Raw genomic sequence first — 42,285 nt, forward strand, 5'->3', positions numbered from 1 at the left:
CGGCGTACTTCTCGCCGACCTTCAGGTTCTCTTTAAGAAATCGTTCCTTGCTCATTGCAAGCTCCTGTCTTGTTTTGAGGTGTTAAATGACAAAAGGACTAAATTGGCAATCTGCGGACGGCACGCGCGCGCAGCGCGTAGTCCGTGCGGTTGAGGTCCTGGTAGCCGTAGTGGAAGAGCTGACACCAGGCCCAGCCGTCATCGTCTTCATCGCGCTGATTGCTCCAGTACGCAGCCTTCTGGAACAGGTCGCGGTGATGAGCGAATAGCATTGCCTGCTCCAGACGGTTTGGCAGATCGCCGCCAACAGATTTGGCCCATTCAAGTTGCGCCTCGAAGCCGGATCTATCGTTATCGTCAGGCAGCAAGACGACGTGATACAGCTCACCGGCAGCATTGCCGATCGCTCCGATGTAGGTTTCGCCCTCAGCCAGCGGCGGGATTTGAATCTGGTTCATGTTGACCTTCTCCTTTTTGGTTGTGATAGGACTACTTCGATGGTTCGGGTGAAACAGTGGGATAAGACGAAACCGGGAACGTCATGGCCTCGGCCTGGGAATAAAGCTTTTGGAACAAGCGCTTGTTGGCGGCGACCTTGGCGTCGAGTTGCTGTTTCTCGTATCGGGCCTTGGCGCGGGCATCGATCGTCGGCATGACCACGCATTGCAGCAGCAGGATCACCAGCAGGCCGAGCAGGGCGCCGAGGGGATAGGCGGTTTTCATTTGGTGCGCTCCGCAAGCATGGCGTCGGCTTCCAAGTAGCGAAGCGTGGCGCGGAATTCAGCCCAGAATTTGAAGTTTCCGAGAGCATCTGACTTGAACTCGGGCGCGGGTCGACCCATGATCCCTTCAGCGAAAGGGATGCTGTAGTTGGCAAGGTCTGCCTCGCAATGGACGGCGAAATAGTCGCGCAAGGTCATGCCGCCGGACCGCTCCACGTCGTAGCGCTCGATGCCGTCGCTGCTGATTCCTGTCATCTCTTCATTTAGGCCGGGGAAGGCCGGTCCCCCTGTTGGCTTGCTCATGTCATCCTCCGCAGCGGCTGCACGACAGGGGCGCTGACCGGCTTCTTCAGTGATTCCGTGGTGGTCAGTGGGTCAGTCATAGCCAGCGCCAACAGACACAGGAAGCCGAAGATCGCAAGAACGATCAGGATGATGTCCGGCAGTGCGCTCCATAGACGGCTGCAGAATCGTCTTAAGGTTGGGCGCACTTGCCAGCCCAATGTACGCAGCCAGGCCCGGCGGGCGGGGCCGTTTTGGCATTCGAAAAGATCGCCGCGCTTCACGATTGCACCTCTGGAGCGCGCACACTGAAGTCCTTGACGCGGCCGAATCCGGCCGGGGCGGTGGTGTCCCGGTAATGTGCTTCGCCTCGATGGTCGGCAATGCCGAGCTCAACGGCGAGGCAATGCGCTTCGTGTTTGAGGCGGCGGATTTCGACGGCACACTCGACGGCAGACGAGGCGGCTTTATTGCGCCTGGCCGGCGACTGGCTGCCATTCCCGCTCACGGCGTTGTGCTTCGCCAGCGCATCCTGCTCGCGCATCAACCGCTTCATACAGTCGATCATGCAGATCAGCTTTTCGCGGCTCATATGGCACCTGCGGCAGTGAGGGCGGCATGCGTTCCTTTGACGCTGTCCCAGATCGGCGACTCGCTAGGCATAAATGTCGGGTCCGCCGCAATTAATTTCGCCATGAGCCAGTCGACGGCGTGAAATTGGGCTTTCAGCTTCTCGACCAGCGCATCGTGGTTGTTGCAGGCGCGGACGATGAATTCGGCGTTACCGCGGCAGTATTCCCAGTCCTCTCGGCGTTCTTTGCCGCGTGCGCGATAGTCCGGGCTGTTGACTTCGGCCACGCGGTAGCTGTTCTCACCGACGATCATCTGACCTGACAAACGCCAAGGCGTAGGAGTGTGCTTGCTCATGCTGCCACCTCATGCTGCTGCACATATGCCTCATTGCGCACGTCTTCTTCCAGGGCGGCGCCATCCGGCAAGTGACGGTCGCAATACGCGGAAAAGTCCATCATGTCGCGGTTCGAGAACAGTTCGCCGATGTTGATCGTCTGGCCGGTCAGGGTGACCGACTCAACAACGTAGCAGTCGTCTCCACGGTCGAAGTAGCCGTAGAAGTCCAGCAGGTGGTTGTTGTGCAGAAAGCCGTCGACCAGCTTGATGAGCTTCTTGCCGACCTGCGGCTGGATATTTTGTCGTTGTGATGTGCGTTGCATTTCTCGCTCCATACAATCAAATAAATAAATTACTGAATGACTAATCTGCGGACGGCACGCGCGCGCAGCGCGTCGTCCGTGCGGACGAGGCTGTACTGGTCGCCGTTGTTGAAGTACTGAGACCAGGCCCAGCCGTCGCCATTCAGTTCAGAGGACCAGTAGTAGGAAGATTTGAAATGCTTCTTGGCATTGGCGAACAACAACGATTGTTCGGCACGCGCGGGGAGCGAGCCGCCGAGATTCTCGGCCCATGCAGTCGCATCGGCGTGGTTGATTTCTTCGGCTTCGCCCGGCAGCAGGATCAAATGATGGGAAAGTTTGCCGTCTTCGCTCAGGATGATGCCGGCATAGACTTCGCCGTCATTGAGGGATGGGATGGCAATCGAGACGACTAGCCCAACATTGGCGCCCATTTGCTTTTGCAGCCACGCGCTGAACAGGGCATTGATATCAACCGTCAGCTTGGCGCCGTCCAGTTGTAGGGTGATGGCTTCTTCTTTAAGTTTTTGATTTTGGGACATTTTCGCTCCTCGGTTTGGTTCGTTTTCCGAACTGTTGGAGCGAGTATAGAACTCTAAACAAATAAAGTAAAGAGTTCTAAACAAAAAGTTTAGTTGTTGTAAAAAATAGGCGTAAAAAAACCCGCCGCAGCGGGTTCGTTTATTGGGGAAGGGTGGTTAGTTTGAGGTGCTGACTGTATTTGCCGCTGGGGGCCCGAGCCGGGTGTCGTTGTTTGACGACGAGAAGGTGTAGCGGGAAACGATGCCTTGCGCGTCGAAGAACACCATCAGTACCTTCGAGTTTCCAGTGGCGCCGCCGGCAAACAGGCCGACCACAGGAATAAAGGTTGCTCCCTTGGCCTGCGAGCTCGCATACATATACATCCATGTTTCACCCGCAGGGGTGCTGTTATTGGTCGTCACCGAGTTCGCGGCGCCCAGGTAGGCCAGCACATCGGCTTTCGTCGATTTTCCCTTGATTAGATGCTGATCGACTGAAGTCTGGTCGACGTTGGCGAGCGCCTGGTTGCCGGTGCTGGCGCACCCAGCCAAGAGGCTTGCCGCACACAGGGCGGCGGTGATTGCGATTTTTTTCACGGTCTTGTCCTTGTTGTTGGTTGTGCTGCCGGGCGATGGCTGTAACTCTACCACGCCGGCGGTCATCGTTCTGGCCGCCTAAATGGCAAAATCTCGGCAGTGAACAGCGGCAACTCAGCTTGCCTTTTTACTTTTTGGTTGGTTGTGCCATTCATTGACCATGAATGCAAGTTGCTTATCAACACGAAGACGCTCTTCAGGGGGGAGGGCCATAAATAGGTCTTGTGAAACAGAAAAAGGCCAGTCTTTCGTCCGCCGGATCATCTCATACCCTTCGCCCAAGACCAGCCAAACGTGGTCGTACCCCAATTTCTGCTCGATCTTCAGCGCGTAATCCAGCCGCATCGATTTAATTTTTCCATCTAGCCACTGATTCACGACGCTTTTTGAGGCGCCGGATGCTTCCACAATCCCGCTTTGCCCGAGATCCGGCCGCTCTTTCAGTATTTGTTCGATGCGTTCGCTCAATGTTGTCATGTTTAAAACTCTAAACTTATGTTGGTTTAGTGTGCTTGACCTTTTGAGGTTTAGAGTTCTATACTTGGCTGTATGGACACTAAACATCTCGTTGGCCTGCTCGGCGGCCCATCACAAATCATGGAGGACACCGGTCTCTCAAAGGGGCGGGTGTCTCAATGGGTCTCCGAGGACCGAATCACACCTTCGTGGCTTAAGTTCTACCGCTTGAAGCGGCCGGACATCGATTGGGGTGCCTACGATGCGCATCTCGCCAGTCTTGCCATCCCCGAACCCGACAAGGTGTCTTCATGAGCGCCCTGCGAAGGATTATTTCGGCGATAGCCGCTTTTTCAGCGCGTGCCAAATGCTCCATGCCGCGCCGACGCCGGAAGATTGGCCCGATAGGGATTCTTTTAGCTCTGCGGAGTGATCGGCCAGTGCCGCAACTGCGAGGTCACTCCTATCCGAACCTAGCAGACGCGCTTGAGCGGCGGCTAGATTCATATCGAAATTCGCCTCAAAGCCATCTGGATCAGGGTGTGTCCGAATCAGGGCTTCAATCGCGCACTGCTGAGCCTCTATGAGTCCGAACAACACGTCAATTTGCCATTCGACCGGCGGGATTTCCGGTCCTTGGTTCTGCCTTTCCATGCGCGTTCCTTTCGTTTCCACGGTTGATAGGGGTGAGAGCCTTGATTGTGGCACGGCTGCGAACGCGCGCCTTTTTCCTAAAAACAAGGTGTTCCCATGAGCACAGACACAGTGTCGCCCGACCTGGTGGAAAGCACACGCAAGACCGGCGCACGGATTTTGTCCGAGGTATTGCAGCGACTTGCATATGTCGGGCAAGAGCGTGCAGCCGGTTGCATGGGCGTGGACCCCAGCACGGTGAGCAGGGCGAAGGCCTCCCTGGAACAGGCTTGCCAGTTGATGGCGGCCATCGGGCTGCAGGTCGCGGCATCCGACTCGGTGGTGATCAGCCAGAAAGAACTGTCGGGGCTGAAATACCTCGCCGCGCGCTATCTGGAAGCCGATATACAGCGGGAGATCAGACAATGACACGCCCCCCGATCGTCCGCGAAGCGATAGTCGCCGCCCTGAAAGAGCACGGGACGCTGAACGGCAAGCAGATTTGCAATTTCGTTTGCGCCAAAACCGGATCTACCCCAAGCGGTATTCGCAAGGTGCTCTGGTTCATGGAGCACGATGGCTTCATTGCCTGCGATAAATCGCGCCCGCGGCGCCATCTCTATTCGCTATCGGATGACGAGCCAGTGCGCCGCACAGTGCGGCAGGCCAGCGATTTCAAACTTCCAACGAAGCTAAAGCGCGCCGATGCCCTCAGTCCTATGGCTTGGTCGATGGCGTACCTGCTGGGGGCGGCTTGAACATCTCTCACGAAAGAAACGCCAAGTCAGTCGAGTGGTACACGCCTGCGTGGATATTCGAAAAGCTCGGCATCGATTTCGACCTTGATCCGTCATCGCCGCATGACATGGTGCTCGACTGGATCCCGGTAAAGCAACGTTACACCGTATTTGACGACGGACTTAGTAAGCCGTGGGCTGGTCGTGTTTGGCTCAACCCGCCTTACTGCAAGGTTACACAACAGTGGATGCGCCGCATGGCCGCGCACGGCAATGGCATTGCCTTGGTGTTCTCCCGCACTGATGCCGCATGGTTTCAAGAGGCGATCGCATCCGCTGACGCGGTCTTATTTGTCGCTGGCCGAATCGATTTTGTGCCAGGACACGAAAACAAGCACAAGAAGTCTCGATCTGGCGCCGCCTCTGTGTTCCTCGCTTGGGGGAAGGAAAGCGTTGTAGCGTTGCAGCGTCTAGGTGATCGCGGATTCCTTGTCTATCCGAAGAAAGCAGGCGTTGCAGCATGAACTGGAACGAACGATCAATCGCCAGGGCTATATCACTGCAGACGCTGCAACGCCGCTGCGTGCTTCTCGTCGATAACTGCAACTGGACCGGCCACGAATGCGACGTCCTCGGTGTCACGCTTGACCTACGCATCATCGACATCGAAATCAAGATTAGCCGCGCCGATCTGAAGGCCGATGCCAAGAAGGAGAAATGGTGGCGTCGCGCCTACAACTGGCCATTCGAAAATTATCAGCACGGCGCGCCGGCGCCCGACCTGAGATTGATTCATCCCGCCAAGGTCTGGAAGCACTACTACGCTATGCCCGCCGAAATCTGGAAGCCTGACCTGTTGGACTGCTTGGCGTCGCCTGCGAGCGGCGTCTTGCTGTTGAGCCAGGGCAGCGGATGCACGTCGGACGGTCTTCCAGCAATCACTGTGCGTTCGCAGCGTCGTGCCATTCCCAATCGAAAGGCGGACCAGCTTCGACCTGAACAGGTGATGGATATTGCCCGCCTCGCCAATCTACGCATGTGGGAATCGTATATGCGCGTCGATAAAGCCCATCTTTCGGCCCAGCGCCAGGAATCTGCATGACCGAATTGCCAACCCCATTGACGCCGGCCGACTGCGATTTGCGTGACTTTATGTTCATGCCGCTGGATGTTTTGCGGCTGCGCGACAGCGATATCGCCGTGATTTCGTCCGGAGACGAGTTTCGCTGTGCAGTTTTGCTTTGGTGCGCATCCTGGCATCAAGTGCCTGCCGCCTCGCTGCCTGACGACGATGTCATTCTGTCCGGTTTGTCCGGCTTCGGCCGCGTCATCAAGGAATGGAAAAAGGTCCGGGAGGGCGCATTGCGCGGCTGGATTAAATGCGGTGACGGTCGCCTGTATCACCCTGTGGTGGCGGAAAAGGCAAATGAAGCCTGGCGCGGCAGGATCGATTATCGCGAGAAAAAAGAGGCCGAACGGCTGCGCAAAGCAGCGTTGCGCGCCGCCCAAAAAGCAGCAGAAGAGGCCGAGGAAGCAGCACGCCGACTCGCGAATTGTCCGGCGGACGAGTTGGATTTGTCCGGCGGACAAAATAGTTCTGTCCAGAGGACAGATACCGGAAGTCCGGCGGAAAACGCTCTGAGAGGGACAGTGGACAGTGGACAGTGGACAGTGGACAGTGGAGAGGGACAGTTAACATCAACACCACCATCGTCATCTCATACCTCGAACTCAGTTGCACCAGCGCAAGACGGTGAACGAGACGATTCGGTTTTGCCGAACAACGCCGAAAAGCCGAAGCGAAACGTCGAGATTGCCGTGCTTCTCCGTGCCAAGGGAATCAAGCCCTTCACCTTCGCTCATCCACTTGCCGTGGAGTGGGCAGACAACCCCAAGATCACCGACGACATCCTGATCGCTGCTGTCGAGCAAGCCAGGCAGTACAAGGGCGACGCCGACATTTCGCCGAACTACCTCAAACCGATCATTGCCGATTTGCTCAACCCGCCTGCACAGCGCGAGGACAACGCTTGGAAGCGCACCGACGCCGGCATCGACGCCAAGGGCCGCGAGATGGGGATGTTTGCCAAGCCCACGGAGAGCTACGCCGATTACCGAACCAGGATCGAGAACGAGATCCGCAAACGCAAGCAGCAGAAACCTGACGAAGGAGAAGCAGCATGACCCATGACGTCGACACCAGCAAATGCGCCGCCTACGGCTGCCCATGCCCAGGCACCAGTCGCAGCAGCACATCCGGCGGCAACAACTGGCTTTGCCCGCATCACATCGGCACGGATGCCGGCGCCTGGCAGCGCATCACCGCCGAACTCAATCGCCTGAGTTGGCTCGTCGACGTCTGCAACGGCATCCGGATTTTCTACGGCACCGAGAAGTGGGAACGCGTCTATCGCGAAATTCAGCGCGACATCGTTGCCCATCAGCGCAGCGATTTGCTTTTCGACAAGAACGTCGACGCGTCGGTCACGGCATGGCGCAACCGTCTCGACACCGAAATCAGCCGCGCCGTAAGCCAGCACCGGCAAGCCGAGATTATCGTCGCTCCGGCGCCGGCATCTGACCCGATGAAGCGGGTTCACCTGTCCATGCCGGCGCACGCCTGACGATGCCCAGCGGCCGCTACGACTTAACGAAACTTAACGACTGCGTGCGGCTGGTCGAGAGCACCAGGCCGAGGAAGGACCTGGCCGAGGAAGGACCTGGCCGAGGCGATGCTGCAGGTGATTTACCGAACGCCGGGCGCGCCCACAAGAGACGAGATATTGCAAAAAATGAAGGAACAGACCCCATGAACTCCGACAACTTTTTTTACGACGTGCAAGACCTACGCGCCGAGCTGAACGAATTGGTGGAACGCTTCGCCAGCGCGCCAGAGGAGCGGTGGACGTCGCAGCAGATCACAAATTTGTTATCGGAGTTGCTGAAAGACACCGCAGACACTGCGGCGGCGGAGCGACTTGTGCCTGCCGCTGGCGCGCATCCCATCCTACTCACGCTGCCGTACCCGCTGAGCGCGAACAAGTACTGGCGCCCGGTCATCATCAACGGCCATTCCATGATCGTGCCGACCAAGGAAGCGAAGCAGTTCAAAGCCGATATCGGCATGCTGTGCTGGCGTGCCGGGATCCGCAAGCCACTGGCCGGCCGCGTCGAGGTTGCGTACCGACTGTACCCGGCCAGGCCGCAGGACTGGCAAAAGCGCATGCGCACCGATGGAGCAACGTGGGACGACAGCGTGCGCTGCATCGACCTGGACAACGCCCAGAAGGTGCTGCTCGACGCGTTCAAGGGCGTCGTGTTCGATGATGACAAGTGGGTGCGCCGCATCGTTGCTGAGCGCGCTGAGCCGGATGCCGACGGCGCCCGCGTGGTGGTGACCATCACACCGCTGGCCGTGATGCAGCCGCAGGTTTCTCTTTTCGATGAGGTGACAGCGTGATTGGGGCAGGCGTTGTTCGGTTCATGCGTATAGCCACTGCAAGCGGAAATAACCGCCGCCGTACGCGTGAATACATCCAATCGAAAAACAAGCTGTACGCCGGCAGGGCGCGCTGCGCTAAGTTTCACAGATCAAAATAGGCTCACTGAGGGGATAGCAAAATGCAGACGGCAGAACCAACACTATTCCGGGATGGCTTTCACGCGCTGGTGTTCGCGTACAACATCACAAGCCAGGGCATCGACCGCCCAATGATGAACCGCCTTGCCGCGCCGACGATCAGCCGCGGCGGTGGCATCGCTGGTCTGGATGCCATCGGCCAGGCCGGCATGATCCGCTCTCAGGTCGAGAAGCTGGGCAAACTGCAGGAGGCGATTCTGATTGCACGCACTGCGCCGCGTGATCGCCCCTGCGAGTGCAAGGCCGCATGCTGCTCGGGCAACAAGGCGAATAAAGAATGGACGGACGCCATTGCCTACCTGGCTGACCATATCCGGACGACCGCTCTTGCCGGCTGCACCGCTAACGGCATGCTGCGCCGTGAATACGTGGTGCGCTACTTCACGCACAAGAAGGAGCGCAAGTCGATCGAAGCCATCGCCCGGCAATATCAGATCGACCGAAACACGGTCAGCGCCCACGCCGGCAGGGTCAACGTGCTGCTGGGCGGTCGCCCGGCGCGTAAGGTAAAAGAGGAATATTTGACCGCGGAACCGGGGCTGGAAAGCCTGGCGCTGAACGCGGTTGAAGAGCTGCTGAGAGAGATGGAAGTTGTGGGTTGACGACAGAAAGTTGCAAATTCGGCGAAACATGCCTAATATACGTTCCAATTCGATAGTCTCATAAGTACGCCCAAAGCCCGGACCGCTCCCCAGCGACCGGGCTTTTTGCTTTCCGACGCCAAAAAAGGCACATCCATCAAGCGGGTGCAGTCGCACGCCAAACCGCTGCCGGACGCTGTCACCGGCAACCTATTCACAGAGTCGCTGCTGTCTCCTTCCGCTAGTCTGCGGACTTGCCGCCTTCGGGCGGCTTTTTTATTCCTGTTGTCCCACGCGCCATGGTCGTTACCCCGAAGATTCGCCGCTTTGTCGATGAGTACCTGGTCGACCTCAACGGCACTCAGGCTGCCATGCGCGCTGGGTACAGCGTCAAGACTGCCAAGGTGCAGGCTAGCCAGATGCTGGCAAAGCCCGAAATTCAGGCGCTGGTCGAGGCTGCGAAAGATGCATTGAGCGAGCGCACGCAGATCACCTCGGCCATGGTGCTCAACCGCATGTGGCAACAGGCCACTGCCGACCCGAACGAGATCATTCAGTACGTGCGCGAGTGCTGCCGCTACTGCTACGGCAAAGACCACGGCTACCAGTGGACGAAGGGCGAATATCTGCGCCGCCAGCAGGAGGCGCGTGACGCGAAGCAGGAGCAGCCCGATATCGCTGGCGGTCTTGGCTTCAACCCGAAGCGGCCACCGCGCAAGGATTGCCCCGAATGCTTCGGCGATGGGCGCGGCCGCCAGATCGTGGCCGACACGCGCAACTTGAGCGCGGCGGCACTGACCATCTATGCCGGCGTGAAGCGTGGCAAGGAAGGTTTGGAGGCGCGCATTGTCGACCAGCAGACAGCCTTGAAGTATGTCGGCGATCACATCGGCATGTTTAATAAACGCGTCGAACTGAGCGCACCAGGCGGCGGCCCCATCCAACAACGGACAGTGACCACCACCATGACCCCTGAACAGTTTCAAGAGATCGCCAAAAGAATCGTCGACGAGTACTGACCATGCGCACATTCAGCCCCGAGGAACGTTTCGCGGCTACCCAAATGGCGCAAGCTGACCTGTACGAGTTCTCCCGGTGGATGTTCTTACAGCGTAAGGGCTTCGTCTGGAGTCGCGCGCCGCACCACAAGATCATTTGCGACGCCCTGATGCGGGTGTTCCGTGGCGAGTGCAAGCGGCTCATTATCAACGTGCCGCCGCGGTACTCCAAGACTGAGCTGGCCGTTATCAACTTCATGGCGTGGGCGCTCGGCAAGGTGCCGGATTCGGAATTCATTCACACCAGTTACAGCGCGAAGCTGGCATCAAAAAACGCCTTTCAGACGCGGGACATGGTGCTGTCGCCAGCATATCGGGAGATATTCCCGAAACTTGCACTGCGCCACGACAGCAAGGCCAAAGACGACTGGAAGACGACGGCAGACGGCTGCGTGTATGCGGTCGGTGACGGCGGCACGATTACAGGCTACGGCGCTGGCAAGCAACGGCCAGGCTTTGGCGGCGCAATCCTCATTGACGATCCGCACAAGGCTGACGAGGCTAGGTCTGACGTCATCCGCAGCGGCGTGATTGAATGGTTCCAGAACACGCTGGAAAGCCGGAAGAACGGTCCAGACACACCGATCATCTTGATCATGCAACGTCTGCACCAGGATGATCTGGCCGGATGGCTCCTCGGCGGCGGCAATGGCGAAGTCTGGGAAAACATCGTCATCCCTGCGCTGCAGGCAGACGGTACTGCGCTATGGCCTGAAAAGCACTCGGCCGAAGTGCTGCGCGCCATGCAGAAGGCGGCGCCGTACACTTTCGCTGGCCAGTACCAGCAAAAGCCATCGCCAGCCGAGGGCGGGATCTTCAAGCCTGACAACATCGAAACGGTCGATGCGCTGCCAGCGGGTTCCATCGAATGGGTGCGCGCGTGGGATTTGGCGAGCACTACTGACGGCGACTTTACGGCCGGGCCGAAGCTCGGAAAGATGAGTGACGGCCGTTACATCATCGCCGACATGGTTCGGGTGCGCGTTGGGCCTGATGAACGCGACGCAGCGATGAAGAACACCGCCGCGCGCGACGGCACCGGCACCAAGATCAGCATCCCGCAAGACCCCGGGCAGGCTGGTAAGACTCAGGTCTTGGACCTGACTCGCAAGCTGTCTGGCTACTCGGTGACGTCTTCACCGGAGTCGGGTGACAAGGTAACGCGCGCGGAACCGTTCGCGTCACAGGTCAATGTTGGCAACGTCCTCATGCTTCGGGCCGACTGGAATGGGCCTTTGATTGATGAGATGCGCATGTTCCCCAACGGAACGTTCGACGACCAGGTAGACGGCTTATCCAGGGCGTTCTCAATGTTCGTCGACAGCAAATTCGGCATGCTGGATTACCTCGCAAGACTGGCCGCACAAAAGGCGGCGGAACAGTTGGAAAATCAAATAGGGAAATAAAAATGACACATCGCCTCTCGTCGCCAGAATCTGGCTTTTACAACCCGAACACCGGCGCGGCCGTTTAATTTGTTATGGCAATTCCAAAAGGAGCCGCCAGCGCAACGCCGATCGAGCCAGGGTTAATTCGCCGTGTGGTGGAGGGCGTGCGGTATGTCGTGTCCGGCCAGTCCGACTGGTTCGGCCCACAGCAGCCGCTTGTACCCGTCACCAGCGAGGCCGAGAAGCCCAGCGTTGCTGGCCGCCAGTTCGACTATCCGGTCGGGTTCAACACGCAGATCACGCCGCGCCAGAGCGAGCCGGTCAGCTTCGCGCAGATGCGTCAGCTTGCCGACGGTTTTGACGTCATGCGCCTAGTCATCGAAACGCGCAAAGACCAGATGTCGAAAATGCGCTGGAAAATCCGGCCGCGTGACGAGAAGGCGAAACCAGACGACCGCTGCAAGATGATCACCGAGTTCCTGGCTGCTCCGGATAAAGAGCACACTTGGGACGAGTGGTTGCGCATGCTGCTGGAAGAACTGTTTGTCACTGATGCCCCGACGGTGTATGTGCGGCATAACCTCGGCGGCGGCGTGTACTCGCTGGAGCCGGTCGACGGCGCCACCATCAAGCGCGTGTTGGACGAGCACGGCCGCACGCCTGTTGCGCCAAATCCGGCATATCAGCAGATTCTGAAAGGCGTGCCGGCGATCGACTACACGCGCGAGGAACTGATCTATCGTCCGCGTAATGTCCGGACTCACAAGATTTATGGGTACTCGCCGGTCGAGCAGGTAATCATGACCGTCAACATTGCTTTACGCCGGCAGTTGCATCAACTTCAGTACTACACCGAGGGCAATGTCCCTGAAGCGCTGGCAAGCGTGCCGAAAGAATGGAACCCCGACCAGATCGCACAATTTCAGACGTATTGGGATTTGCTGCTTGAGGGCGACACAGCGGCGCGCCGGCACATGAAATTCATCCCTGACGGGGTGAAATTCATTGAAACCAAGAATCAGGTGCTGAAGGACGAATACGACGAATGGCTTGCCCGCGTCGTGTGCTTTGCGTTCTCGATCGCGCCGACGCCGTTTGTGAAGCAGCAGAACCGGGCAACAGCCGGTACCGCGCACGAACAGTCACTGCAAGAAGGGCTGTTGCCGATCATGCAGTGGGTCAAGGGGCTGATGGACTACATCGTAGTCATGGTCTTCGGTTGTCCCGATCTTGAGTACGCATGGGACGAAGAGGAATCAATCGACCTCGTCGAGCAGGCCACCATTCAGGACAAGAAAATCCGAAATGGCTCAATGACTATCAACGAAGCGCGTGCCAAAGATGGCCTTGAGCCGGTGGAGGGCGGTGATCAACCGATCATCATCACTGCCAGCGGTGCCATACGCCTGGCTGATGCGCTGGAGCTTGCTGCCAACCCGCCGCCGCCAACAGCACCATTCGGCGGTGGTGGCGCACCAGGCGAAGACCCGCACGCTGGGCATGATCACGGCGACCCTGCCAAGCCCGACGACAAGAGCACTAAGACCGGCCAGGAGGCGGTCGCCAAAGCAAAAAAAGGCGTCCGGTCTATTGACCGGGAACGTGACTCAATCGTCAAGCTGCGCGACGAGTTAAAGGACAAGGTTGCTACATTCTTGAGTGACCAAGGCCCGAAGATCGCTGCGCAGATGATCAAGGCTAAGGACGAAGTGCTCGGCAAGGTCAGCGCCGACGATATCCGCCGCATGCTGGATAACCTCAATTTTGAGGATTGGGTCGTCGTCGTGGGCGAGGTCGAACCGCTGCTGGAAGCATTGGCAAAGGACGGCGGCGCCGAGGCGCTGGCGCAGATCGGCATCAAGGACGACGAGGATATCGTCAACCTGACCAATGAGCAGGCGCTCAAGTGGGCGAAGGACAGGGCTGCGGAGTGGGTCGGCATGAAGCGGGACGATGACGGCAATCTGACGCCTAATCCGAACGCCGAATGGCAGATCGACGAATCCACGCGGGAAATGCTCAATTCCACCGTCGCGCAAGCGATGGAAGAGGGCTGGAGCAACGAACGGCTGGCACAGGAAATCGAGGACAGCACCGCATTTTCACCTGAAAGGGCGGAGATGATCGCCCGTACTGAGACAGCATTCGCCGACGTCGCCGGAAACATGCAGGCGTATCGGACATCCGGCCAGGTGGCGCAAAAGCAGTGGATTACCGGCGCTGACTGCTGCGACGACTGTCAGGAGTTGGATGACGTGATCGTCGACCTTGACGACAACTTTCCGAACGACGGCGGCGACGGTCCACCGCTGCACCCGAACTGCCGCTGCGACGTTCTGCCTGTCCTGACGGACAAGGACGACGATGCATAACCACCGCACAACTCTTCGTTTTATTCAAAGGGATCACCATGAAAATCGTATTTGACGGCGCCCAGCGCCAGAACTTCAACATTCAATTTCCGATCATGAAGTCGGAGCAACTGGACGACGGGCGCCTGATGATCGAGGGCATCGCCACCAGCGAAGCGCTGGACCATGCCGGCGAGATTGTTGACTATGAATCTGCCAAGGCTGCATTTGCCGACTGGAAGGGCAACATCCGCGAGCAACACGACCCGAAGAAGGCAGTCGGCAAGGCGGTCGAGGTCGTGTGCGACGACGAGCTGAAGCAGGTCATCGTGAAGGCGTTCATCTCCAAGGGCGCACCCGACACGCAAGAGAAGGTCAAGGATGGCACGCTGACCGGCTTCTCGATCGGCGGCTCCGTTGCCAGCCGCAAGACTGAGAAGTTTGCCAAGGGCGACGGTACCACCGTCGACGCCGTGCGCGTCATGGTCAAGCGCATCAGCGAAACCTCCGTTGTCGACGCCGGCTGCAATCCTGAAACTGCGATTGCCATCGTGAAGGCTGACGGCGACGCGCTGCTGGGCATCGGTCTGGAAGATGCTGCCGAGCCTGGCGCCATCGACGCACTGGCCGAGCTGCTGAACAAGGGCGAAATCACCCCTGAGCGCCTGATCGAGTTGGCGAAGGCTGACAAAGCACCCGCCGAGGCTCCGATCAAGAAAGGCATGTGGGGCGTGCAAGACTTTGCCGGTGTCCTGATGTCGCTCGGCTACATCGCCCGCGAGTCGCAGTGCGAAGCTGACTATGAGGGCGACGGCAGCGTAGTGCCTGCGCAACTCCGCGCGTGGATCATGGACGGCATCAAGATTTTCCAGGCCATGGCTGCCGAAGAAGCAAACGAGCTGATTGCCGACCTGAAATCAGCCGCCGGCGAGGTCGACGTCATCGAACTGGCGCTCCGCGGTGGTGACCTGGCGAAAGGTGGCGCGAAGTTCAGCAAGGACAGCAAGGACAAGTTGGCAAAGGCTCACAAGGCCGTCAAGGATGCCGCTGATCACCTGGCATCTACCGGCTATGAAGCCAGCGACGACGAAGGCGACGGCGGCGATGCTGATAAGTCGGCTGTCGTCGAAGACCTCGCCAAGGTCAACGCTGCTCACGGCGAGCTGGCCAAGGCGCTAGCCGACGCAGGTTGCACCGAAGGTCAGCCGCTGGTTGATTTCGTCAAGTCGCTGGTCACTGACCGCGATGCGCTGAAGAAGCAGGTTGAAGACCTGAAGGCGTTGCCGGCACCGGGCAAGGCGTTGCTGAAAGCTGTTTCGAAATCGCAAGACATTGGCGAAACGCTCGGCGACGACAAAAAAGACACTCAAGCCGTGGTGAAAACCCTCGACGGCGAGGTGAACGAAGTTGCATCACTCATCAAGCAAGTCCACCAAACCGGCGGCATTATTCATCGTTAATAGCGCCATTCCATCAACCTAACTCACTGATAAGCCAGGGTAACCTGGCTTTTTCCTTTCCCGAACATATTGCCGCCGCCCTTGAGGCGGTTTTTTTATTGGAGATTCACATGGGTACAAATACCACCGAAGAAACGCTGGCGCTGATGAAGGTTGCGCAGACCAGCCCTGACGATCTGATCAAGACGTTTGTGCAGCCTGGCTCGGCCACCACCGGCCTGCAGGCATACAACCTTGAAGCGCCATCGAAAAAGCTGTATCCCGTCCTGACCCCGCTGCGTAACTCGATCGGCCGTGACAGCGGCGGCTATGCCATTCAGGCAAACTGGAAGGCAATCACCAACATCAACGTCGGCAACCAGCGCGCCGGTGTGTCGGAAGGCAAGCGCGGCGGCGTGATCACTCACGCGCAAAGCGAATACCTGGCTTCGTTCCGCGGCTTCGGTCTGGAAAATAACGTCACTTTCGAAGCGAACTATGCTTCGAAAAATTATGAAGACGTCAAAGCCCTGGCCGTGCAGACCACGCTGGAATCGACGATGATTCAGGAAGAGCGCCTGATCCTCGGCGGTAACGGCTCCGTCGCCATGGGTATCACCGGCACCCCGACGCTGGCCGGCTCCACCACCGGCGGCACGCTGGCGGCGGCAACATGGTCCGTTATCTGCGTGGCGCTGGGCCTGCAAGCGTACCTCGATGTCGTGGGCGTCAACAACGGTGCGATCGGTCAATCGTTGTCGATTCCTACAGCAGTGGTTCCCGGCCAGATCACACGCACCAACGCAGACGGCACTACCGACACGTTCGGCGGCGGCAGCGCGCAGAAATCGGCAGCCGCAACCGCCACGACTACCGGCTCAACCAGCTCCATTGCCGCTAGCGTTGCGGTCTGCAACGGCGCGGTCGGCTATGCCTGGTACTGGGGTGCGGCTGGCGCTGAAGTGCTGGGCGCGGTCACTTCCATCAACAGCGTATCTATCACTGCGACGGCCACAGGCACCCAAACCGCAGCATCGCTGGCCGCGTCCGACAATTCCACGTCGTCACTGGACTTCGACGGCCTGCTGTATCAAGCCTTCAAGCCCGGCAGCAACGCGTATGTGGTGTCGCAGCCAAACGGTACGGCAGGCGTCGGCACGCCGCTGACCTCCGACGGCGCCGGCGGCATCGTGGAGTTCGAAGCTGCGTTTATCAACTTCTACAACAAGTACCGCTTGTCGCCGACCAAGATTTACGTTTCTGCGCAAGAGCTGGTCAACATCACCAAGAAGATTGTGGCAAACGGCGGCGCGCCGCTGCTGCGTCTCAATGTGAACGCCAACAACCCGGGTGCGATTCAGGCCGGTGTCGTGGTCGGCGAATACATGAACAAGGTGATGGGCGTCATGGTGCCGCTGGTGGTGCATCCGAACGTGCCGGCCGGCACGATCTTCTTTTTCTCGGAGCGCCTGCCGTACCCACTGTCGAACGTATCGACCGTGTGCCGCATGCTGATGCGTCAGGATTACTACCAACTGGAATGGCCGCTGCGCAGCCGTAAGTACGAATACGGCGTGTATGCCGATGGCGTGCTGCAACACTATGCGCCGTTCTCCATGGGCATCCTGAACAACATTGCCAACGGCTAACGCCTGAGCAGCAGTGTGGAATGCCGCCGGGTTCGCTTGGCGGCATTTTTACTTCACCGAGCATTTTTGTACAAGGATCTACACCATGAGCACCACAGCGAAATTGAAGGCACCGAAGGGCGTGAGCGTCATTTCGGTAGCTGGTCAAGAATACAAGGTGGTTAAGGGCTACGTCGCAGTTCTGATTGAGCACCTTGAGCATCTGGTCGGCATGGGCTTCACCGGCGCCGACGACGAGGAACTGGTCGCGGCTGGAGTCGACCCGCAATTGCCTGCCGGCGTCACCAGCAATCTGGTGTTGCCTGGTTCCGAGGTAATCCCGGTTGTGACAGCGGCGGTGCCAGAATTGGCACCAGCAGAACCGGCCGCCCAAACGACCGAACCGGTAGTTGACGCCGCCGCCGACGACGGCAACGCACCAGCACCGGCTGACGACGCAGTTGCCGGCGCTTCCACCGATGCAGCGGTACCGGCAGGCGTCAGCCAAGCAGTCCCGCAAGTCGACGGTCAGTAAGCCATGGCAACCAGCCCAATCGACCTGACGACGCTGGCGAACGTGAAGCAGTGGTTGAAGATCGATCCTGCCATGACCGATGATGATGTCCTGCTGCAGCGGCTTATCACCGCTATCAGCGGGTTCATTCAGACCTGGTTGAACCGGTCTTTTGCGATCACACCATATATCGAAACGCTCGACGGCAAGGGCAAGACGCGAATGATGTGCTCAAACTATCCGGTCACCGCTGTCGCTGGTGTGACGATCAACGGCCAGCCGGTGCCTGCGTCGGCCGACATTTTCAGCCCTGGCTATTACTTCGATCAGTACAAGATTGGCCTGCGCAGTTTTTGCTTCGTCAAAGGCGAATCCAACGTGGTGCTGAGCTACAGCGCAGGTTTCGCCAATACGCCGCCAGAAATCGAACAGGCGTGCATTGAGACGATCGCGCTGCGCTATTCCGAAAAGGACCGCGTCGGTTACTCCAGCAAGACACTAGCCGGTGAGACTGTCGCTTTCACGATTACCGACTTCCCGAAATCAGCGATGACGGTCATGAACAACTACAAGAAAGTCATTCCAACATCATGATTTCTGGATGGCTGGTAGGCGACGCCGAGCTTGTCGCAAAAATGGAAGGCAAGGCAGATGCCATGCAGGCAGGTCTGGAGAAGTCCGTCCAGCGGCTGACTTTGCAGCTCCTGACCACCGTCAAGGAAAAGCTAAGTGACGACGTGCTTCACGTTCGCACAGGCCGCTTGCGCCGTTCGATCAATCGGCGCGTCGACGTCGATCAGACCAGTGTCACCGGTATCGTCGGCACGAACGTGGAATATGCCAAGAAGCTGGAATACGGCTTCAAAGGCACCGAGTCCGTGCGGGAAAGCCTGCGCAAGATCACCCAGGCATTCGGCAAGCAGTTGAAGGAGCCGAAGACGATCAAGGTGCGAGCGCACACGCGCAAGGTCGATCTGCCGGCGCATTCGTTCCTGCGCTCATCGCTCACCGAGATGCGGCCGAAGATTGAGACCGACATGAAAGCTGCGCTGGTGAAGGCCGCGCAAGAAGGGACGTCATGAACCGAGAACAGATTTACTCGGCGTTGTTTGCCAAGCTGGCCGCTGCACCAGGCTACAAAACCACATCGCGAAAACTCTTGCATTGGGCTGACGTGAAGCCCCAAGAACAGCCTGCATTGTTCCAGGCACAGCGGCGAGAGATGGCGCTGACCACGCCGGGCCAGCCCACGGTATGGAGTTTTGAGGTCGACGTCTATGTGTATGTCTACGCCAAATCCTCCGCTCCCAGCCAGTTGCTCAATCCTTTACTGGATGCCATCGGGACCGCGCTCGCGCCGGACCCTATCACCAACAAGTGCAGGCTAGGAGGCCTGGTGGAGCACGCTTGGATCGAGGGCGCAATCCAAACCGACGAAGGCACGCTTGGCGACCAGGCCGTAGCAATCATACCGATCGTTATCAAAGTCGTCGTCTGAATCAATCCGTTTTAATCACAATCCGGCCCCGCATCTGCGGGGCTTTTTCATTTGGAGGTAGCTATGTCTCAATACGCATTTGGTAGCGGCAACATGTATGTCACGCAGTTGCAGGACGCGCTGGGCAATACCATTGCCAACGCCACACCGTACCCGCTGATGACCTTGCAAGAAGGCTCGATCGACATCTCGTCTGATTCGAAAGAGCTGTACGGCCAGAATCAGTTTCCGGTCGCCGTGGGCCGCGGCAAAGCCAAACTGACCGGTAAGGTTAAGCCTGCCCGCATCTTCGCCGGTGTCTGGAACGCGATCTACTTCGGCCAGACCATCAACTCGGGCTTATTCGCCAACTATACCGACACAGTCGGCACGGCAATTCCCGCCACTCCATTCACGGTTACGGCGACGCCACCGAACACCGGCACATTCGTGACCGACCTCGGCGTCATCGATGCCAACGGCAACCCCATGAAGCGCGTTGCGGCGTCACCGGCGACAGGTCAGTACAGCGTCAACGTCAGCACGGGTGCATATCTCTTCTCGGCCGCTGACACCGGCAAGGTGGTGTATATGAACTTCCAGTACACCGCAACGGTCGTCGGTGCGCAGAAGCAGACGGTGCAGAATCTGCCAATGGGCTACGCTCCTTCATTCAAGGCCGACCTGAGCGTCAGCTACCAGGGCAAAATCGTCACCTTCAGTTTCTTGAAGGCGATCAGCACGAAATTCTCGATGGGCTTCAAAAACGAGGATTTCTCCATCCCGGAATTTGACTTCTCCGGCTTCGACGACGGCACCGGCAACGTGCTGACATGGTCCACATCGGAGTAAAAAACATGACAACAGCGACAGAATTGATTGACGGTATCGAAGTGAAGATGGCCGGCAAGACGTGGGTAATTCCCGCCTTGTCGTTCAAGCGGCTCAAGCAGTTACGCCCGAAAATCGCTGCCTTGGCGGCGCTCAACACGCTGCCAGAGGAAGAGGTTATTGATGACGTCTGCGTTATCGTGCATGCCGCTATTATCCGCAACTATCCAGAGGTTACCTTGGATGAGGTTCAGGAAATGGTCGACATGTCCAATATGCAACGAGTTATCAAGGCCGTGATGGGGCAGTCTGGGCTGGTTGAAAAGGGGGAAGCGGGGGCGGGGAGCCGTTAGATTGGGATCAGGTGTATGCCCATTTGCTGGCCTGCTTCCCGGGCTGGACATGGGAATACATCGACGATAATATGACGCTTCCCCGCCTACGCGCTATAACCGAGTATCAGCGTAGCAACCCGCCAACCCATATTCTCGTCGCCGCGTACATGGGTGTTGGCTCAAAATCCTCTGGAGCTTCCGAAGTAGATGCCAACGGACAATCACTGCTCGACGTCCTCCCAAGAAAGCCGGGATCCTGACGAGATTGACCAAGCCACGAAGCCAGGCTTTCTGCCTGGTGTCAACGGCGACATCGTCTATGCGGCAATCGAACAGCTTGCCGCATCGAAGGACGAATGCTCTGTTGTGATCGAGAAGCGACGAACCGTGCGCGGTAAGTTCGCCATCACCGTCGACATTAAGAAGCTGTAACTAAGCATCACCACCAAAAGGGCCGCCGCGAGCGGCCTTTTTCCATTCCAAAGCCAAGAGGGTCGCCATGTGCGGCCTTTTTTGCATTTCAGGGTAGCAATCCATGAGCGACGATAACGTAGAGGTGAAGTTCGGGGGGGATGCCTCCGGAGCAAAAGCCGCCTCCAAGGACGCCGCTGCGTCGGTCAAGGACGCGGTCAGCGGCATCAAGAGCATGTTTGCTGATATGGCAAGCACGGTCAAGGAACACACCGAGGCCAGCTCCAAGGCGACCGAGGGCATGTCCGGTGCGATTTCCGGGGCTGTGAAGACGCTCGCGGGTTCATTCGGCGCCATCCTTGAGCCGATCAAACTGGTGGCGGCTGCGCTCGCCGGGGGAGCCTTGTTCAAGGAAGCCATCAGCGACACCATTAAGGAAGTCGGCGAGGTCAAGAAGCTCGCCAATGCGTTCGGTGAAACAGTCGAAGAAGCCAACAAGATGAATTTGGCGCTGAAGCTGGCCGGTATTTCTGCCGACGATTACACCAGCATCGCGCTGAAGTTTGACAAGCAATTGCGCAGCAACGAAGAAGGTCTGAAGGCGTTAGGCGTCGTAACGCGCGACAGCAACAACGCGCTGCTGCCGCAGGCAGAGCTGCTGAAGAATGCTGTCTCCACCATGATGGAATACAAGGCCGGTACCGACCGCAATGCGGTTGCTATGGGCATGTTTGGCCGGTCAGCGGAAGAAGCATTCAAGCTGCTGAAGTTGAACGGCGATATTCAGGAGCGCGCCAACGAACTGGCTGCGATCGGTATCGGCGTCAATGCCGAAGCCGCTGACGCGGTCAAGAAATACAAAGTAGAGGCTGCTGCCGCCGGCATCGTGCTGGGTGACTTTAGCGACAAGATCGGCGAAGCCGTATTGCCGTCGGTAACGGACCTGCAAAAGGCATTTATCAGTATCGGAACCGCTGTGATGCCGGTATTCAGCGCAGCGGTTACCGTGCTCGGCGCCATTTTCGAAGTATTTGGCGCCGTTGTGATGTCGGTTTGCGAAATCATCAAGGACTACATTACCTCGGCCGGGGAAATATTCAACGCGATATTGGGCTGGGCGATGCCCAACGATATCAGCGTGCTCAAGGCCGCAGTCGCGACGCTGGTTACGCCGATTTACCTACTGAAAGGGTTGTTTCTTGAACTGGCACAGGTGGTCGAAACATCGATCGGTGTCGTTACCGCAACGCTGGTCACATTCGCAAACGTCGCACGTAAAGCGCTAGCGCTGGATTTCACCGGCGCCGTTGCCGCTTTCAACGATGGCACAGAGAGGATAAAAAACGTTGTCTTGAAGCACTCGGATGAGATGGTAAAGATCGCCGTGGCGACCAAGGACAAAATCAAAGAGGCATGGGGTGCAGGGGAGGAATCCGACCATGCTCCGAAGAAAGGTACCAAGGAATACACCGGTCAGGATCAGAAGCAAAAAACGACCGCTGACAAGTCCCGCGTCGGCGAGTGGGATGCCGAGCTGAATGACCGCAAGGTTGCTTATCAACAGGAACATGACCTGCGCGAAATGTCGAAAAACGATGAAATCGCGTATTGGCAGAACATCCTGGCCACGAACGAAACAAGCTCTGCCGAAGCGCTGGCCATTCGCCGCAAGATGAATCAGGCGCAGCTTGAAGGAATGAAGAAGCAACGGGCCGATGAAAAGGCGCTGGCGTCTGAAAAAATCGATCAGACCCAGAAAATTGCCGATGCTGAAATTGCCAGTGCGCAGGACGTTCTGTCGATGAAAAAGGAACTGGGCATTATCTCGGCGCAGGACGAGTTGCGCGCCATGATCGACCTTGAGAACCAGAAATATCAAGTTCAACAGAAAGCTCTGCAGGACAAGGTTGCCCTGTACGAGTATGACAAGGTCGCTCGGCAAAAAGCGCTTGACGAAATGGACCTGCTGGAGAAGTCCCACGCGCGCGCGCTCCAAAAGATCAGTGGCGACATTGCCATTGACCAGCAGAAGACCATGGCGCAGTGGGTCAGCCCGATCAAGACAGCATTCTCGCAATCGATCGTCGGCATCATCCAAGGCACCCAGACACTGCAGCAAGCCATGAGCAGGATTTTTCAGTCCATCTTGCTGGAGTTCGTCAATAACCTCGTCACCAAGATGGTCGACAAGTGGATCGTCGGCGAACTGGCGAAACGTCTCTTCTCGCAGGAAACGCTTGTGATGCTGGGTGTGGAGCAAAAGGCAGCGGCTGCGGAACAGGTAGCAACGCAGCAGGTAGCTGGTGTATCGGGTGTGATGTCAAACGCCTCGATCGCTGCTGCGGCAGCTATGGCATCAGTTGCCGCAATCCCATTTGTTGGCTGGGCAATGGCGCCGGAAGTCGGTGCCACCACCTACGCCACCGCAATGGCATTTCTCCCTTCAGCAGCAGGCGGCTATGACATCCCTGCAGGCGTCAATCCACTGGTGCAGACCCACGAAAAGGAAATGATTCTGCCGGCAAAACATGCTGATGTGATTCGGAATATGGCTGACAGCGGCGGCGGTACCGGTGGCGACACGCACCATTACCACATTCAGGCGATGGACGCGCGTAGCTTCCGAGATTTCGTCAAGTCCAATTCTTCCTCGCTCGCACCAGGGTTGAGGCAATTAAACCGGAATTTCACGCCGGTTAAAGGTTAGACGATGAGCAACGCAATTTATCCAACGCTGCCGGGGCTTGCATTTCCCGTTATGAAGCAGCCCGGTTTCAATACCGCCATCAAGCAGTCTGTGTCGGGAAAAGAGTACCGGGCTGCTTTCATGCAGTACCCGTTGTGGACGTTTGAACTGACTTACGAGTTTCTGCGCAATGGCATTGCTGGCAACGATCTGAACACGCTGACAGGATTCTTCCTTGCCAGGCAGGGCGCGTTCGATAGTTTTCTGTTCACTGAGCCGAGCGACTGCACCGTCACGGATGCTCAGTTTGCTGTTGGAGACGGGGTAACGAAGAGCTTTCAGCTTGTTCGCTCGCTCGGGGCATTTGTCGAGGCAGTTCAGAACGTCAACATCCTGACGAACATAAAAGCAGGAGGAACGTTGGTACCAGGATCCTCCTACACAGTTAGCCCGACCGGACTGGTGACTTTCACGACAGCGCCGACTTCTGGCTACTCCCTAACGTGGTCAGGGACATTTTACTTCCGCGTACGCTTCCTTCAGGACTCTTCCCAATTCAGTCAGTTCATGACTGACCTTTGGGAAAACAAGAAGGTGCAATTTATCGGATCGACGAGTAACAAAGTATGAAAAATTCCACCACAGCTTTGACGAACTTGCTCAACAGTGGCCAGCCGTTTTTTATGGCCGACTTGTACACGTTCAGCCTGATTAATGGCACGGTGCTGCGCTATGCACTGTGGGACAGTGATATTTCTTACCTTGGAAATACCTTTTCAAGCAGCGGGCCGACCTTCAAACGATCAAAGATTCGTCTGGTGATTGGTGTTGAAGTCGATACGCTGGATCTCAGTGTGTTTGCCAATGCGAGCCATTTGATAAACGGTCAGCCGTGGTTGCAGGCTGCGAGAGCCGGTGCGCTCGACGGCGCTGCATTGCGCGTTGATCGCGTGTTCATGTCTGCGCCGCCGGTTCCCGTGGGCGGTGTAATCCAATTTACCGGCATGGTCGCTCCGCTTATCGTGGGTAGAACAGAGGCAAAAATTACTGTGGCGTCCTACTTTCAACTTCTGAATGTGCAGATGCCGCGTAATTTGTTCCAGCCCGGGTGCTTGCATACGCTTTACGACAGTGGTTGTGGTGTCGCTCGTTCATCCGTAGCGGTCGGTGGAAGCGTCAGCAGCGCCAGCACTACCAGCATCGTTTCGTACTCTATGTCTGCGTACCCAACTGGCTACTTCGATGCCGGATATCTGGGTTTCGCAACTGGTGCTCTTGCTGGAACGACGAGAACGATCAAGAGCTTTTCATCTCCTTCGGTGATGCTGCTTAATCCTTTGCCGACGACTCCCTCGCCAGGAGACACCTTCTATATCTACCCAGGGTGCGACAAATCGCAAGCAACGTGTCAGAACAAGTTCAACAATCTTCCGCGGTTCCGCGGCATTCCTTACATCCCCGTTCCGGAGACAGCCCAATGACCACAAGAAATCTAGTCTTGGCAGAGGCAGAAACCTGGCTGCGAACGCCATATCACCACATGGGAAGGATAAAGGGGGCGGGTGTCGATTGCGCGACGCTGCTGCTGGAAGTATTCCATGCAGTTGGAATAATTCCGAAGATCGACGTCGGCTACTACCCGCAGGACTGGCACTTTCATCGGGACGAAGAGCGATATTTGGGATGGATTTCGCAATACGCCAGACGTACTGAAACACCACGTCCGGGCGATATCGCTCTGTTCAAATTTGGGAGATGTGTTTCACACGGCGCTATCGTCACCGATTGGCCCGGCGTGATTCATTCATATTTTCAGCTTGGCTGTGTCTACGGTAATGCCAACGACAGGGAACTGGCGGGACGTCTGGACAGCTTTTGGACATTGTTCGAGGAATAAATGGGCGCACTTTTTGGAGGTGGTAGTAAGGGAATCAACACCACCGGTACGATGGCACTGGGCCTGCAAATTCAGACCTCAGCATACGGTCTCTGTGTTCCGATCGTATACGGTACGACACGTGTGCCAGGCAATCTGATCTGGTATGGCGATTTCACGCCTATCCCACACACAACTTCAAGCAGTGCTGGCGGCGGCGGTGGTAAAGGCGGGGGAGGTGGAGGGGAATCGACCGATACCCAATATACCTATACTGCAGCGTTGATGATAGCGTTGTCTGAGGGGCCAATTGCTGGCGTTTCTGGAGTGTACAAAGATAAGTCCTATTACGCTGTTGGCCAGCTCTTTAGCTATGCGGTCGGTAGCTATGCACAGGCACCTTGGAGCTACCTGTCAACGTATCATCCTGATCAGGCGATTTCTTACCCGGGCATTGCTTACGTCGCATCCCCAAGTTACGATTTGGGCAGCAATACGTCGCTGCCGAACCATAATTTGGTGCTCACTGGGATTCTGCCGTTCAATGTTGGCGCTGGTATTCTTGATGCAAATCCTTGCGACATTCTGATCGACTATCTCACCAACCCAAATTACGGCGCAGGCTTTCCAGCATCGAAAATTGGTGATCTGACTTCTTACTCTCAGTATTGCATCGCCAGCGGCTTGATGTTGTCGCCGGCGTATTCGACCCAGCAAGATGCCTCTCAGACAGTAACGTCATTAATGCAGCTCACGAACTCGGCAATATATTTGTCCGAGGATGTTGTGAAGATTGTTCCCTATGGCGATCAAACCATTACTGGTTATGGCGGGGTGACGTTCGTTCCAAATCTCACGCCAGTCTATGATTTAAACGACGATCATTTCATTTATCACGAAGGCGAAGACCCGATAAAGGTCTCACGGAATACGACAGCCGATGCTTTTAATCGGGTTCAACTGGAGTTTCTAAACCGTGCCAACAGCTACAACACAGAGAGCGTCGAGGCAAAGGACCAGGCTAATATCGACACCTTCGGTATGCGAACCATGGGAACCATCACGGCACACGAAATCGCGGACAAGAATGTTGCCGTGCAGGTAGCGCAGTTGGTAATGCAGCGGTCTCTATATATCCGGAACACGTACGAGTTCAATCTACCGTGGAACTTCTGTTTGCTTGAGCCTACTGATTTGGTTACGCTAACAGATACATTACTGGGCCTTAACAAGTGGCCTGTGCGCATCACGTCCGTCGAGGAGAACGATGACGGCGAACTAACAATCCAGGCTGAAGATGCACCCCCTGGTGTATCGAGCAATGTTCTATACCCAACCCAGGCCGCTGCAGGCTACTCGGCCAACTATAACGAGAAGCCGTCTAATACGAACTCGCCCATTATCTTTGAAGCGCCGGATCTTCTAACCGTGAATGGCTTAGAGGTCTGGATTGCAGCGAGTGGTACTAAGTCTTGGAGTGGCTGCCAAGTTTGGGTTTCAGAAGACGGGAACACGTACCGGCAAATCGGCAGTGTGTCGAATGCCGCACGCCAAGGCGTTTTGACAGATGACTTGCCTTTAAACACTGATCCCGACGTGTTGTACACACTGGCGGTGAACCTATCGCAAAGCAATGGTGTGCTGACTTCAGGCACGAAGGCAGATGCAGACGGTTTTAACACCCTGTGCTACGTCGACGGTGAATTGATAAGCTATCAGAATGCGGCTTTGACCGGCCCCGGAAAGTACGGACTTAGTTACTTGCGGCGCGGTGTCTATGGAACCACGATCAAAACTCATGTCGCCGGTACCCAGTTTTCACGCCTTGATGGGTCGATCTTCAAATATCCGTTCGGCCCAGAGAAGATCGGCGTGACGATGTTTGTAAAGCTGCCAGCAGTCAATCAGTTTGGTGGTGGACTGCAAGCACTGTCGGACGTCCCGGCGTATCAGTACACGATCACTGGATCAGCGCTGAATTCGCCATTGCCTAACCTGTCAGGGCTCAACACTAATTTCGTTTCTGGATTGACGCAGATTACGTGGTCTGCTGTTAGCGACTTCCGGCAACCATCGGTAGATTACGAGGTAAGACTTGGGCCGACATGGGCGTCGGCGCAGGTGCTAGGTCGCACGCCAACAACTAGCTTTACTGCCGTTGGTGATGGCACATACTGGATTTCAGCGCATTACTTAGGCCCTGGAAGTTTTAACGTTTATTCAAATGTGCCGTCGTCAATCATCATCACTGGTGCGACGCTGACGAAGAATGTCATACAGACGTTTGGTGAGTCTGCAACAGGATGGGCCGGAACGCTATCGAGCAGCTTGGCGGTATTGCAGGGGGAACTGATCCTGCAAGGCGCGGGAAACATACTCGCCGAAAGCGATGTTCTAACCGTTTCAGATGTCTTATGGTACGGGGGTATTTCTTCTTCAGGCGAATACGATTTACCTCCTGCACACAGCGTCAATATCGGCAGGGTGGCTCCGTGCAATATTCTCATGTCCTACACAGCAAGGGGCCAGTCGATACACGATAACGCCCTAAGTATCAGTGACTTTCTCGGTGTTACCGATCTGCTTGGTGCAGAACTTGGGGCGAGTATCAATATCCAGCCGCAAATTGCAATTGCATCAAACAACGGAATATATGGCGCGTGGCAAAACTTCGTTCCCGGCACATACAACGCTCAGTATTTTAAGGCGCGGGTACTCATCACGTCGAGCGACAAGCAGGTCATTGCAGTGCTTTCCGATTTGAAGTTCTCAGTTGATGTTCCGGACAGACTGGATGCCTACCAAGTGACGACAGCAACTACTGCGACGACAGTGACATTTACGTCGCCATTTAACGGTGGTCCTGGCACCCTGACGACACCGATCGTTCAAGCAACTATTTTGAACGCGCAGGCCGGCGACGACTGCCAAATCGGTACCACAACAAAAACGAGTTGCACAGTACAAGTCACAAATGGCGGATCGCTTGTCGTTAGAAATGTAAATCTTCAAATACAGGGGTATTAGATATGTCTCAAGGTTCTTTAATTTTACCTACCACCGGAACGGTGCCGGGATTGACGCTCGTCAATGCAATAAATTCGGCGCTGGCAAACCTGTCAGGTCAGGCATCAGGCGCTACAGACCCAAGCACTCTGCCTGGTGGCGTACAACCATTTTCATTTTGGATGGACATTTCTGTCACACCAAACGTCTTGCGAATGCGGAATTCAGCAAACACAGCATGGGTCTCTCCGATCGGATTGGCCGCCAGTGGCGCCAACGTTGATATCACCAGCCTTGGCTCGCTAGCATCGATCAATGGAGGCGCACTTGCTGGCTTGCGCAATCTTGTGATTAACGGGGGGATGGCAGTTGATCAAGTGAATATGGGCGCTAACCAGACGATAACGGCAGGTGCGGGCTTGGTCTATACGGTGGATCAGTTCTATGCCTATTGCTCAGGTGCTAATGTGACCGGCGCGCAGGTAGCCGGCCCTTTCGCTAATACCTATCGCTACCAATTAACTGGGGCGGCCTCGAACACTAGCGTAGGATTTGGCACGCGAATTGAGGCGAACAATTCGGCCAGTCGGGCCGGCTCCACAGCATCCCTGTCAGTCGCGCTAAAGTCTAGCTCGTTGACCAGCATCACTTGGACGGCCTATTACGCGAACACTAAGGATAGCTTCGGTACCCCGGCTAGCCCGAACCGCACTCAGTTCGCAACAGGTACTTTCACGATTGGTAGTACCGAGTCCACCTACAACGCCCAAATCTCGATTCCGGGTGCTGCTGTTACCGGCCTCGAAATTGCTTTCTCTGGCGGCGCATTAGCGGCAGGACAGACGCTCACCATTGGGAATGTACAGCTTGAGCCTGGTAACGTTGCAACGCCATTCGAACAGAGGCCTTACGGACTAGAACTGTCACTGTGCCAGCGCTATTTCGAGAAGTCCTTTCAGAACTGGCTACCCGCTTCCTCAGTAAGCGGCAACTACAGTAGCGCTAGTAGTTTCATTGTCAACACGGCTGCCATCATAACCAACGGTGGATTTCCGGGAGTTGTTCTTTACAAAGCTGCAAAGCGAGTCAATCCAACCGTTACTACCTATGATCTCATCGGGCAGTTCGGTTACATCTCCACAGTGGCTGTAGGCGGAGCGGTTAGCCACGGTAACACTTCAATCGTCGGTGGAACCGATTCAGGTTTCTCTTTCGGATATTCAGCCCCGATCGCGCAGACCGGCGGCGTTTCTTGTAACTGGACCTCTTCAGCGAGGATGTAAAACATGGCATATCAACTAACTGCAAATTCTCATATTCGGCGCTTGGTGGACGGCGCATTAATCCCGGCAGATTCTGGTAACACTGACTATCGGGACTACCTCGCGTGGGTGAGCGAGGGGAATACACCTCAAGCACTCGACGCACCAGATCCGGCAACCATATGGGCCGCATACCAGCAGGAGGCTAAGGCGGCGCTCGATAAAAGCGATGAGACTATTTTGCGCTGCGCCGAAAATAGTGTCTCCGTACCTGTGGTTTGGATCACCTATCGCAAGCAACTCAGAGGCATCGTCGCAGCAGCTAGCGGAGATTCGACACAACCCCTCCCAGAACGTCCAAGCTACCCAGATGGAACCTAAACTAGCATCACCAAACAAGCCGCCTTCGGGCGGCTTTTTTTTGCCAATTCTCAAATGGAAAAAAAAGAAATGACACCTGAGAAATCGCCTGAAAACTTCGGCTGGCTCACTTATGCCTGGGTATTCGGTCTGTCAGCAATGGGGGGGTTCGTGTCGTTTATGCGCAAAGTCAAAGACGGCCACGCCCGCGCATGGAACATCGTGGAGCTGATCGGCGAGATTTGCACCAGCGCCTTTGCCGGCGTGATGACGTTTTACTTGTGCGAGTGGAGCAATTTTGCGCCGCTGCTTACGGCGGCAATGGTCGGCATCGCCGGCCACATGGGTAGCCGTTCCATCATGTTGCTGGAACGCCTGATGGAGTCCAAATTTCCAAAAGGGAGTGAAAAATCATGAGCAGTTTTGATGACGCATTCGACGCGCTGATCGGCAACGAAGGCGGCTACAGCAATAACCAGAAGGACCCGGGCGGCGAAACCATGTGGGGCGTTACCCTGCGCGTGGCGCGCGCGTACGGATACACCGGCGCCATGAAAGACCTACCGCGCGAAACGGCGAAGGCGATCGCCAAGAAACTCTATTGGGATCCACTGCGCCTAGACAGCTTCGACCCGCGTGTCGCGTTCCAGATTTTCGACACGAACTACAACGGCGGCCATCCGGTTATCTGGATGCAGGGGGCCGCTGGCATCAAGGTCGACGGCGTGCTTGGACCGGTGACCATCGCAGCGGTCGCGGCGACAGATCCACTTAAGTTTGTCATGCGCTGGAATAGCCTGCGCATTCGCTATTTCACTTCCCTTAAAACCTGGCTTAACTTTGGTAAGGGCTGGGCCAATCGTATTGCTGACAACCTCAAATTAGGAGCTATTTAACATGTTACCTATCGCACTCGCGCTTGCGCAATTCGCACCAATGATCGCTGGCTGGTTCGGCGGCAGCAAAGCGGAAGACGTCGCCACAAAGGTAGTCGGCATTGCCCAGGTAGTTACCGGGCAGTCGGCACCGGATGCCGCTTTGGCCGCGATCCAGGCCGATCCGAATCTCTCGATGCAGTTTCAGAAGGCTGTGCTGGACCAGCAATATGAGTTGGCCAAATTGGCGAACGAATTGAGTATTGCCGAACTGAGTGCAGACACCGCTGACACGGCCGCCGTCAATGCCACAATGCAGGTCGAGGCGAAAGCGGATCACTGGCCGACATATAGCTGGCGGCCGTTCATCGGATTTTGTTATGGTGCCGAGGGTATCATGACGGCCTCGACGGTGATGGTGGCATACCTGGGCGTGATGTTCTTCAAAGTGGACCCGGTGGTGCTGTCCTACCTTCCGGCAATGCTCGGTGCAATGGCCGGCATCATGGCGGCGCAAACTGCCGTGCTTGGCATTGCCTCTTACTTCCGAGGAAAGATGCAGGCCAGCCCGTTGATTCCCACCGATAATCGTGGATAGAAGAGACGATTTACGCCACCAGATGGATTCCAGGCCTGCTGGTGGCGGCGTCGACCAAGCGATCGATATAATCAGACCAGTCTTGCATCATCTTCGTACGCTCGACCAAGAACTTGGCGCGGTCATATGCCTTATCCACCTTGTTACCCTTGGCGTGCGACAGTTGCAGGTCGACCACTTCATGGCGATATCCCAACTCCTGCTTGAGCACGCCCATTGCCAGCGAGCGGAAGCCGTGGCCGGTCATCCTGCCGGCGTATCCGATATTTTCCAGCGCCTTCAAAATTGCCCCGTCTGACATGTGATCATCTGGCCGTCGCTGGTTGGGGAAGACAAACTTGTTGCGGCCAGTCAGCGGTTGCATTTCACGGAAGAGGGCGACGCTTTGCCTGGACAACGGCACAACGTGGCCGCGCCCCTTCTTCATCCGCTCCGGCGGGATGTCCCATATCGCTTTTTCAAGATCAGGCTCTGCCCAGGGCACCGCGATGAGTTCGGTTGTCCGGACGAAGGTTCGCATCATCAGCCACAGCGCCACCCGCGTGGCCGGGTACATGTGGGTTCGGCTGGTGATCAAGTCCTTGATGAACTGCGGGAATTCTTCGACGGTGATCGAGGCGAAGTGACCCTTTTTCGGTTTCTTCATCACGTCCTTGAGTGCTGCAGCCGGATTGCCGGCCGTATCCCCGCATACAATCGCAAAATTAAAAACGCGGGAAACCATGCCACGGCATCGGCTGGCAATCTCCAGCGCGCCGCGCTTTTCAATCTCACGGAACACCAGCAGCAGACGCTGCGGCGCTATCTTCGCGATCGGGTCGGCACCGATCACCGGAAAGACGTCGACCTCCAGCCGGTGCAAATTCTCCGCCGCCGTTCCAACGCCCCATTCATCACTGGCCGCCATGTGTGCGTGCCATTCCCTCGCCACGACTTCGAACGTACGCGCCTGCGCGACAACCTGCGCAATTTTGCTTATCTGCTTTTCGACACCGGGATCATCGCCAGCCTTCAACTGTCGGCGCGCGTCTTCCCACTTTTCGCGCACCGCAGCCAATGACACCTCCGGATAGGCGCCAAGCGAAAGCGATTTTTGTTTGCCGCCGAAGCGGTATGCACCGGTCCAATACTTGCCGCCGCCGGGATGAATAGTCAGCGCCAGGCCGCGCGCATCGGACAACTTGTAGACTTTCTCTTTGGGCTTTGCGGCGCGACAGGTAGCGTCTGATAGGGGCATTTGTTGGTGAATTATTTTCGTTGTGGGATTTTCACCAACGAATTTACCAACAAATTTATGGGCATGCAACGAACAAATAGAAACGCCATGAAACAAAAAAGCCGCTAAGACATTACGTCAGAGCGGCTTCGTTGAACAACCTAGAACTGCTTGAAACAATTCATTGGCGGAGACGGAGGGATTCGAACCCTCGATACAGGTTTAAGCCCATATGCTTCCTTAGCAGGGAAGTGCCTTCGACCACTCGGCCACGTCTCCACACTGCAGGCAGCTATTTCGCTGCCTCAGCAAAGAAGTTCCGCATGATATCTTTTCACGCGGATTTGGTCAACGAAACTATGCGATTTCGGATCGATTATTTCCGTTTTGCAGAGTTTCTTCGATACTTATTTGCCCTTGCTTACTCTTACTTGCCGTTTTCCAGATCGAAGGCCTTGTGCAACGCGCGTACTGCGAGTTCCATGTACTTTTCGTCGATCAGGACCGAGATCTTGATTTCGGAGGTGGAGATCATCTGGATGTTGACGCCTTCTTCCGACAACGTGCGGAACATTTGCGAGGCGATGCCGACGTGGCTGCGCATGCCGACGCCGACCACGGACACCTTCGACACCTTGGTGTCGCCGACGATGCTGGCCGCGCCGATGTGGGCTTTGACGCTGGCGTTCAGCACTTCGACGGCCTTCGCGTACTCGGCGCGCGGAACGGTGAAAGTGAAATCGGTCTTGCCTTCGACAGACTGGTTCTGGATGATCATGTCCACTTCGATGTTGGCATCAGCGATCGGGCCCAGGATCTGGTAGGCGATGCCCGGACGGTCAGGCACGCCGAGCACGGTGATCTTGGCCTCGTCGCGGCTGAACGCGATGCCGGTAATGGTTGCTTGTTCCATGTTGGTGTCTTCCTCAAACGAAATCAGTGTGCCGGATCTGGTTTCTTCGTCCAGCGGCATTAATGGGTCGGTCAGCGACGACAGCACGCGCGTCGGCATCTTGTAGTTGCCGGCAAATTCCACCGAGCGGATTTGCAGGACCTTGGAGCCCAGCGAGGCCATTTCCAGCATTTCTTCGAAGGTTACGGTGTTCAGGCGGCGCGCTTCGCTGACCACGCGCGGGTCGGTCGTATAGACGCCGTCGACGTCGGTATAGATCAGGCATTCGGCGGCCTTGATCGCTGCGGCCACCGCCACCGCGGAGGTGTCGGAACCGCCGCGGCCCAGCGTGGTGATATTGCCGTCGGCGTCCACGCCCTGGAAGCCGGTGATGATCACGATCTTGCCGGCGCTGAGGTCTTTGCGCACCTTGGCGTCGTCAATCGAGCGGATGCGCGCCTTGGTGAAGGCGGAATCGGTCTTGATCGGCACTTGCCAGCCGGCATAGGAGACGGCTTCCTTGCCGATCGCCTGCAGCGCCATTGCCAGCAAGGCAACGGAAACCTGCTCGCCGGTCGAGGCCAGCATGTCCAGTTCGCGTTGATCAGGCTGGGCCATGATTTCTTTGGCCAGGCCCAGCAAACGGTTGGTTTCGCCAGACATTGCGGAGGGAACGACAACGATCTGGTGGCCGGCGTCGTGCCACTTGGCAACGCGCTTGGCGACGTTCTTGATGCGCTCTGTCGAGCCCATTGAAGTGCCGCCGTATTTGTGAACGTATAAAGCCATAGGAAGTAGGTCTGAATTGCGTGACTGAATGCTGCTCTTGGATATTGCTATTTGTTGCCGGATTGCGATGAAGGCCGGAGGAAACAAACCCTCGACTTTACAGTGAGAAGTCCAAAATCACAAGCAAAAGCCGCTGAAAACAGGCATTTTTGAGCCATTTTGGGGCGTTTTCAACTTGTTCCTGTGATTTGATGCAAACAAGAAATTTACCGGAGGTGGTCTGGAGCGCCGCCCACCGTGGTGCTGCCATATGGCAGGCCGACCAGGGTGGAGGGGTTGCGGACTGGGCCGCAGTACAGCCGGGTGATACCTGAAGCCTGCGATTAAGCGCCGGCGTAGATGCTATTGTCGCTGGCCGATTGCGATTGGCTGACGACTTGTTCGCGCGAGCGAGTGCTACGAGCCTGGATCACGATGGGGTAGTTGTCGCCGTTGGCGATGAGGCCTTGAGCCTGTGCCTGTTGCAACTCGGAAATGACTTCGGCGCGGGTCTTGGTCGACACGAACTTGGTTTCCGGTGGATATGGGGCTTCAGCCATTGCGGCGCCGGCAGCGGCAAAGAGGATGACAGCGGCAGTGATTTGCTTGGTGTTCATGATGGTTCTCCTTAAAACAGTAAATAAAACATGCGTCGATGAACAGGGCGGTTCGGCTTGTGGCTGCTTGCGCGTCATCGATGAAGCACAGTGTATCTATTGCTTCCCATAAGAAAAATGGGTTTAATGGCAACGCACTATTTCAGTTAAAGAAACAATCAGGGGCTTGAAAATGGATCGCCTGCACTCAATGAAAGTATTTGCGAAGGTGGTTGAACAGGGCAGTTTTGTCCGCGCGGCGGAAATCTTGTCGTTGTCGAATGCCGTGGTAACGCGCTACATCGTCGATCTGGAAAACCATCTCGGCGCACGCTTGCTGAATCGTTCCACCCGCCGGCTGTCGCTGACGGAGTCCGGCCTGGCTTATCTGGAGCGGATCAGGCACATCTTGCCGGAGATTGAGGAGGCCGAGGCGATCGTGGCCCTGGAAACCAAGAAGCCGGCCGGCACCTTGTCGCTATACTCGCACGTCGGTTTCGGCCAGAGCCAACTGGGCAAGTTGCTGCCGGATTATTCCAGGGCCTATCCCGAGGTCATGCTGGACATCTCCTTGTCCGAGCGTAGCAAGGATTTGGTGGAAGAGGGGCTGGACGTCGGTTTTTTCAGCAGCTTGCAGAAATTCGATGCCAGCATGGTGGTGCGCAAGATCGGTGTGGCGGAAGTGGTGTTGTGCGCTTCGCCGTCGTACATTGCACAGCACGGCGCACCGCAGACGCCGGACGAACTGAACCGGCATGCCTGCCTCAATTTTTCGCACGAACATTTGCGCCACAACTGGCACGTCAAGACGGAAGATGGCATCCGCGACATCCCGATCACCAGCAACGTCGTCTCCAACAGCGCGCTGTTGCTGCGCGATTTTGCGCTGGCAGGCATGGGTATCGCCATGCGTCCTTCGTTCAGCTTGGGCGACGATCTGCGTTGCGGTAAATTGCAACGCGTGCTGGCTGACTACCAGATGGGGCAGGTAACGGTGATGATGGCTTATCCAAGCCGGCGTCTGCTGTCGGCCAAGGTGCGCAGTTTTGTGGATTTCATCGTGGAGAAATTTCCCCAGCCTGAGTCGGATCCCTGGCTGTGATTCAGCCGGCGTCGGAAAGATTGTTGAGACGCTGCTGCAGATCGCATTCCTGCCATTCGCGGCGTTCGGCGCTGCTGCGTGCTTCGCGTTCGAGTTCATCCCGGCTTTTGGTCGATAGCGCCTGCAGCAGACGTTCGGCCTGGCGGGTATCGGGTTCCATGGCGCCAAAAAAGCCGACCGTCGATCCGCGTTGCATCAGCAGGGTGGGAAAGTTGTCGATATCAAGGTCGCCGACCAGGTCAGCCTGATCTTCGATGTCGATCCAGACGAAATGATGTTGGGGGCTGCGTTCCGCCCAAGCGGCGAAATTGACTGCGTATTCGCGGCAACTGCCGCACCAGCCGGCACAAAGGCAGGCGACCACCCATTTGTCGTCGGCGAGGGCGGCGGCGAGTTCTTCTCGGTTGCTGGCGGTGAAGATCTGATAGGACATGAGGCGGCCTATTCTACTCCGGATGCAAAAAAACCGGTGCAAGGCGTCCGCAATCGCTGGTGAAGGATACTTTTACGTCGCGGCCGGCGAGGTAAAATAGCGAGATGTCTATCATTCTTGCCATCGAAACATCCACCGAACTCGCCTCGGCAGCCTTGCTGCACGGTGATGAACTGATCAGCCGCGAATCCCTGGGCGTGCAAACGCATTCAGAAACCATTTTGCCGATGGTCCAGCAATTGCTGGCGCAGGCGGGGGTCGCCTTGTCGCGCTGCGACGCCATTGCATTCGGCGTCGGACCGGGTTCGTTCACCGGAGTGCGCACGGCCTGCGGCGTGGTGCAGGGATTGGCCTTTGGCAGCGATTTGCCGGTGGCGCCGGTGGTGACGCTGGAAGCGATGGCGCAAGCCTGCCTGGAGGCAACCGGGGGGCAGGCAAAGGACGTCCTGGCCGTCCTTGATGCGCGCATGGGCGAGGTCTACTGGGCGCAATATCGTCATGGCGCCGACGGCTGGCAGGCCGTGCTCGAACCGGTGTTGTCGACGGCAATCGATGTCCGGCCGCAGGGTTTGGTGCGGGCTTGCGGTAACGGACTGGCGGCATATGCCAAGGATTTCGCCGGACAGGCATTCACTGTCGGGGCGATGGCGCAACTGATGCCGCACGCCGCGCAGGTAGCGACGCTGGGACGCGGGATTTTCGAGCAAGGCAGGACGGTTGCGCTGCAGGATGCGCAGCCGCTGTACCTGCGCAACAAGGTTGCGCTGACTACGGCCGAACGGCGGGTGCGCGATCTCGCTAAAGGTGCGGCGTGAGTATGAGTAGTGGCGCCTTGCTACATACGCTGGAAAGCAGGTTCGGTAAGCTGGAATTTACCGCCATGCAGGTCGCCGACATGGATGAAGTTGTGCATATCGAAGACCGGATCTACTCGCATCCATGGACGCGCGGTAATTTCCTCGATTCGCTGTACAGCGGCTACCAGACCCTGACCATGCGCGATCCGTCGGGGCGGCTGCTGGGATACTTTCTGGTGATGGAGGCTGTCGATGAAGCGCACCTGCTCAATATCAGCGTGGCCGAGGATGTGCAAGGCGAAGGAATTGGTCATCTGCTGCTCGACTACGCTGTCGACCTGGCGCGCAAGCACCGGATGAGGGTGATGCTACTGGAAGTGCGGGTCTCGAACCTGCGTGCGTTGCATGTTTATCGGCGCTATGGTTTCGTTGAAATCGGGCGCCGCAAAAATTATTATCCCGCCGATCAACATACGCGCGAAGACGCGATCGTGATGAGTTTAACGCTATGAGTCAGAACACATTGGCCGCTGCGGCCCGGGTATTGGAAGAAATCGGCGTCGGTCCGGTCTGGGTGCGGCGACATCTGCCCACCGGGGCGGTGGCGGCGCCGGAAGCGGAAACGGCAGTTGCCGTTTTACAGTCCGAATCACAGCTTGAATCGCGGCCTGAATTGCAGTCGGGACGCTCCAGCGCCGCATCGGCCGTTCAGGTCCAGCCGTCGCGCCAGGCGCCGCCGCCTGCGGCGCAAGACGACGGTTTGCCGCCCTGGCTGACCGAAATGAATGACGCTGACATGGGGGCGCCCGGCTTCATGCCGTATGGCGATGAGGACGACGTTGAACCGGCCGTCAATATCAATCCGGCCATCGCCACCATGGACTGGGCCAAGCTCAAGGAAACGGTCTCCGACTGCCGGCAATGCGGATTGTGCAACGGCCGCAAAAAGACTGTGTTCGGCGTCGGCGACGAGAAGGCCAAATGGCTGTTCATCGGCGAGGGCCCCGGCCGTAACGAGGATATGCAGGGCGAACCGTTCGTCGGTCCGGCCGGCAAATTGCTCGACAACATGCTGATCGCGATGGGTTTGAAGCGTGGCGACAACGCCTATATCGCCAACATCGTCAAATGCCGTCCCACGGATGGAAGCGGCAAGGATCGTCCGCCGTCGCCGCAGGAAGTGGCGTCTTGCCTGCCTTACCTGCAGCGCCAGATCGCCCTGATCCAGCCGACCGTACTGGTCGCCTTGGGCAAGACAGCAGCCTTGTCGCTGCTGGGACTCGACCCGGCAACGCCGGTGTCAAAATTGCGCGGCACCGTCCATCGCTACCAGGGCTTGCCGCTGGTGGTGACTTACCACCCGGCTTATCTGTTGCGGCAGCTTGGCGACAAAAGCAAGGCCTGGGCCGATTTGTGCCTCGCGATGACCGCCTATGCCGACGTCACACACTGAGCTGCTTACGCAATCCGCACTTTCTTATCAAGAGCTGTTTCACCGGCGCTGGTCAGCGCTGCACGATCCGCATGTACGGGCGCTGGCGTGGCTGCTTGATGCTCCGGATTTGCTCGATGCGCAGGCGCCGCGCTGGAACGGCCGCATCGCCACCCTGGGGCCGGTCAGCGACATGGACGCCACTTGGCTGCATGCGCTGGATCGCAGCCCGCGTGCCTTATACACGCTGCTGAATGCCCAGCCGTCGGCGCGTCTGGGACGTTACGCTGAAAAGTTGCTGACGTTTTATTTGCAGCAGACCGGGCGTCTGATCGCGCATAACGTGCAGGTCCGCAACGGTCCGAACGACACTGTCGGCGAGTTCGATTTTCTGGTGCATGACGAGGCGCGCACCGGCGTTGTCCACTGGGAGTTCGCCACCAAGTTTTATTTACTGGAGTCGCACCGCGAGCAGATGCAGACAGATGCTTTTGTCGGTCCGAACCTGGCAGACTCCCTTGGCGCCAAGATGGACAAGATCATGCAACAGCAATTGATGCTGTCCGCGCATCCGGCTGCCGGCCAATATTTGTCGCAACCGGTCGCGCGCGCTCAGGCGCTGGTGAAGGGCTGGCTGTTCTATCGCGAGGCAACGACGCCGCCGCTGCCGTCGGCTCTGGGCATTTCAATCGCGCATTGCAGCGGATTCTGGTGCGAGTTGTCGGCGCTGGATCAGGACGATGCGTCGCATTACCTGATATTGCCGCGCCTGGAGTGGCTGGCGCCGGCGCGTGCCGAGGCCGGAATGGCTTTATCAGGCGCGCAACTGCGCGATGCTGTCGCAACCTTGTTCGAGGAGACCCTGGCGCCGGTCATGATCGCCGTATGCGATCTTGCGGGCGATGTTGTATTGGAGTGCCGTCGCGGTTTTATCGTCCCGGATGATTGGCAGGAAAAGGCGACGCAGCGTGTGCAGCACGCGGTGGTGAAGTATTGATATCCGGAATGCAGGGCAGGCAGCAAGCAAAAAAATGAACGCCGCGCAGCGCCCAGCCACTGCGGTTTTTTATTCGTCGTGCTTATGCTCGCCGATCAGCGCCAGCGAATCGTGGTTGCGCTGGTTGGCGGCGTGGCGACGCATGATCAGGAACATGATGCTGGCCACGAAGACGCCGAAGATGATGATGACAATATTGACATCGAGATTGAGGCGGACCATGACCGCATATAGCACCAGCATCGTCAACACGGACAGGTTCTCGTTGAAGTTCTGCACCGCGATCGAATGGCCGGCGCTCATCAGCACATGGCCGCGGTGCTGCAGCAGAGCGTTCATCGGCACGACGAAGTAGCCGGATAGCGCACCGATGACGATCAACAGCGGATAAGCGATCCAGATCGACGTCACGGCGGTCATGGACATGACCACCAAACCCATGATGATGCCCAGAGGCATGACGGACAATGATTTTTTCAACGGCACGAAACGCGCGGCGCCGACTGCGCCCAAGGCTACGCCCAGCGCCACGATGCCTTGCAGGATCGCGGCCTTGTCCAGCGGCATATGCAGGGATTTTTCCGCCCATTTGAGGACGATGAATTGCAGCGTCGCGCCGGCGCCCCAGAACAGCGTGGTGACCGCCAGCGAAATCTGTCCCAGCTTGTCTCGCCACAGGGTGATGAAGCAGTTGGCGAAGTCGGCGATCAGTTTGACGGGATTGTGCTGCTGGTGGGCGTAGCGGGCGCCGGTGTCGGGGATGTTGAGGTTGAAGATCGCGGCGATGAGGTAGATGACGGTAATGATGCAGAGCGCGGCTTCGGTGGGAGTATTGATGTTGAAGTCGACGATCGGGAAATCGAACGCCAGCAGCACCGAGGCGACATGCGGGTTGACCAGTGCACCGCCTAGCACTGTGCCGAAGATGATGGAGCCCACCGTCAGCCCTTCGATCCAGCCGTTGGCGGCAACCAGTTTTTCCGGCGGCAGCAGTTCGGTCAGGATGCCGTACTTGGCCGGCGAGTAGGCAGCCGCGCCGAAGCCGACCACGGCATAGGCGACCAGCGGATGGACGGTGAAAAACATGAGCGCGCAGCCGACGACCTTGATCAGGTTGGTGATGAACATCACCTTGCCTTTGGGGAATGCGTCTGCAAAAGCGCCGACGAAAGCGGCCAGCAGTACATAGGACAGCACGAAGAACAATTTCAGCAGCGGCGTCATCCATGCCGGAGAATGCATCTCCGCGAGGAGTGCAATAGCTGCGATCAGCAGGGCATTATCTGCAAGCGACGAAAAAAACTGCGCCGCCATGATTGTGTAAAAGCCGCGATTCATCCGTATCCAAGATGTGACAAATTATCTCCGGCTTGCTTTATACCATGAAAAGATGACGTGCCAATGATAAGTATGATGGGCGAAAATGGATGGTCAGCGCGTTTTGACTGCATCATCCGGCTTCTTGCCTCCTCTTCTTGGAAACAAGCTGGTCCGGTAAAATGGCCTCTTGTTCCCGAACTATCGGACTTCCTCCCACTTTCGCCTGCTTCCTGTCCATTCTTATGCCAAGACCAATTGTTGCCACCATTGACATTTCTGCACTACAACATAACCTCGCAATAGCGAAATCGCATGCTCCGCACGCCAAGGCGTGGGCAGTCGTCAAGGCACAGGCCTACGGACATGGACTGGAGCGCGCCATACGGGCTTTTGCCGATGCCGATGGCCTGGCGCTGGTCGAGGTCGACTACGCGGTGCGGTTGCGCGAACTCGGCTGGACCAAGCCCATCCTGCTGCTGGAAGGCTTCTTCGACGCCGACGACATCCCTGTGCTTGCGCAGCACCAGTTGCAATTTGCCGTGCATTGCGATGCGCAAATACAGATATTGGAAAGCGTCGGCGCCAATGCGCAATTCGACGTGCACCTGAAGATGAACAGCGGCATGAACCGCCTCGGCTTCAAACCGCAAGTGTATCGCGCCGCCTATGAACGCCTGCAGAAGCTGGGCTGCGTGCGCAGCATCACCATGATGACGCACTTCGCCAACGCCGACGACGCGGCCAATCCCGACATGCCGCTGGCCGAGCAGATCAGACGCTTCAAGGCGGCCACCGAAGGCCTTGCCGGTGAGCACAGCGTGGCGAATTCGGCGGCGGATTTGCTGCATGCCGAACTTGCTTATGAATGGGTGCGTCCCGGCGTCATACTGTATGGCGCAACGCCGGGCGGCGGCACGGCGAAAGAATTCGGATTGCGTGCGGCCATGACGTTGGAAAGCAAGATCATCGGCGTGCAGGACATCGGTCCAGGCGACGCGGTCGGCTACGGCAGCCGTTTTGTCGCCGACAAGCCGATGAAGATCGGCATTGTGGCGTGCGGCTATGCCGACGGCTATCCGCGCCATGCTCCCAACAACACGCCGGTGGTGGTCGACGGCGTGCGGACCGGCACGGTGGGGCGCGTATCGATGGACATGCTGGCGGTGGATCTGACGCATATCCCGCACGCGGGGATCGGCAGTCACGTCGTCCTGTGGGGCGACGAACCGCCGATTGATGAAGTCGCTTTCGCGGCGG

The 42,285-nt window shown here is 57.2% G+C and carries 52 protein-coding genes and 1 tRNA gene; 36 read left to right on the top strand and 17 right to left on the bottom strand.

Annotated elements, in window-relative coordinates; all coding sequences use genetic code 11:
• Positions 1–98: 98 nt before the first annotated feature.
• The 11 genes from RV1423_RS24045 to RV1423_RS24100 form a co-directional block, all read right to left on the bottom strand.
• Entirely contained in the window at positions 99–458 is a 360-nt protein-coding gene (locus tag RV1423_RS24045; RefSeq protein WP_034302495.1) for a DUF1566 domain-containing protein, read from the bottom strand.
• 31 nt (positions 459–489) lie between these two features.
• Complete coding sequence (locus RV1423_RS24050) at positions 490–723, bottom strand: hypothetical protein (RefSeq protein WP_034302498.1); 234 nt, start codon at positions 721–723, stop codon at positions 490–492.
• Complete coding sequence (locus RV1423_RS24055) at positions 720–1,025, bottom strand: hypothetical protein (protein ID WP_034302501.1); 306 nt, start codon at positions 1,023–1,025, stop codon at positions 720–722. Before RV1423_RS24055 ends, RV1423_RS24050 begins: the two co-directional genes overlap by 4 nt.
• Positions 1,022–1,288, bottom strand: a complete 267-nt coding sequence (locus tag RV1423_RS24060; RefSeq protein WP_034302503.1) for a hypothetical protein — start codon at positions 1,286–1,288, stop codon at positions 1,022–1,024. The genes RV1423_RS24055 and RV1423_RS24060 overlap by 4 nt, the downstream gene beginning before the upstream one ends.
• A complete protein-coding gene (locus tag RV1423_RS24065) occupies positions 1,285–1,596 on the bottom strand; it encodes a hypothetical protein (RefSeq protein ID WP_034302505.1) in 312 nt (103 codons plus the stop codon). The genes RV1423_RS24060 and RV1423_RS24065 overlap by 4 nt, the downstream gene beginning before the upstream one ends.
• On the bottom strand, positions 1,593–1,931 hold the full coding sequence (locus RV1423_RS24070) for a hypothetical protein (RefSeq protein ID WP_155835255.1): 339 nt from the start codon (positions 1,929–1,931) through the stop codon (positions 1,593–1,595). The genes RV1423_RS24065 and RV1423_RS24070 overlap by 4 nt, the downstream gene beginning before the upstream one ends.
• Entirely contained in the window at positions 1,928–2,236 is a 309-nt protein-coding gene (locus tag RV1423_RS24075; RefSeq protein WP_034302509.1) for a hypothetical protein, read from the bottom strand. Before RV1423_RS24075 ends, RV1423_RS24070 begins: the two co-directional genes overlap by 4 nt.
• A 29-nt stretch (positions 2,237–2,265) precedes the next feature.
• Positions 2,266–2,757 (bottom strand): DUF1566 domain-containing protein, encoded by a 492-nt coding sequence (locus RV1423_RS30680; RefSeq protein WP_231502495.1) that lies wholly within the window; start codon positions 2,755–2,757, stop codon positions 2,266–2,268.
• Between the two features lie 156 nt (positions 2,758–2,913).
• Complete coding sequence (locus RV1423_RS24085) at positions 2,914–3,399, bottom strand: hypothetical protein (protein ID WP_051516909.1); 486 nt, start codon at positions 3,397–3,399, stop codon at positions 2,914–2,916.
• A 48-nt stretch (positions 3,400–3,447) separates the two neighbouring features.
• Entirely contained in the window at positions 3,448–3,810 is a 363-nt protein-coding gene (locus RV1423_RS24090; RefSeq protein WP_051516910.1) for a transcriptional regulator, read from the bottom strand.
• Positions 3,811–4,119: 309 nt separating this feature from the next.
• Entirely contained in the window at positions 4,120–4,443 is a 324-nt protein-coding gene (locus RV1423_RS24100; RefSeq protein WP_034302513.1) for a hypothetical protein, read from the bottom strand.
• 96 nt (positions 4,444–4,539) lie between these two features.
• Between RV1423_RS24100 and RV1423_RS29350 the strand changes: the two genes are divergently transcribed.
• From RV1423_RS29350 to RV1423_RS28730, 30 genes are all read left to right on the top strand, one after another.
• A complete protein-coding gene (locus RV1423_RS29350) occupies positions 4,540–4,851 on the top strand; it encodes a CII family transcriptional regulator (RefSeq protein ID WP_081768982.1) in 312 nt (103 codons plus the stop codon).
• Positions 4,848–5,180, top strand: coding sequence for a hypothetical protein (locus tag RV1423_RS24110; protein WP_034302515.1), 333 nt, complete (start codon positions 4,848–4,850; stop codon positions 5,178–5,180). Before RV1423_RS29350 ends, RV1423_RS24110 begins: the two co-directional genes overlap by 4 nt.
• Positions 5,177–5,683 carry a DNA N-6-adenine-methyltransferase gene (locus RV1423_RS24115; protein WP_034302517.1) on the top strand — a complete coding sequence of 169 codons (507 nt, stop codon included), beginning with the start codon at positions 5,177–5,179 and terminating at the stop codon, positions 5,681–5,683. The genes RV1423_RS24110 and RV1423_RS24115 overlap by 4 nt, the downstream gene beginning before the upstream one ends.
• Positions 5,680–6,261, top strand: coding sequence for a hypothetical protein (locus tag RV1423_RS24120; RefSeq protein ID WP_034302519.1), 582 nt, complete (start codon positions 5,680–5,682; stop codon positions 6,259–6,261). Before RV1423_RS24115 ends, RV1423_RS24120 begins: the two co-directional genes overlap by 4 nt.
• Positions 6,258–7,343: a DUF1376 domain-containing protein gene (locus tag RV1423_RS29355; protein WP_081768984.1), complete on the top strand. Its 1,086-nt coding sequence runs from the start codon at positions 6,258–6,260 to the stop codon at positions 7,341–7,343. Before RV1423_RS24120 ends, RV1423_RS29355 begins: the two co-directional genes overlap by 4 nt.
• On the top strand, positions 7,340–7,783 hold the full coding sequence (locus RV1423_RS24130) for a hypothetical protein (RefSeq protein WP_034302521.1): 444 nt from the start codon (positions 7,340–7,342) through the stop codon (positions 7,781–7,783). Before RV1423_RS29355 ends, RV1423_RS24130 begins: the two co-directional genes overlap by 4 nt.
• 185 nt (positions 7,784–7,968) lie before the next feature.
• Positions 7,969–8,619, top strand: a complete 651-nt coding sequence (locus RV1423_RS24135; protein WP_081768985.1) for a RusA family crossover junction endodeoxyribonuclease — start codon at positions 7,969–7,971, stop codon at positions 8,617–8,619.
• A 161-nt stretch (positions 8,620–8,780) separates the two neighbouring features.
• Complete coding sequence (locus RV1423_RS28720) at positions 8,781–9,401, top strand: hypothetical protein (RefSeq protein ID WP_051516911.1); 621 nt, start codon at positions 8,781–8,783, stop codon at positions 9,399–9,401.
• 278 nt (positions 9,402–9,679) lie between these two features.
• Positions 9,680–10,399, top strand: a complete 720-nt coding sequence (locus RV1423_RS24145) for a terminase small subunit (protein WP_051516912.1) — start codon at positions 9,680–9,682, stop codon at positions 10,397–10,399.
• Positions 10,400–10,401: 2 nt separating this feature from the next.
• Entirely contained in the window at positions 10,402–11,844 is a 1,443-nt protein-coding gene (gene terL / locus RV1423_RS24150; RefSeq protein WP_051516913.1) for a phage terminase large subunit, read from the top strand.
• A gap of 74 nt (positions 11,845–11,918) precedes the next feature.
• The gene (locus RV1423_RS30100; RefSeq protein WP_034302526.1) at positions 11,919–14,198 is read left to right on the top strand and encodes a phage portal protein; all 2,280 of its coding nucleotides are present in this window, start codon (positions 11,919–11,921) and stop codon (positions 14,196–14,198) included.
• Positions 14,199–14,236: 38 nt separating this feature from the next.
• Entirely contained in the window at positions 14,237–15,637 is a 1,401-nt protein-coding gene (locus RV1423_RS24160; protein ID WP_034302528.1) for an HK97 family phage prohead protease, read from the top strand.
• 110 nt (positions 15,638–15,747) lie between these two features.
• Positions 15,748–17,265, top strand: coding sequence for a hypothetical protein (locus RV1423_RS24165; RefSeq protein ID WP_034302530.1), 1,518 nt, complete (start codon positions 15,748–15,750; stop codon positions 17,263–17,265).
• An 85-nt stretch (positions 17,266–17,350) separates the two neighbouring features.
• Positions 17,351–17,779: a hypothetical protein gene (locus RV1423_RS24170; RefSeq protein WP_034302532.1), complete on the top strand. Its 429-nt coding sequence runs from the start codon at positions 17,351–17,353 to the stop codon at positions 17,777–17,779.
• Positions 17,780–17,782: 3 nt separating this feature from the next.
• Positions 17,783–18,352 carry a head-tail connector protein gene (locus tag RV1423_RS24175; protein WP_051516914.1) on the top strand — a complete coding sequence of 190 codons (570 nt, stop codon included), beginning with the start codon at positions 17,783–17,785 and terminating at the stop codon, positions 18,350–18,352.
• Between the two features lie 41 nt (positions 18,353–18,393).
• A complete protein-coding gene (locus RV1423_RS24180) occupies positions 18,394–18,840 on the top strand; it encodes an HK97 gp10 family phage protein (RefSeq protein ID WP_255344233.1) in 447 nt (148 codons plus the stop codon).
• A complete protein-coding gene (locus tag RV1423_RS24185) occupies positions 18,837–19,256 on the top strand; it encodes a hypothetical protein (RefSeq protein ID WP_034302536.1) in 420 nt (139 codons plus the stop codon). Before RV1423_RS24180 ends, RV1423_RS24185 begins: the two co-directional genes overlap by 4 nt.
• 93 nt (positions 19,257–19,349) lie before the next feature.
• A complete protein-coding gene (locus RV1423_RS24190; protein WP_051516916.1) occupies positions 19,350–20,087 on the top strand; it encodes a hypothetical protein in 738 nt (245 codons plus the stop codon).
• A 5-nt stretch (positions 20,088–20,092) separates the two neighbouring features.
• A complete protein-coding gene (locus RV1423_RS24195; RefSeq protein ID WP_155835256.1) occupies positions 20,093–20,419 on the top strand; it encodes a hypothetical protein in 327 nt (108 codons plus the stop codon).
• Between the two features lie 189 nt (positions 20,420–20,608).
• Complete coding sequence (locus RV1423_RS24200) at positions 20,609–20,833, top strand: hypothetical protein (RefSeq protein WP_034302542.1); 225 nt, start codon at positions 20,609–20,611, stop codon at positions 20,831–20,833.
• A gap of 103 nt (positions 20,834–20,936) precedes the next feature.
• Entirely contained in the window at positions 20,937–23,519 is a 2,583-nt protein-coding gene (locus tag RV1423_RS24205) for a hypothetical protein (protein WP_034302544.1), read from the top strand.
• Positions 23,520–23,522: 3 nt separating this feature from the next.
• Positions 23,523–24,128: a DUF2460 domain-containing protein gene (locus RV1423_RS24210; protein ID WP_034302546.1), complete on the top strand. Its 606-nt coding sequence runs from the start codon at positions 23,523–23,525 to the stop codon at positions 24,126–24,128.
• Positions 24,125–24,979 (top strand): DUF2163 domain-containing protein, encoded by an 855-nt coding sequence (locus tag RV1423_RS24215; protein ID WP_034302549.1) that lies wholly within the window; start codon positions 24,125–24,127, stop codon positions 24,977–24,979. Before RV1423_RS24210 ends, RV1423_RS24215 begins: the two co-directional genes overlap by 4 nt.
• Positions 24,976–25,395 (top strand): C40 family peptidase, encoded by a 420-nt coding sequence (locus RV1423_RS24220; protein WP_034302551.1) that lies wholly within the window; start codon positions 24,976–24,978, stop codon positions 25,393–25,395. The genes RV1423_RS24215 and RV1423_RS24220 overlap by 4 nt, the downstream gene beginning before the upstream one ends.
• Positions 25,396–28,401, top strand: coding sequence for a phage tail protein (locus RV1423_RS24225; protein ID WP_051516917.1), 3,006 nt, complete (start codon positions 25,396–25,398; stop codon positions 28,399–28,401).
• 2 nt (positions 28,402–28,403) lie between these two features.
• Positions 28,404–29,663, top strand: a complete 1,260-nt coding sequence (locus tag RV1423_RS24230) for a hypothetical protein (RefSeq protein WP_155835257.1) — start codon at positions 28,404–28,406, stop codon at positions 29,661–29,663.
• A 3-nt stretch (positions 29,664–29,666) separates the two neighbouring features.
• Positions 29,667–30,023 (top strand): hypothetical protein, encoded by a 357-nt coding sequence (locus tag RV1423_RS30105; protein ID WP_155835258.1) that lies wholly within the window; start codon positions 29,667–29,669, stop codon positions 30,021–30,023.
• A gap of 54 nt (positions 30,024–30,077) precedes the next feature.
• Entirely contained in the window at positions 30,078–30,419 is a 342-nt protein-coding gene (locus tag RV1423_RS24235; RefSeq protein WP_034302553.1) for a phage holin family protein, read from the top strand.
• Entirely contained in the window at positions 30,416–30,898 is a 483-nt protein-coding gene (locus tag RV1423_RS24240) for a glycoside hydrolase family 108 protein (RefSeq protein WP_034302556.1), read from the top strand. Before RV1423_RS24235 ends, RV1423_RS24240 begins: the two co-directional genes overlap by 4 nt.
• Position 30,899: 1 nt before the next feature.
• Positions 30,900–31,475, top strand: coding sequence for a hypothetical protein (locus RV1423_RS28730; protein ID WP_155835259.1), 576 nt, complete (start codon positions 30,900–30,902; stop codon positions 31,473–31,475).
• 10 nt (positions 31,476–31,485) lie between these two features.
• On the opposite strand, the gene RV1423_RS24250 is transcribed toward RV1423_RS28730, so the two are convergent.
• From RV1423_RS24250 to RV1423_RS24265, 4 genes are all read right to left on the bottom strand, one after another.
• On the bottom strand, positions 31,486–32,712 hold the full coding sequence (locus tag RV1423_RS24250) for an integrase arm-type DNA-binding domain-containing protein (RefSeq protein ID WP_034302558.1): 1,227 nt from the start codon (positions 32,710–32,712) through the stop codon (positions 31,486–31,488).
• Positions 32,713–32,876: 164 nt separating this feature from the next.
• Positions 32,877–32,970, bottom strand: a tRNA-Ser gene (locus tag RV1423_RS24255).
• Between the two features lie 148 nt (positions 32,971–33,118).
• Positions 33,119–34,372, bottom strand: a complete 1,254-nt coding sequence (locus tag RV1423_RS24260) for an aspartate kinase (RefSeq protein WP_034302561.1) — start codon at positions 34,370–34,372, stop codon at positions 33,119–33,121.
• 323 nt (positions 34,373–34,695) lie between these two features.
• Entirely contained in the window at positions 34,696–34,968 is a 273-nt protein-coding gene (locus tag RV1423_RS24265) for a DUF4148 domain-containing protein (RefSeq protein ID WP_034302563.1), read from the bottom strand.
• Between the two features lie 172 nt (positions 34,969–35,140).
• On the opposite strand from RV1423_RS24265, the gene RV1423_RS24270 reads away from it, so the two are divergent.
• Positions 35,141–36,049, top strand: a complete 909-nt coding sequence (locus RV1423_RS24270) for a LysR family transcriptional regulator (protein WP_034302565.1) — start codon at positions 35,141–35,143, stop codon at positions 36,047–36,049.
• Between the two features lies 1 nt (position 36,050).
• Here RV1423_RS24270 and RV1423_RS24275 read toward each other — a convergent pair whose 3' ends face one another.
• Complete coding sequence (locus RV1423_RS24275; protein WP_034302567.1) at positions 36,051–36,482, bottom strand: thioredoxin family protein; 432 nt, start codon at positions 36,480–36,482, stop codon at positions 36,051–36,053.
• Between the two features lie 104 nt (positions 36,483–36,586).
• Here RV1423_RS24275 and tsaB point away from each other — a divergent pair, with 104 nt between their 5' ends.
• From tsaB to RV1423_RS24295, 4 genes are read left to right on the top strand one after another with little or no spacing between them, the layout of a single operon-like run.
• A complete protein-coding gene (gene tsaB, locus RV1423_RS24280) occupies positions 36,587–37,297 on the top strand; it encodes a tRNA (adenosine(37)-N6)-threonylcarbamoyltransferase complex dimerization subunit type 1 TsaB (protein ID WP_034302570.1) in 711 nt (236 codons plus the stop codon).
• Positions 37,298–37,299: 2 nt separating this feature from the next.
• Positions 37,300–37,791: a ribosomal protein S18-alanine N-acetyltransferase gene (gene rimI, locus RV1423_RS24285; RefSeq protein ID WP_034302572.1), complete on the top strand. Its 492-nt coding sequence runs from the start codon at positions 37,300–37,302 to the stop codon at positions 37,789–37,791.
• A complete protein-coding gene (locus tag RV1423_RS24290; RefSeq protein ID WP_034302575.1) occupies positions 37,788–38,732 on the top strand; it encodes a uracil-DNA glycosylase family protein in 945 nt (314 codons plus the stop codon). Before rimI ends, RV1423_RS24290 begins: the two co-directional genes overlap by 4 nt.
• Positions 38,713–39,708 carry a DUF1853 family protein gene (locus RV1423_RS24295; RefSeq protein WP_051516921.1) on the top strand — a complete coding sequence of 332 codons (996 nt, stop codon included), beginning with the start codon at positions 38,713–38,715 and terminating at the stop codon, positions 39,706–39,708. The genes RV1423_RS24290 and RV1423_RS24295 overlap by 20 nt, the downstream gene beginning before the upstream one ends.
• 69 nt (positions 39,709–39,777) lie before the next feature.
• Here RV1423_RS24295 and lplT read toward each other — a convergent pair whose 3' ends face one another.
• Positions 39,778–41,046: a lysophospholipid transporter LplT gene (gene lplT, locus RV1423_RS24300; protein WP_034302578.1), complete on the bottom strand. Its 1,269-nt coding sequence runs from the start codon at positions 41,044–41,046 to the stop codon at positions 39,778–39,780.
• A gap of 224 nt (positions 41,047–41,270) precedes the next feature.
• Between lplT and alr the strand changes: the two genes are divergently transcribed.
• The coding region (alr, locus tag RV1423_RS24305) for an alanine racemase (protein ID WP_034302581.1) at positions 41,271–42,285 on the top strand (1,015 nt) is incomplete at its 3' end.

The sequence above is a fragment of the Herbaspirillum sp. RV1423 genome (assembly GCF_000577615.1).
Lineage (GTDB): Bacteria > Pseudomonadota > Gammaproteobacteria > Burkholderiales > Burkholderiaceae_D > Herbaspirillum.

Bases quoted from the DNA above. Each gene is read 5' to 3' on its own strand.
- RV1423_RS29355 (WP_081768984.1), top strand. From the start codon at position 6,258: ATGACCGAATTGCCAACCCCATTGACGCCGGCCGACTGCGATTTGCGT.
- lplT (WP_034302578.1), bottom strand. From the start codon at position 41,046: ATGAATCGCGGCTTTTACACAATCATGGCGGCGCAGTTTTTTTCGTCG.
- RV1423_RS24250 (WP_034302558.1), bottom strand. From the start codon at position 32,712: ATGCCCCTATCAGACGCTACCTGTCGCGCCGCAAAGCCCAAAGAGAAA.
- RV1423_RS24065 (WP_034302505.1), bottom strand. From the start codon at position 1,596: ATGAGCCGCGAAAAGCTGATCTGCATGATCGACTGTATGAAGCGGTTG.
- RV1423_RS24180 (WP_255344233.1), top strand. From the start codon at position 18,394: ATGGAAGGCAAGGCAGATGCCATGCAGGCAGGTCTGGAGAAGTCCGTC.
- RV1423_RS24265 (WP_034302563.1), bottom strand. From the start codon at position 34,968: ATGAACACCAAGCAAATCACTGCCGCTGTCATCCTCTTTGCCGCTGCC.
- RV1423_RS30100 (WP_034302526.1), top strand. From the start codon at position 11,919: ATGGCAATTCCAAAAGGAGCCGCCAGCGCAACGCCGATCGAGCCAGGG.
- RV1423_RS24050 (WP_034302498.1), bottom strand. From the start codon at position 723: ATGAAAACCGCCTATCCCCTCGGCGCCCTGCTCGGCCTGCTGGTGATC.
- RV1423_RS30680 (WP_231502495.1), bottom strand. From the start codon at position 2,757: ATGTCCCAAAATCAAAAACTTAAAGAAGAAGCCATCACCCTACAACTG.
- RV1423_RS24205 (WP_034302544.1), top strand. From the start codon at position 20,937: ATGAGCGACGATAACGTAGAGGTGAAGTTCGGGGGGGATGCCTCCGGA.
- RV1423_RS24185 (WP_034302536.1), top strand. From the start codon at position 18,837: ATGAACCGAGAACAGATTTACTCGGCGTTGTTTGCCAAGCTGGCCGCT.
- RV1423_RS24045 (WP_034302495.1), bottom strand. From the start codon at position 458: ATGAACCAGATTCAAATCCCGCCGCTGGCTGAGGGCGAAACCTACATC.
- RV1423_RS24130 (WP_034302521.1), top strand. From the start codon at position 7,340: ATGACCCATGACGTCGACACCAGCAAATGCGCCGCCTACGGCTGCCCA.
- RV1423_RS24070 (WP_155835255.1), bottom strand. From the start codon at position 1,931: ATGAGCAAGCACACTCCTACGCCTTGGCGTTTGTCAGGTCAGATGATC.
- RV1423_RS24195 (WP_155835256.1), top strand. From the start codon at position 20,093: ATGACAACAGCGACAGAATTGATTGACGGTATCGAAGTGAAGATGGCC.
- RV1423_RS29350 (WP_081768982.1), top strand. From the start codon at position 4,540: ATGAGCACAGACACAGTGTCGCCCGACCTGGTGGAAAGCACACGCAAG.
- RV1423_RS24270 (WP_034302565.1), top strand. From the start codon at position 35,141: ATGGATCGCCTGCACTCAATGAAAGTATTTGCGAAGGTGGTTGAACAG.
- RV1423_RS24200 (WP_034302542.1), top strand. From the start codon at position 20,609: ATGCCAACGGACAATCACTGCTCGACGTCCTCCCAAGAAAGCCGGGAT.
- RV1423_RS24230 (WP_155835257.1), top strand. From the start codon at position 28,404: ATGTCTCAAGGTTCTTTAATTTTACCTACCACCGGAACGGTGCCGGGA.
- RV1423_RS28730 (WP_155835259.1), top strand. From the start codon at position 30,900: ATGTTACCTATCGCACTCGCGCTTGCGCAATTCGCACCAATGATCGCT.
- RV1423_RS24165 (WP_034302530.1), top strand. From the start codon at position 15,748: ATGGGTACAAATACCACCGAAGAAACGCTGGCGCTGATGAAGGTTGCG.
- terL (WP_051516913.1), top strand. From the start codon at position 10,402: ATGCGCACATTCAGCCCCGAGGAACGTTTCGCGGCTACCCAAATGGCG.
- tsaB (WP_034302570.1), top strand. From the start codon at position 36,587: ATGTCTATCATTCTTGCCATCGAAACATCCACCGAACTCGCCTCGGCA.
- RV1423_RS24210 (WP_034302546.1), top strand. From the start codon at position 23,523: ATGAGCAACGCAATTTATCCAACGCTGCCGGGGCTTGCATTTCCCGTT.
- RV1423_RS24120 (WP_034302519.1), top strand. From the start codon at position 5,680: ATGAACTGGAACGAACGATCAATCGCCAGGGCTATATCACTGCAGACG.
- RV1423_RS24260 (WP_034302561.1), bottom strand. From the start codon at position 34,372: ATGGCTTTATACGTTCACAAATACGGCGGCACTTCAATGGGCTCGACA.
- RV1423_RS24160 (WP_034302528.1), top strand. From the start codon at position 14,237: ATGAAAATCGTATTTGACGGCGCCCAGCGCCAGAACTTCAACATTCAA.
- RV1423_RS24145 (WP_051516912.1), top strand. From the start codon at position 9,680: ATGGTCGTTACCCCGAAGATTCGCCGCTTTGTCGATGAGTACCTGGTC.
- RV1423_RS24240 (WP_034302556.1), top strand. From the start codon at position 30,416: ATGAGCAGTTTTGATGACGCATTCGACGCGCTGATCGGCAACGAAGGC.
- RV1423_RS24235 (WP_034302553.1), top strand. From the start codon at position 30,078: ATGGAAAAAAAAGAAATGACACCTGAGAAATCGCCTGAAAACTTCGGC.
- RV1423_RS24055 (WP_034302501.1), bottom strand. From the start codon at position 1,025: ATGAGCAAGCCAACAGGGGGACCGGCCTTCCCCGGCCTAAATGAAGAG.
- RV1423_RS24135 (WP_081768985.1), top strand. From the start codon at position 7,969: ATGAACTCCGACAACTTTTTTTACGACGTGCAAGACCTACGCGCCGAG.
- RV1423_RS28720 (WP_051516911.1), top strand. From the start codon at position 8,781: ATGCAGACGGCAGAACCAACACTATTCCGGGATGGCTTTCACGCGCTG.
- RV1423_RS24275 (WP_034302567.1), bottom strand. From the start codon at position 36,482: ATGTCCTATCAGATCTTCACCGCCAGCAACCGAGAAGAACTCGCCGCC.
- RV1423_RS24170 (WP_034302532.1), top strand. From the start codon at position 17,351: ATGAGCACCACAGCGAAATTGAAGGCACCGAAGGGCGTGAGCGTCATT.
- RV1423_RS24175 (WP_051516914.1), top strand. From the start codon at position 17,783: ATGGCAACCAGCCCAATCGACCTGACGACGCTGGCGAACGTGAAGCAG.
- rimI (WP_034302572.1), top strand. From the start codon at position 37,300: ATGAGTAGTGGCGCCTTGCTACATACGCTGGAAAGCAGGTTCGGTAAG.
- RV1423_RS24220 (WP_034302551.1), top strand. From the start codon at position 24,976: ATGACCACAAGAAATCTAGTCTTGGCAGAGGCAGAAACCTGGCTGCGA.
- RV1423_RS24110 (WP_034302515.1), top strand. From the start codon at position 4,848: ATGACACGCCCCCCGATCGTCCGCGAAGCGATAGTCGCCGCCCTGAAA.
- RV1423_RS24085 (WP_051516909.1), bottom strand. From the start codon at position 3,399: ATGACCGCCGGCGTGGTAGAGTTACAGCCATCGCCCGGCAGCACAACC.
- RV1423_RS24090 (WP_051516910.1), bottom strand. From the start codon at position 3,810: ATGACAACATTGAGCGAACGCATCGAACAAATACTGAAAGAGCGGCCG.
- RV1423_RS24295 (WP_051516921.1), top strand. From the start codon at position 38,713: ATGCCGACGTCACACACTGAGCTGCTTACGCAATCCGCACTTTCTTAT.
- RV1423_RS30105 (WP_155835258.1), top strand. From the start codon at position 29,667: ATGGCATATCAACTAACTGCAAATTCTCATATTCGGCGCTTGGTGGAC.
- RV1423_RS24215 (WP_034302549.1), top strand. From the start codon at position 24,125: ATGAAAAATTCCACCACAGCTTTGACGAACTTGCTCAACAGTGGCCAG.
- RV1423_RS24190 (WP_051516916.1), top strand. From the start codon at position 19,350: ATGTATGTCACGCAGTTGCAGGACGCGCTGGGCAATACCATTGCCAAC.
- RV1423_RS24100 (WP_034302513.1), bottom strand. From the start codon at position 4,443: ATGGAAAGGCAGAACCAAGGACCGGAAATCCCGCCGGTCGAATGGCAA.
- RV1423_RS24075 (WP_034302509.1), bottom strand. From the start codon at position 2,236: ATGCAACGCACATCACAACGACAAAATATCCAGCCGCAGGTCGGCAAG.
- RV1423_RS24290 (WP_034302575.1), top strand. From the start codon at position 37,788: ATGAGTCAGAACACATTGGCCGCTGCGGCCCGGGTATTGGAAGAAATC.
- RV1423_RS24225 (WP_051516917.1), top strand. From the start codon at position 25,396: ATGGGCGCACTTTTTGGAGGTGGTAGTAAGGGAATCAACACCACCGGT.